This window comes from Burkholderia sp. D-99, from assembly GCF_011605345.1.
Lineage (GTDB): Bacteria > Pseudomonadota > Gammaproteobacteria > Burkholderiales > Burkholderiaceae > Burkholderia.
Map to the genome: position 1 here is coordinate 1 of NZ_JAAOXM010000022.1, position 48,388 is coordinate 48,388.

Consider the following 48,388-nt stretch of genomic DNA (forward strand, 5'->3'; position numbering starts at 1 on the left):
GGCGGCGGGCGGCGGGCGGCGGGCGGCGGGCGGCGGGCGGCGGGCGGCGGGCGGCGGGCGGCTCGATGGTGCGATGGGATGGAAGAAGATGGGGCCGTGCGTCGGTGTGGTGTCGGCGGCCCACCGTCGTTCATGACAATGGGCCGCCTGACCGGTCAGTCAATGCGGCGGCCCGGCTTTGCCGCCCTCGACAGCATCGAAACTCACGATAGGTTCGCCGCATGACACGTTCGGCCCGAACACGTGCCGGGTTCATGCAATCCGGGGCATAGCAGATACGCCGCCAATACCGCTTGTCTCGACGCGTACGCATCGCAACAAGCCGACCTTACTTGCAGCCACCGTGCGCCGCCGCACGCTTCCCGCCGAACCCATCCGCGAGCAGCCGCCTGTACAGCACACCATGCCCTCGCGCACCGCAAGCCGCGGACGGCACACCGCGTGCACTATTGCGCAGCGATCCGACGGCGGAAATGCTCGGTGCCGGCCACGATCTTGTCGAGCACCGCATCGAGTGCCCAGAATCGTTCACGCACGTCGTAGTCGATCGCGCGGCAGCGGATCGACGCGAAGGTGCCGATCCGCTGGTGATAGAGCTTCGCGAGCGCCGGATACCCCAGCGCCTCCGACACCGCCGAGACGACCAGGAACGTCGAGAGCTCGTCGGCCAGCGCCGGATGCGTATCCCCTTGCGTGCGCAACCACCGGTACAGATCCGGATGGAAGTTGGTGAACACGCCGTTGAAGCCGGCGGAACCCGCCTTCATCGCATCCCACGCAATCGCGGCATTCGCGTTGAGGATCTTCAACGGCGAACCCTCGGCGAGCGCGACGCGCCGCTTCACCGTCTCCAGGTCGCAGCTCACGTCCTTGAGCATCACGAACCGGCCCGTGTCGATGCACGCGCGCAGTTCGTCGTCCGACAGCAGTCGCCGGTAAGGCGCCGGACACTCGTACAGCCCGAGCGGCAAATCCGACGGCAATCGCGCCAGCAGCCGGTGAAGATGGTCGAGCAACGCGGCACTGCCCTTGCGCTGCGGATCGAGGCGGTTGGTCACGAGCACAACGCCCTGCGCGCCCGATTCGGCCGCCGCGCACAACTCCGCGACCTGCGCGTCGAGATCGTCGCTGATGTGCCCGGACGCGACGACGGGCACGCGCCCGGCCACCCGTTCGACCACGAAGCGCGCGAGCTCGGCGCGTTCGGCCAGACTCAGGAACTGCATCTCGCTCGATTGCGCGACCGCGAACAACGCATCGGCGCCGTGCGCCAGATACCACTCGATCAGCCGCTCGAGCCCTGCGTAGTCGATCGCGCCGGCATCGTCGAACGGCGTCAACATCACCGGCACGATCCCCTCGATGGTCACGTTCGATTGCTGCGGGTGTTGCATCTGTTTCTCCTTGCTTCAGTGAATGCGGGTGGGCGGGCTCACGCCGGCAACGGTCCGGACGCGGCGTTCGCGGCCTGCTCGGGAATCGGCTTGCGCACCAACAGAAGATAGGCCATTGCACCAGCGAACGCGATCGCCGCGGCCGCCAGCAGCGCCGGCACGAACGACCACTTCTGCGCAATGACGCCCGTCAGGATCGGCGCGAGCGCGCCGCCGATGAAACCGCCGAAATTCTGGATCGCGCCGAGCGATGCGACGCGGTTCGGCGGCGCGGCCGCCGTCGCAAGCGCCCACGAGCAGGCCGACGCCGCGTTCGCGAGAAAGATCACGACCGAAATGCACGCGAGCGCCACCGTGTTGCTCTGCACGAGCGCGGCGGGGATCGTGAAGGCGACCATCCCGAGCATCGCGACCACCACCGCATTGCGCCGGCTCACGACCGGCGAACGGCTGCGGCGCGTGATCAGGTCCGACAGCCAGCCGGCGACCAGCGAACCGACGAACCCGCACAGGAACGGCACCGACGCGGCAAAGCCGGTACGGATCAGGCTCATGTGCCGTTCCATCGTCAGGTAGCCAGGCAGCCAGGTCAGGTAGACCCAGTTCAGGTACACGGATCCGAAGTAACCGATCAGCATTCCCCAGGTCGTGCCGTGCGAGAACAGGCTGCGCCATTCGCCGAAAGTCAGTTTCGGCGCCGCGGCCACGCTTTGCGCGTCGGCATCGAGATAGCTGCGCTCGGCGGCGGACAGTTGCGCGCGCACCGGATCGCGATACAGCGCGAACCAGACGACGGCGACGACAAGACCGAGCGCCCCCGTCGCGATGAATGCCCAGCGCCAGTCGAACGACGCGACGAGGATCGACAGCAGCAACGGCGCGAGCGCGGTGCCGAGCGGCGACGCGGCGTTGAAGATCCCGGTCGGCGTGCCGCGCGCGCGCAGCGGAAACCAGTTGCTCACCACCCGCGCGGCCGACGGAAATTGCGGCGCCTCGCCGATGCCGAGCACGATGCGCGCGACGATGAACCAGCCGAAAGTCGACACGATGCCGCCCGACGCCTGCGCGAACGACCAGACGATCAACCCGACGCCGAGCAGCCGGCGCGGCCCGATGCGGTCGACGAGCCCGCCGACCGGGAACTGGCACAGCGCATAGCTCCACGAGAAGGCCGACAGCAGCAGCCCCATCTCCGAGAGCGACAAGCCGAGATCGCCGCGGATTGCCGAGCTCGCGACGGCCAGCGTGCCGCGATCGAGATAGTTGACGATGCCGCTCGCCATCAGCAGCGCGAGCGCGATGCGTTGCCCGCGCCGGATACGCGGCGGTGCGGGCGGAACTGTCGGGGATTCGTTCATTGCGGTTGTCTCCATGTCACTGGTATCGGCCGGTTCCGGCCTGTCCGTCTGATGCGGAATTCAGGGGTGCAGGCGCGCCACTTCCTCGCGCGTCGGGATCGAAGTCTGCGCGCCGTAGCGCGTCACGCTGATCGCGGCGGCGCGCTGGCCGAAGCCGATCGCGTCGTCCATCGACGCGCCGCCCGCGCGGGCCGCCGCGAACCCGCCGACGAACGTGTCGCCGGCCGCGGTCGTATCGACGGCGACCACCGTCATCGCCCGCACGCGGCCGTTGCCTGCACCGCCGCGCCAGCAAACGCCCCGCGCGCCGAGCGTGACCAGTACGTTGCCGGCACCCTTCGCGCACAGCGCATCGGCGGCGCGCACGGCCGACGCATCGTCGTCGACGGCGATGCCGGTCAGCGACTCGGCTTCGGTTTCGTTGACGACGAGGTAGTCGACCCGTGCCAGCAGCGCGTCGAACAGCGGCTGCGCGGGCGCGGGATTGAGCAGCACCGGCGTGTGGTGCGCGGATGCACAGGCAATGGCGCGCGCGACGGTGGCAAGCGGCACTTCGAGCTGGCACACGAGCAGCGCCGCCCCCGCGATCGCTTCGCGCGCCGCGTCGATCCGGTCGGCATCGAGACGCGCATTCGCGCCGGGCACGACCACGATGCTGTTCGCGCCGCCATCGTCGACCGTGATCGTGGCCACCCCGGTCGCCGTGCCGCCGATCCGGTCCAGGTGCGTCACGTCGATGCGTTCGGCCGCCAGCGCGTCGTGCAGGCGTGCACCGAACGCGTCGTCACCGACGCAGCCGATCATCGCGACCGACGCGCCCAGGCGCGCGGCCGCGACCGCCTGGTTCGCCCCCTTGCCGCCATGAACGGTCTGGAAATCCGTGCCGAGCAGCGTCTCGCCCGGCACCGGCAGGCGCGGCGCGCGCGTCACGAGGTCGATGTTCACGCTGCCGACGACGGCGATGCGCGGTGAATGAGCGTCGTTCATTTCTCAATGTAATCGCTTACATTTGCAGCGGACAAAATGACCGGAACGGCCGTCGTCGATGAAAATTTCACGATATGGATAGAATATGTGTCTGACATAATACGGAAGCACGCCAAGATAGCGCTTACATTCTCACAGGGTCGATCGGGAATGCAAGCGGTGCCACCACGAATCGAGGGTAAACAACGATGCATCTGACAACGCGCGGTGCCGTCACCGCCGCCACGCCGGGAGACGGCCGATGAGCGCGCCTCCGTCCCGCGCCGGCGCGCCCCGGGCGCGCCGCGGCAGCGGCCGCTCGGTGCTCGGCGACGTCGCGAAGCTGGCCGGCGTATCGACCGCAACCGTTTCGCGCGTGTACAACGATCCCGGCAAGGTGTCGGCCGACGTGCAGCAGCGCGTGCGCGACGCCGCACGCACGCTGAACTGGATTCCGAATGCGGCGGGCCGCGCGCTCGCGTCCACGCGCACCCACATCACGGGCGCGATCATCCCGACGCTCGACGACCAGGTGTTCGCGTCGCAGGTCGCCGGCATGCAGACGGTCATGGCCGAGCACGGCATCACGCTGTTCCTCGGCTGCTCGAACTACGATCCCGCGCAGGCGCTGGCCCAGGTGCGCGCGATGCTGTCGCGCGGCGTGGAAGCCGTGTCGCTGGTCGGCGAAGCGTATCCGCCGGAACTGTTCGAACTCCTTGCGATGCACCGCGTGCCGTACGTCGTCACTTATGCGTATCGCGACGACAGCCCGCACTGCTGCATCGGCTTCGACAACCGCGCGGCGTTCGCGCGGCTCACCACCCACCTGCTCGACCTCGGCCATCGCGATTTCGCGATCATCATGCAGCCGTCGGCCGACAACGACCGCGTGCAGGCCCGCCTGCGCGGCATTCACGACACGCTCGCCGCGCGCGGGCTCGCGGTGCGCCCTGTCCATCAGCACGAAGGCGCGGCCACGATTGCCTTCGGGCGAGCGAGCCTGCGCGCGATCGCCGGCAGCGACGCGGCGACGCGGCCGACGGCCGTGATCTGCGGCAACGACGCACTCGCGCTCGGTGCATTGCTCGAAGCGCAGGCGCTCGGCATCGACGTGCCCACGCAATTGTCGATCACCGGGTTCGATGACATCGCGCTCGCGCGCGAGATCCAGCCGCCGCTGACGACGATGTGGGTCGACACCGACGCGATCGGGCGCCAGGCCGCACAGGCATTGCTCGACGCGCTCGAGAACGGCGCAGCGGGGCCCGGTCATGCCGTCGTGCCCGAATTGCGTACGCGGGAATCGGCTGCACCACCGGCGCAGGCACGCGCAGTGCGAAAGAAATGAAGAGGCACGCGCCGGGCGGCTCAGACTGCCCGGCCCGCTCGTCATTGCATCACGTCGACCGGCAGCGTCTTGTCGAGATTGTCGTGCCACGCCTGGATGGTCTTCGGCACGGTTTTCTTCCACGCCGGCACGTTCGAGTAATAGCGCATCCGGACGTTGTTCTGCGCGTCGAACACGAGCAGCCCGATCCACAAATCGTTGCCGCGGCGCATCACGATCGCTGCGTTCGTCGTTGCGATGCCGCGCACCCAGTACGACGCCACGTGCGCGTTCAGCCCGTCGAGATCCTTTTCGTCGACGCTGTAATTGATGATGTCGACAAGCGTCTGGTAATCGCCACCGAGCAGTTTGTGCGCGGTCGCGTTCTGCGTCGCATTGGCGAGCACATCCAGGCTCACGAGATCCGCCGGCGGCTTCGCCTGCATCTGCGACGCCGTCACATAATCGCCCGAGTAGACGACGCCCGAACCGGCGCCACATTCGCCGTCGGCGCCGTGCTGCGCAACCTGAACGCGTGCACCCTTGCGGCTGAAATCGAGACGGCATTGGTCGTGACGAAACGTGCCGCTATTGCCGTGCAGTTCGATATCGCCACCAAGTTCGCCGGTATTCGCGCCGTTGTTGCCACTCAGCTCGAAATGCAAACGTGGCGCCGTGCCAGTGAACGTCAGCACGCCACCGAACGACGGATTATCACTGTCGCGATACCACGTCTGCTGCCAGCGGTCGGCGGCCAGCGGCCTGCCGTTCAGGCTCGCGAGCCGTTCGCGGTAGCGGTCGCCCAGGCACCACGCGTCGGTGCCGCACTGGTCGCGCTGCTTGAGCCACTTCAACTGCGCGGACTTCAGCACGGCCGTATCGCCGCCTTTCGCGAGTGCCTGCTTCCACGCCGCCGCGAGGTCGCCGTCGAGCTTCGACAGCGCGGCATCCGCACAGATCGTCTTCTCGGTTGGCGAAGCGGCCTTCGCGCAGTCGAAGCCGGCCGCGTGCGCGGCGACCGGTAACAGCGCCAGCGACAGCAGCGCGGCCACCCCGACGGATCGCAGACGCAGGTGCGAGGCATCGCTGGCGGGAATCGCGGTTTGCCCGCGTGCATTCGATCGGTTCTGGAGGGTCATCGGCTTGGATCGTCGCTGGATCGCGCGCCTGTAGAAGCTACCTGCACGCGGCATTCGAGGTAAAAACGCCCGGCCCGGCATGCGGCGCATGCCGTTGCTCGCCGAAGCCTAACCCGAATGCGCGACGCCGATCAATCGACGTTCGATGTCGGCGCAACCGTCGGAGCAGTCACGCTGCATTGCACGATGCCGTCGCGCAATGCGGCTTCCACGGCGGCCTCGAGGAACAGGATCGATGCGCACGCAACGACCAACTCGAGCCCGCGGTTCGCATACTGCCCCTTGACCCGGTCAGGCAGCGTGATCGCGTTGTGGCGCTTGCCGGCCCCCCGGATCGTCGGGCCGACGAAATACAGCGGTCAACCGTCGAACGGCACCAGCTCGTAACTCGTGCTCCGGCCGCCGGACGACGAGCGTTGCAGCACGCCGCGCTCGACGAGTTCAGTGATGTCACGCAGCGCCGTATCCTGCGAGCACTTCGCGAGGGCCGCCCACTTGGTGGTCGTCAGCTTCCCTTCGAAGCCGTCGAGCAGACGATTCATGACCTTGACCTGACGTGCGTTCATCGCGAAGCCGGCGCATCGCTGCCAGAAGCGCGCCTTGACCAGCACCGCGTCGAGCGTCGTGTGCGCGTGCTCGATAGCCCGGTCCAGCGTGTTCAGGAACCACGCGAGCCATTCCGTGACGTCGAGCGAACCGCGCTGCGTACGCTCCAGCACGTCGTAATACGCGTTGCGCTCGCGCTGGATCTGCGCCGACAGGCTGTAGAAGCGCTGCGGACTGCGGTCGGCACGCGCCAGGACCAGATCCCCGAGCGCGCGCGCAATACGGCCGTTGCCGTCGTCGAATGGATGGAGCGTGACGAACCACAGGTGGGCCAGACCGGCCCGGATCAGCAAGGGCTCGACCGGTGCGGCATTGAACCACGCGAGAAAGCGCCCGATCTCGTCGGCGAGGCGCGGGGCGGGCGGCGCCTCGAAATGCACGCGCTGCCGGCCGATCGGCCCGGACACGACCTGCATCGGCCCGGTCGCATCCGTTCGCCACCCACCGACCGTGATCCGCGACATCCCCGAATAGCCAGTCGGGAACAGCGCCGCATGCCACCCGAACAGACGGGCTTCGGTGACGGGCGCCGCCGCATGGGTCGTCGCGTCCAGCACCATGTCGACGACGCCCTCGACGTGGCGATCGACCGGCGCCAGCGCGCCGATATCGACCCCGAGCCGACGTGCGATCGACGACCGCACCGACGCCACGTTCAGGCTTTCGCCCTCGATCGCGCTGGTCTTGACGACGTCCTCCGTCAGCGCGGCCAGGCTAGCCTCGTCGCGCAGCGCCAGGCCGACATCCGCCAGCCGCCCGGCCAGTACGCCTTGCGCACGGCTGACATCGGCGAGTGGCGTCGCCAGTGCCGGGAGGTCGAAGCGCCATGCAGGCCAGCCGGCCGACTCCCAGATGAAGGTGTAATCTCCGCTCATGATGCGGAGATTATCCCACCGATTCACCGCACGACTCAATATTCTCCGCAAATTCTGCGGAGAATAACGCCCCCATTCACCGCAAACCCGCCCGCTACCTTGCCCGGCCCGCCCTGCCCTTCGTCGCGGGCGCCGCCTCCCCGAGCCGTTCCGCGAGAAACCCGATGAACGTGCGCAGCGTGACGAATCCTTCCCGATGCTGCGGGAACACCGCGTTGAGCGTGATCGGCGACGGCGCGTACGCGTCGAGCACCGGCACGAGCGCGCCGCTGTCGAGCGCCGCGCCGACGATGAAGTGCGGCAGCAGCGCGATGCCGAGCCCCGCGATCGCCGCGTCGCGCACCACTTCGCCGTTGTTCGCGACCAGCGGCCCCTGCACGTCGAACGTGCGCGCCGCGCCGTCGACGCGGAATTCCCAGCCGATGCGCCGCTCGCGCCCGTACAGCAGGCACGTGTGGCCGGCGAGATCCGCCGGCGTCTGCGGCGTGCCCTGCCGCTTCAGATAGGCCGGGCTCGCGCACGCGATCATCCGCCATGCGCCGAGCGGCCGCGCGATCAGCGTCGAATCCTCGAGCGAGCCGATCCGCAGCACGAGATCGAAGCCCTCGCCGATCAGGTCGACCCGCCGGTCGGTCAGGTCGAGGTTCAGCCGCACGGCCGGGTGCGCGGACAGGAATTCGGCGATCAGCGGCGACACGTGCGTGATCCCGAACGACAGCGGCGCGCTGATCTTCAGCGACCCGTGCAACTCGGTGCTGCGCACCGACATCGCCTGCTCGGCGTCGGCGATCTCCGCGAGGATCCGCTGCGCGCGCGCGTAAAACTCCTGCCCCGATTCGGTCACCGCGAGATTGCGCGTGTTGCGATGCAGAAGCCGCACGCCGAGCGACGCCTCCAGCGCCATCGTGCGCCGGCTGACGAACTGCTTGGACAGCATCAGTTGATCGGCCGCCGCCGTGAAGCTGCCCGCATCGACCGTCGCGACGAAGATTCTCAGATCGTTGAGTTCCATATTATCCACTCCATAGCGACAGTCATTATCTCCACGGCCATTTATTTGTCAAATCGATTGACCTAAGATTCATCTCAACGAACGGCCGGTCCCACTTCCGAGGTCCGGCGTCTTGAGGAACAAAAATCATGATCGAAATCCGTGCAGCAAACCAACGTGGCCGTGCGGAGCATGGCTGGCTCAGCTCCCGTCATACGTTTTCGTTCGCGAATTACTACGATCCGAAGCAAGTCGGCTTCTCCGACCTGCTCGTGATCAACGACGACCGCGTTGCCCCGGGCCGCGGCTTCGGTACGCACCCGCACCGCGACATGGAGATCCTGTCGTACGTGCTCGACGGCGCGCTGGAACACAAGGACTCGATGGGCACCGGATCGGTGATCGTGCCGGGCGACGTGCAGCTGATGAGCGCGGGCACGGGCGTGCGCCACAGCGAGTTCAACCACTCGCCGGAAACGCCGGTCCACTTCCTGCAGATCTGGGTCGGGCCGGCTGAAAAGGGTGCCGAGCCTCGCTATCAGCAGACGAATGTCGCCGACGGCGACAAGCGCGGCAAGCTCGCACTCGTCGTGTCGCCGAACGGCGACGCCGGTTCGCTGAAGATCCGGCAGGACACCCGGATTTACGCGGGCCTGTTCGACGGCGATGAAAGCACTACGCTGGAACTTGACCCGAGCCGCTTTGCTTACGTGCACGTGGCACGCGGCAGCGTGACGGTCAACGGCGTGACGCTCGGCGAAGGCGACGGCGCGCGCATCCGCGGCGAACACGCGCTGAGGATCGCCGACGGGAAGGATGCCGAAGTGCTGGTGTTCGACCTGCGTCCGGTCGAAGTAACGGCCGAGTGGGCATAACGCCCGTTCGGGAAACCGGGCCCCGCTGAATGCGGGGCCCTTTTAATCGGAGATTCGCAACATGGCCAAGGTACTCGTTCTTTACTACTCGTCCTACGGGCACGTCGAAACGATGGCGCAGCACATCGCGGAAGGCGCGAAGTCGGTGCCCGGCGTCGAGGTCACGCTCAAGCGCGTGCCGGAAACGATTCCCGTCGACCAGGCCCGCGCGATCGGCGTGAAGGTCGACCAGGCCGCACCGGTCGCGACGGTGGACGAACTCCCCGAATACGACGCAATCATCTTCGGCACGCCGACCCGCTTCGGCAACATGGCCGGCCAGATGCGCACGTTCCTCGACCAGACAGGCGGCCTGTGGATGAAGGGCGCGCTCGTCGGCAAGATCGGCAGCGTGTTCGCGTCGACCGGCACGCAGCACGGCGGCCAGGAAACGACGATCACGTCGTTCCACACGACGCTCCTGCACCAGGGGATGGTGATCGTGGGCGTGCCGTATGCGTGCAGCGGCCTCGTCAACATGAGCGAAATCACCGGCGGCACGCCGTACGGCGCCACCACGCTCGCAGGCGCGGACGGCAGCCGCCAGCCGAGCGCGAACGAGCTCGACATCGCACGCTACCAGGGCAAGCACGTCGCGGAACTCGCGAGCAAGCTCGCGTCGTAACGCGCCGCCTGCGCGGCCCCGCACACGCGCAAACGGCGCCGGTCGACCCGGCGCCGTTTGCGCTGTGCCCGGCGCCCGGCCGTTACTGGCCCGACGCCGGGGCGGCCGGCGCCGCCTTCGTCGCGGGCGCCTTCGGTGCGGCGTTCTGCGGGTAGTTGCTCTGGTCGTTGGTCAGCCGGTAGCCGCTGCCCGTGCCGATCGCCTTCAGGTCCGACGCGTGCCGCGCCCGGGCGGCCTTGCGGGCCGCCTTCTTCTGCGCCTTGTCGACCTGCTTCTGCGTCGGCGCGGACGCCGGATCCTGCGCGTATGCCGCCGGCGCGGCGGTCAACAGCAGACCGAACGACGCCGTTACTGCTACTGCCACCGAAACCACGCGAGACTTCTTCATGGCCGGATCTCCTTGTCGATTGTTGGTTGTGGGTAGGACACCGGCGCGCACACGACCGCTTGCGACAACGGCGCCGATGCAACGTTAGCCGAACAGTATGCACTTGTCCCTGTGCGTTCCTGAATTCTCCCGATAACGGCCACGATACGTGCGCACCGCGTACGCCGTCGTTCCGGCGCCTCGCCTGCGCCATCAGGGAAACCGATAACCCGGCCTCTGGCCCGGCCGGCGCTCAGACCCAGCGCGACAGCACCGGCAGCAGGATCGGCACGACGAAAGCCGTCAGCACGCCGTTCAGCCCCATCCCGAGCCCGGCGAACGCACCGGCCTCCTCGCTGACCTGGAACGCGCGCGCGGTGCCGATCCCGTGCGACGCGACGCCGAGCGCGAACCCGCGCACCGCCGGTTCGTCGACGCGCAGCACGTTGAGGATCCCGCGCGCGCACACGGCCCCGAAGATCCCGGTCGAGATCACGAGCACGGCGGTGAGCGAAGGAATGCCGCCGATTTCCGCCGCGACGGCCATCGCGATCGGCGTCGTCGCCGATTTCGGTGCAAGCGACGCGATCGTCTGGTGCGACGCCCCGAACAGCGCCGCAATGCCGACCGCCGACACGATCGCGGTCAGCGAGCCCGCGAGCAGGCCGACCAGCAGCGGCACCGCGGCGCGGCGCAGCTTCGACCACTGACGGTACAGCGGCAGCGCGAGCGCGACAGTCGCGGGGCCGAGCAGGAAGTGGACGAACTGCGCGCCTTCGAAATACGTCGGATACGGCGTGTGCGTGATCGTCAGCAGCACCACGATCAGCGCGACCGCGATCAGCACCGGGTTCGCGAGCGGGTTGAAGCGCGCCCGCGCATAGACGCCCTGCGCGAACAGATAGGCGATCAGCGTGATGGTCAGGCCCAGCAACGGGCTCGCGGCGAGATAGACCCAGATCGCGCCGAGTTTCGGAAAGGCCGTCATGGCGTGCCCTCCGCCGCACCGCCCGCGCGCCGCTGGCGCCGCAGCAGCGCACGCGTGACGAGCGCCGTCACGGCGATCGCGAGCGTGGTACTGACGGCCAGTGCAACGACGACCGCGAGCGCATCGCCGCGCACGCGGTCGGCCGACACCATGATGCCGACGCCGGCCGGCACGAACAGCAGCGACAGGTGGCGCAGCAGCTCGAGCGCGGTCGGCTCGATCGCGTCGGCCACTTGCGGGCGCAGCATCACGAAGCCGAACAGCAGCAGCATGCCTATCACGGGGCCCGGCACCGGCAGGCCGAACAGATAGGACACACCTTCCCCGAGACACTGGAAGGTGAGCAAGACCGCAAACGCCTGCAGCATGAAGCGCTTCTCCCGAAGGTGGCTGCGCTGCCCGGCGGCTGCGCGACCGATGGCCGGCGGCTTGCGGCGCCGGCGTGGACGATACGCGCGATCGTACCAACAATGCCCGCGGCGCGGGGCTTCGCGGGCGCCGGGGCCACCGCCACGCGGTGCAGCACCGCGCAAAGCCGGCGTTGCGGCGCGGTTCGTGAAGGAGATCGTGTTGCCGAACCGGGACGGAAAATCGCGGACGGTCGGAGCGCGCGGTGTGCGGTGTGCGGTGTGCGGTGTGCGGTGTGCGGTGTGCGGTGTGCGGTGTGCGGTGTGCAAGCCGCCACATTCGCCCGACTCGCCCGCCGCATGCAACAAAGGCGGGCATGTGCCCGCCTCGTCGTCGCAAGCACTCGCGCTGCCCCGTCTCGTGGGCAGCGCGAGCCTGAACCCACCGCTTACTTCAGCCGCGTCGCGATTTCATTCGCCATCGCCCTCATCGCGGCCTTGGTCGGCGCATCGTCGGCCAGTGCGTTCAGCAAACCGAAATCATGGATCGTGCCGTCGTAGCGCGTGGTCGTCGCGTCGACGCCGGCCGCGTCGAGCTTGCGTCCATACGCTTCGCCTTCGTCACGCAGCACGTCGAACTGCGCGACCTGGATCAGCGCGGGCGGCAGGCCCTTCAACTGCGCGGTGCTCGCGCGCAGCGGCGACGCGTAGATCTCGTTGCGTTGCGCTTCGTTCTTCGTATAGGCGTCCCAGAACCACTTCATCATCGGCCGCGTCAGGAAGTGCCCTTGCTGATACGCGTTGTACGAACCCGTGTTGAAGTTGTGGTCCGTGACCGGCCACATCAGCCCCTGGAAGCGGATCGCGGGGCCACCCTTGTCCTTCGCCATCAGCGCCACCACGGCCGCCATGTTCCCGCCGACGCTGTTGCCGACCACCGCGAGGCGGCTGCCGTCGACGCCGATCTCCGCGCCATGCGCGGCCACCCACTTCGTCGCCGCATACGCCTGGTTGATCGCGACCGGATAATGCGCTTCCGGCGACGGCGTGTAGTTCACGAACACCGCAACGGCCCCCGATTGCACGACGAGATCGCGCACGAGGCGTTCATGCGTCGGAAAATCGCCGAGCACCCAGCCGCCGCCGTGAATGAACACGAACACCGGCAGCGTGCCCGTCGCGCCTTGCGGGCGGACGATCGTGACCGGTACGGACAAGCCGTCCTGTTCGATCGTGCGGTTCGACACGTCGATACCCGACAGGTCGACCTTCGCGCCGTTCTGCGCATCGACCAGCACCTGGCGCGCCTTCGCGGGGCTCAGCGTTTCGAGGCCCGGGCCCTTCTGGCCGTTCAGCGCGGCAAGGAAGGTGCTCGTCGTCGTATCGGGACGGACGGCATCGGCGCCGGCGGCGAATGCGGTAGTCGTGGCGGACAGTGCAGTGGCGACGGCGGCAGCGATCAGCAGCGGCTTGACGATCTTCATGATGGTGTTCCTTGGCTTCAACCGGTGAATGATGATGGATGATTCGATGTGCGATCGATCAGGCAAGCGTGAGCGTGACGTCGATGTTGCCGCGCGTCGCGTTCGAATACGGGCACACGAGGTGCGCGCGGTCGATGAGCGTTTGCGCGATGTCGCGATCGAGGCCCGGCAGCGAGATCTTCAGTTCGACTTCGATGCCGAAGCCGTTCGGGATCGCACCGATGCCGACGCTGCCTTCGATGGATGCGTCCGCGGGCATCGCGATCTTGTCGCGGGCCGCGACGAACTTCATCGCGCCGATGAAGCACGCGCTGTAGCCGGCGGCGAACAGTTGTTCGGGGTTCGCGCCTGCGCCGCCCGCGCCGCCGAGCTCGCGCGGCGTGGTCAGCTTCAGGTCGAGGTTGCTCTCGGGCACCGTGGCGCGGCCGTCGCGGCCGCCTGTGGCTTTTGCATGGGCGCGGTACAGCACTTTTTCGATCGACATGACAGACTCCTTTTCAACAAATGAATGAAACAGCCTTCGAACCGGGGACCGCGTGCCGACAGCCTTGCTGCCGGCGTTGCGCTTATTTATCTACTCATAGATAGATAAACGTCCCCAAAAAATGCAGAGGGTTGAACCATCTGCGCCAACAATCTATCTACCTGAAGATAGACAAAGAGATCCAATAAAAAGGCGGCGAACCGCCTCGCTGCTTGCGCGCTCCGTCAGGACCGCGTTTTCCAGACGGCCTCGACATCCTCGAGGCGCGCCCGCGTATGAAACAACCGGCTGGCCAGCACACTGCCCTGGAACGCCGCGTACAACGTGCGCGCGGCCGTTTCGGGCTCACCGCTGAACTGCAACGTGCCTTCCTGCGCGCCCTGCGCCAGCAATTCCGCCAGCCAGCTCTCGTTGGCCTTGAAGAACGCCTGCACGGCCTGCCGCACGTTCTCCGGCAACGTTTCGATGTCGGCCGCGAGCATCCCGCACAGGCAGATCAGGTTGCCGTCGCCCAACGTGCGGCCGAACATCTTCGTGTACAGGCTCAGCTTCACGTCGGCCGGCAACGCCGGATCGATCGCCCGCATGGCCGAGAGGACCTCGTCGCTATAAACCGCCACCGCTTCCAGCACGAGGTCGTCCTTCGACGGGAAGTAATAGTGGATGCTCGACGTCTTCACGCCCACCAGGTCGGACAGGTCTCGGTAGCTGAAGCCGTTGTAACCGCGCAGCATCATCAGCGTGATCGCGTGGTCGAGAATCTGTTCGCGGACGGTCGGTTTCGTTTCCATGGAGCGAACTTTATCTACTCATAGATAGACAGTCAAGGGATTTTTTTGGGGCGCGATATGCGCCCTGTCCAGCGCCCTACCCGCGCTCGCCCTCCAATGGCTGCCCAACGCATGCGCCCGGCTTGGAAAGCGTCCGAACCGGCGTACGTCAAACAGGCACCGTCATGCTCACTGCGGCTTCAACATCCGCTGAATGATCGTCCGCAACATCGCGCGATGCGCGCGCGGCTTGAACCCCGGCTCGAACACGACCCGCCCGACCGCGCCTTCCGCGAGCGCGAGCAGCCAGGTCGCGACAAGATCGGGCTTCAGGCTGCCGTCTATCTTCCCTTGCGCCACACCGCGCTTGATCAGCGCGACCATCCGCCCTTTCACCTGCGCCTCGTTCGCCGCGAACAGCGCGGCAACATCGGGATTGCGCGTCGCTTCCGCCGCCGTCTCGATGCTGATGCGCGCATAGACGGGATCGCTCGACAGTTCCATCAACGCCAGTGCGATCTCCTCGATCGCGGCCAGCGCGTCGTCGGCGTCCGCATGCCGCGCGAACAGGTCGGCCATCTCGCGCTGGTCGTCCTGCGCGATCGCCTCGATGATCGCCGCCTTCGTCGGGAAATAATGAAACAGGTTGCCGGGGCTCATGCCGGCCGCCTTGCAGATCGCGGCCGTGGACGTCGCATGGAAGCCGTCGCGCGCAAAACACTCGATCGCGGCATCCAGGATCTGGCGCCGCTTCGCTTCCACTCTTTCAGGGTCGATCTTTCTCAACAGGCACTCCGTACTCGACGATGACTCAAATATTTATTAGACTAACCAGTCGATCTATTATCGTGGCGATGCCCCGCAGGCGTCAAGGTAGCGTGCCGATGTCCGTGCCGCCTGCGACATCCGCTCACACCACCACACCGAGGGTCTCTTGAAACGAATCGTCATTGCCGGCATTGCGCTCGTCCTGTTCGTGTTCGCCGCCGGTGCGCTCGTGCTGCGCGGCCTGGCCGACTTCGAGCTGAAGGGCGCGAGCGTGTCGACGCTCACGTTCCGCGCCGGCGGCGCCGACCTCGTCGGCACGCTTGCGCTGCCGGCCCATGCACCCGGAGCGCCGATTGTACTGCTCGTCCACGGTGACGGGCCGCGCACCCGCTTCTCCGACGACACAATGCTGCCGCTCGTCAACAGCCTGCTCGATGCCGGCATCGGCGTGTTCGCATGGGACAAGCAAGGCACCGGCCGCAGCGGCGGCGACTGGCTCGCGCAATCGATGCAGGATCGTGCGAACGAAACGATCGCCGCGATGGCGCGCGTGCGCGCCACCGTCGGTCCCGCGCACAAGATCGGCCTGCTGGGCTTCTCGCAAGGCGGATGGGTCATTCCGCGCGTCGCGAATGCAGTTCGGCCCGCGTTCTCGGTGATCGTCGGCGGCGCCGTCAGCTGGCGCCGGCAAGGCACCTACCTGACGCGGCAGCAGCTCCAGGCAACCGGCCTGCAGCCGGATCGAATCGATGCGACACTGGCCGCCGAGCGACGCGACAACGACGAAATCTTCGGTCGGTCGAACGTGCCGGCCGATCCGAACCGCCGCCCCGACATCGAGCCGCGCCGCTTCGGCTTCATCGCACGCAACTACCTGGAGGATTCTTCGCAGGCGCTCGCGACGATGCAGGGGCCCGTGCTGGCCGTATGGGGCGCGCTGGACCGCAATGTCGATCCGGTCGACGAGGCGAACGCTTACACGCATGCCTTCGCGAACCGGCCCGACCGGCGCGTGATGGTCGTGGCCGGTGCGACGCACGGGCTGCTGCGCGCCGGCTGGTTCGACTACCAGCTCGAGTCCGACTGGCCGACGTGGAAGACATGGCTGTACATGGCGCTCGGCCGCCACGCGTATGCGCCTGGCGCGCTCGGCCCGATCGAAGCCTGGGTCCGTGCGCAATGAACACGTGTGCAACATGGCGGCATCGCGACTGGCGCCGCGCATGAAGCACGCAGTACCGGCTGCGCCGATCGGCGCAGCCGCATCAAGGAGAGGTTCCAATGTTTTCGTGGTTTGAACGGCGCCTGCCGACTTTCCCGCTCGAAGATCCCGCCACGCCGCCGAAGGGATTCTTCTCGTTCGTCTGGGCGTGCACGAAAGGCGCGCGCAGCTGGATCCTGCTGATCGCGCTCACCTCGGCTGCGCTGGCCGCATACGAAGCCGCGCTGTTCGCGATGATGGGCCGCGTGGTCGACTGGCTCGCGTCCGCGACACCGGCGGAGTTCGGCGGCCGGCACTTCGGCACGCTCGCCGGTTTCGCGGCGATTCTCGCCGGCAGCACGTTGCTGATCGCGCTGCATACGATGGTCAAGCACCAGGTGCTCGCGATCAACTTCCCGATGCGGCTGCGCTGGCTGTTTCACCGGCTGATGCTCGACCAGAGCCTGTCGTTCTACGCGAACGAGTTCGCGGGCCGCGTGACGACCAAGATCATGCAGACCGCGCTCGCGGTGCGCGATGCGCTGTTCATGTCGGTCGACGTCGTGATCGGCGTCGCCGCGTACCTGATCGGCATCCTTGCGCTCGCGGCCAGCTTCGACTGGCGGCTGATGATCCCGCTCGTGCTGTGGGCGCTCGGCTACGGCGCGGCGTGCGCGTTCTTCGTGCCGCGCCTGGGCGCCGTCGGCAGCCGCCAGGCCGATGCGCGCGCGCTGATGACGGGCCGCATCACCGACGCGTATTCGAACATCACGACCGTGAAGCTGTTCTCGCATACGCGGCGGGAAGCCGATCACGCACGCCGCGCGATGGAAGCGTTCAAGGCGACCGGCGACGCGCAGATGCGCCTCGTCAGCGCGTTCGAGGTCGTCAATCACCTGCTGTCGACGCTGCTGCTGGTCGGCTCGACCGGCCTCGCGCTGTATCTGTGGATGCACGGCGAGGTGAGCGCGGGCGTCGTCGCGGCGGTGATCGCGATGGCGCTGCGCCTGTCGAGCTATTCGCACTGGATCATGTGGGAGATGACCGAGCTGTTCGAGAACGTCGGCACGATCCAGGACGGCATCAATACGCTGACGAAGGTGCGCAGCGTGGTCGACGCGTCCGATGCGAAGCCGCTCGCCGTGCAGCGCGGCGGGATCGTGTTCGACAACGTGCAGTTCGCGCACGAGGACAACGACCGCGCCGTGTTCGACGGGTTGAACCTGACGATCCGGCCCGGCGAGCGGATCGGCCTGATCGGCCGCTCGGGTGCCGGCAAGTCGACGCTCGTGAACCTGCTGCTGCGCTTCTACGACGTGGGCGGCGGCACGATCCGGATCGACGGGCAGGACATCGCGCACGTGACGCAGGACAGCCTGCGCAGCGCGATCGGGATGGTCACGCAGGATACGTCGCTGCTGCACCGGACGATGCGCGAGAACCTGCTGTACGGGCGCCCCGACGCAACCGAGCGCGAGATGCACGAGGCGGCCGTGCGCGCGGAAGCGTCCGAGTTCATCGACCGGCTGCGCGACCGCCACGGGCGCAGCGGCTACGACGTCGAGGTCGGCGAACGCGGCGTGAAGCTGTCGGGCGGCCAGCGGCAGCGCGTCGCGATCGCGCGCGTGATGCTCAAGGACGCGCCGATCCTCGTGCTCGACGAAGCGACCAGCGCGCTCGATTCCGAGGTCGAAGTCGCGATCCAGCGCAGCCTCGACGGCCTGATGAGCGGCAAGACGGTGATCGCGATCGCGCACCGGCTGTCGACCATCGCGGCGATGGACCGGCTGATCGTGCTCGACGAAGGGCGCATCGTCGAGGAAGGCACGCACCAGCAGTTGCTGCAGGCCGGCGGCATCTATGCGGCGCTGTGGGCGCACCAGAGCGGCGGGTTCCTCGGCGAAACGGCGGACGTGGAGAAGGCGGAGCAGTAGGCGGGACCGCTGTGGCAACATGGCGGCACGGCGATCGCCGGCCGGTTCGGCCACGATCGCTTTCCCGACGGCCGGACGCCAGCGCCCGGCTTCCCGCCGCCCGACACAGATCCAAGGAGCCCGTATGACCACGCGACCGGATATCGCCACTGCGCTCGACGCGCCCGATTCGGCGCTCGAGGAAGACGAGCAGCGATTCGTGAGCCAGATTCGCCAGCACGGATGGTTCCGCACGGAAGTGTTTGCGGAAGGGGACGATCCAGGGTTCTCGTTCACGACCGGGCTGTGGGTCAATCACGGCTTTCCGGAAATCATCGTGTTCTCGTTGCCGGCGCGCATCGTCCACGACGTGCTGTGGGACGTCTACCGGATGGTCGCGGCCGGCACGCCGCCCCCGGTCGGCGAAGTCACCGCATCCGTCTACGCCAAGGCGAACGCGCTCCTCATGCCGGTCGAAAAAGCCCACTACGAAGCCCATCTCGGCTGGAACCGCTGGTTCTACGGCAACGACGACTTCCCGTGCGTCCAGCTGCTGTGGCCCGACCGCGACGGGGTTTTCCCGTGGCAGCCGGAAGCGGACGACGCGTTGAACGCCGCGCAGCCGCGGCTGTTCGCAGCGGGCGACGCCTGACGCTGATCCGCGCACCGGATTGCGCTGCACGCCGCTCGCGTGCCGCGCCACCCAACGCTACAACCGCACGACCGTCGACTTCAGCTCGGTGTACTTGTCGAGCGCATGCAACGACTTGTCGCGACCGTTGCCCGACTGCTTGTAGCCGCCGAACGGGAAGTTCAGGTCGTCGCTGCCGTCGCCATAGCAGTTGACCCACACGGTGCCCGCACGCAGCCGCCTCGCAACGGCATGCGCGGTCGAGAGATCGGCCGACCACACGGCTGCGGCCAGTCCGTAGTCGGTATCGTTGGCGATCCGCACGGCCTCGTCGACGTCGTCGAACACGATCACCGACAGCACGGGCCCGAAAATCTCCTCGCGCGCGATCCTCGCATCGGGTTTCACCTCGAACACCGTCGGCTCGACATAGAACCCGCCCGTCTCCTCGCGCACGCGCGCGCCGCCCGTCACGAGGCACCCCTCGTCGCGCCCGGCGCCGATATAGCCCATCACGCGATCGAGCTGCATGCGATCGACGATCGCCCCCATCGTCACCGACGGATCGAGCGGATGTCCGGGCGCAAAGCGCCGCGACGCAGCGACCAGTTTCGCGACGAATGCCTCCTTGATGTCGCGATGCACGAGCAGGCGCGAGCCGGCCGTGCACACTTCGCCCATGTTGAAGAAGATCGCGTCGGCGGCCGCCTGCGCGGCGCGGTCGAGATCGGGGCAATCGGGCAACACGATGTTCGGCGACTTGCCGCCGAGCTCGAGCCAGACGCGCTTCAGGTTCGACTGCGCGGCGCACGCCATGATCTGCTGCCCCGTGCGTGTCGACCCGGTGAACGCGATGCAGTCGACGTCGCGATGCAGCGCGAGCGCCCTGCCCGGCTCCGCGCCGCCCGGCACGACGCTGAACACGCCGGCCGGCATACCGGCGTCGCACGCGAGCTGCGCGACGCGGATCGCGGTGAGCGGCGATTTCTCGGACGGCTTGAGCACCACGCTGTTGCCGGCCGCGAGCGCCGGCGCGAACTTCCAGGCGGCCATCAGCAGCGGGAAATTCCACGGCACGACGGCCGCGACGACGCCGATCGGCTCGCGCGTGACGAGCCCGACCAGATGATGGTCGACCGGCGCAACTTCACCGCCGACCTTGTCGATCGCTTCCGCATACCATTCGACGCAATGCGCGGCAGCCGGCACGTCGATCGCCGTGGTATCGGCGATCGGCTTGCCGGTGTCGAGCGTCTCGAGCAGCGCGAGTTCGTCGAGGTGCTCGCGCATCAGCGCGGCCCAGCGCTGCAGCACCGCCTTGCGGGCGCGCGGGTTCATGCCGGCCCAGCTCCGGGCGTCGAACGCGCGGCGCGCGGCCGCCACCGCGAGGTCGACGTCGTCGGCGCCGCAATCGGCCACGTGCGCGAGCACGCCACCGTCGATCGGGCTCACACAAGCGAAGGTCGCGCCGGTTTGTGCGTGGCGCGCCTCGCCGTCGACGAACGCGCGCCCTTCGATCCGCAACACGGCCGCGCGGGCCTGCCAGTCTTCGAATGTCGGTTGATTCATGCGTTTCCTCGTGAAAAGTCGCGCATCACGACCCGGTGAACGGATCGATCGGCGTGAAGATGCCCGCGCGTGCCTCGATCGCTTCGCCCGCGGCGAGACACAGCGCTTCCTGAAAGCGTCCGGCGACGACCTGCACACCGGTCGGTACGCCATCGCGGATGCCGGTCGGCACCGACAGCCCCGGCAGCCCGAGCAACGCGGTCGCGAGCAGCGGCCCCTGCCGGTCGATGATCGCGCGCATCGCGTCGTCGCCGTGCTGATCGGCGTCGATCGCGAACGGCCGCGCGCACGACACCGGCATCAGCAGGAGCGGATAGCGCACGAAGAACTGCTGCCAGTCGCGCAGCAGCGCAGTGCGTCGTGCCAGGCCGCTCATGTAGCCCTCGAGGTCGAGCGGCGTCGCGAGACGGCGCTGGCTCGCGAACGCGGTACGGATCGTGGTGTCGCCGTGCTCCATGATCACGTCGCCGAGGCCGCTGCGCGCTTCGTTGGTCACCAGGTCCAGCCACAGTTCGCACGCTTCGGTGAAGCGCGGCGGCTCCGCTTCCTCGACGATGCAGCCCGCGTCCTCGAGCCAGCGCGCGGCCTGCCGGATCGCATCGACCACCACCGGATCGGACGGCACGCCCGGTAGCGCCGGGCACACGGCCACCCGCGCGGGGAACGCGGCTTCGTGCGCCATCGGCGCGACCGGCATCCACCATGCGTCGCGCGCGTCGCCCGCCGCCATCGCGTCGAGCGCGAGCCGCAGATCGCCGACCGTGCGGGCGAGCGGCCCCTGTACGGAGGCGAGCTGCACCGCGAGCGTGCGGTCCTTCGACTGCGTCGGGTTGTACGCGGGCACGCGCCCGGTGCTGGGCCGCAGCCCGGCGACACCGCACGCGTAGGCCGGGTAGCGGATCGAGCCGCCCAGGTCGTTGCCGTGCGCGATCGCGCCGATGCCGGCGGCCACGGCCGCGGCGGCTCCCCCGCTGGACCCGCCCGGCGTGAGCGACGAATTCCACGGATTCGACGTGCGGCCGTGCAGGTCGTTGTCGGTGAACCAGCGGTACGAAAACGCCGGTGCATTGCTGCGCCCGATCACGATCGCGCCGGCCTTGCGCAGGTTCGCGGTCACCGGGCTGTCCTCGTGCGCGATCAGGTCTGAAAACGCGCGCACGCCGTTGGTCGTCGCGCGTCCGGCCGTGTCGACGTTGATCTTCACGGTCACCGGCACGCCGTGCAGCGGGCCGACCGGCGCGCCGCGCGCGATCGCGGCATCGGCAGCGGACGCGGCCTGCAACGCGCTGTCGGCCATCACGTCGACGATCGCGTTGATGACGGGGTTCACCGCCTCGAGCCGCTGCAGGCAGCTGCGCGTGAGTTCGGTGGCAGACACGTCGCGACGCGCGACGCGCTCGGCCATCTCGGCCGCGCTGAGACGCCACAATTCCTGGGTCATGAGTTGCTCCTCGTTGATCTCGATGGTTATCCGGAACCGGCCGCGCGCTACGCGCCCGGCTGTCCGACCTGCGGTGCGTGCGACGCATAGATCTTGCGGCACGTTTCGACGACTTCCCACGTGCCGCGAAAACCCGGTGGAATCACGAACCGGTCGCCGGCGCGCAGCACGCGTTCGCGGCCGTCCGTATCGCACACGATCGCGACGCCGCTCAGCATCTCGCAATACTCCGACTCGTCGTACTCGATCGTCCAGCGGCCGGGGGTGCATTCCCAGATCCCGCAGCTGAACTGCCCGCACGGGCTGATGTAGTGATGCGACAGCGTCTGCAGCGGATTGCCGTCGAGCAGCAGCCCGCTCGGCACGCGGCTCTGCGTGAGCTTCGCCGGTGCCCGCATCAGGTCGACGAGATGCGTGATGTTGGTCATGAGTGCCTCCAGGGCATGAGTGATTCGAAACGTTTCGGTGCCGCGCGGACGGGCCAGCCGCCCCGCGCGGGTCAGAGCAGGTCCATCATCCGGTGCCAGGCCATCGCGAGCGCCAGCATCGGCGTGCGCAGCGCCCGCCCGCCCGGAAAGTCGCGATGGCGAATCCGGCCGAACAGGTCGAAGCGCGCGGCCTGCGTGTCGATCGCTTCCGCGATCAGCCGCCCCGCGAGGCCCGTCACGTTGACGCCGTGCCCGGAGAAGCCCTGCGCGAAATACACGGTCGGCTCGAGCCGGCCGAAATGCGGCGCGCGATTCATCGTCGCGTCGATCAGGCCGCCCCACGCATAGTCGATTCGCACATCGGCCAGCTGCGGGAACGTCTTCAGCATGTCGCGCCGCATCGCGGCCGCGAGGTCGCGCGGCGTGTTCGTCGAGCTACTGGCCTTGCCGCCCCATAACAGCCGGCGGTCGCGCGTCAGCCGGAAATAATCGAGCGCCGAATTCGTGTCGCAGATCGCCGCATCGGCCGGCATCGTCTCGGCCGCGCGCGCGTCGCCGAGCGGCTCCGTCGCGATCAGGTACGTCGCGACCGGAATGATCTTGCGCGCGAGCGCGGGCGCCAGCCGCCCCAGGTACGCATTGCAGGCCAGCACGACATGACGGGCATCCACGTGCCCGCGCGCACACGTCACGCGGTGATGCGGCGCGGCGTGATCGAGCGCGAGCGCGGGCGTGTCCTCGTGGATCGTCACGCCGGCTTCGCGCGCCGCCCGCGCGAGGCCGAGCGTGTAGTTCAGCGGATGCAGGTGGCCGCTGCCTTCGTAGCGGAGGCCGCCGACGTAACGATCCGATGCGACGAAGCGATGCATGTCGGCGCGCTCGACGAATTCGTAGCCGCGATAGCCGAAGCGGCTCGCCGCGGTATCGCGCCACGCGCGCAGCGCATCGAGATGGCGCGGCTTGTTCGCGGCGGTCAGGTAGCCGAAGGTCAGGTCGCAATCGATGCCGTACCGCTCGACCCGCTGCCGGACGATATCGACCGACTCCAGCCCCATCGACCATACGCGCCGCACGTCGTCTTCCGGCAGGTAGGCCGAGAACGTATCGATATCGCACGCGTAACCGGCGATCAGCTGGCCGCCGTTGCGTCCGCTCGCGCCCCAGCCGATCTTCGACGCCTCGACGAGCACGACCGAATGGCCGCGTTCGGCGAGCTCGAGTGCCGCGGACAGGCCCGTGAGCCCGCCGCCGATCACGCACACGTCGGCCGTCACGGCCCCGTCGAGCGACGGGTGCCGCGCACGGTCGTTGGCTGTCGCTGCATAGTAGGACTGAACATGTTGCTGGTTTTCGAACTTGAGCATGTGCAAGACTCGCGAACGGCGTCGCGTCAGAACGCGTAGATGAGTTGAGTGGCAAGCAGGTCGTTCGACTTCTCGTATGACCCGTCGTGGCGCAGGAACACCTTGTTGCTCGCCCAGTCGTGCCGGTATTCGACCTTCACCGTCACTTGCTGGGTCGGATAGAACAGCAGGTCGAACGCGGCGGCCTGCCGCGTCGCGCCCTTGCACTCGAAGCCGACGCCGCCGTTCGCCTTCGACAGCGCGAGGCAGTCCGCATCGATGCCGAAGCCGTTGTACGGATCCATCCCGTTGCCGTTCAGGCCGATCGACGACCCGCCGCCGCCGTTCTTCCGGTTGACGAGCAGGTCGTAGCGCAGCGTCGCGCCCATGCGGCCGACCACCGGCGCATTGAACTTGCGGTGCGCGAGCAGCGACAGCCCGAACCACTGCGCGAGCCCGCCGTTGAACGCGCCGTGCTGCTGCTGGCCGTAGTCGAGCTCGGCGTTGTACTGCGCATCGGCGAGCGTGTAGGTCGCATCGGCTTCGCCGAAGAAGAACGCGCCGTACGCGCTCGGTGCGTTGCCGCCCACGCCGTAGCGCACGTTGCCGGTCGCCGGATCGACCGCGCTCGGCAGCGTCTGGCGGCCGATGCTGATCGAGCCGCCGACGTCGAGCGCGCTGCCGCGCAGGTAATCGACGCGCGCGGTGAAGGTCGGCACCTTGTTGCTCGTCGTGATCGGGTCGCCCAGCGCGTTGACGCCGGTCTGCGTCACCGCGCCCGCGCTGCGGAACTGCTCGTTGCCGACGAAGAACTTCCACGCCCAGTGGCCGTCCGCACTCTGGTAGTTGACGCCCGCGCCGATCGACGAGCCCGGATCGGAGAAGTCGTACAGCAGGTTGTGCGTGAGCGTGAGCATCTGGCTCGACTGCTGGTACTCGTAACCGGCGAACCCCGTCACGAGCCCGCCGACGAACGCGGTCGTCCCCGACAGCGGCACCGTGACGACCGCCGTGTTCACGATGTCGAGCCCGCTCGCGCCGCTGCCCGTCATCATCGACAGGCCTGCGCCACGGTTGGGCATCAGCGTGATTTCCGCGGACGGCGCGCTCGGGCCGACGCCGAACGTCTTCTTGATGTCGAGGAATACGTCGCCGAACGTGCTGTTGTAGTAGGTGTACGCGTTCTCGTGGTTCGCGAACTGGAACGACGACGTGCCGGCGCCCCGGTTGACCACATACGTCGGGTCGAGGTAGCCCGTCACCGACAGCCCCGCGATCGGCCCCGTGCGCGCGGCGTCGGTCAGCGAATCGACCTTCAGTTGCTGGTTTGCGACCTGCTGGCGGATTTCCGACACGTCGTCATTGGTCAGCACGGCGGTCGCCTGCCCGTAGCCAGGTGTGGACGGGTCAGCCGCAGCACCGGTCGCCGCGTTCGACGCGTTCGACGCGTCCGATGCGACCGGTGCGGCCGAAGGCTTCGCGCCGAGCTGCGATTGCAGCGCGCTCATCTGCCGTTGCAGCACAGCGATCTGCTGCTGCAGCGTCCGGATCTGGTCGGCGCTCGAGTTCGCCGCGGCCAGCCCCGGCAGCGCTCCGGCGATCAGCGCGCAGAGCATCTTCTTTTTCATGGAATGTCTCCTGGTCGTTCGTCACTTCGTGGGATGCGGGAGGTGGTCGTGCAGCGGCGGCGCGGCCGGTGGGCGCGCGGGCGGCACGACGGATGGCGACGCGGGGGGGCCGGATGCCTCGGACGCGGATGCCGCGTGCCACATCCGCGTGTCGCGCGCCTGCCGCCGCTCGCGGGCCAGCATCGCGCGGTTCACGACGACGACGCCGATCGTCACGGCCGTGATGAACACCGTGGCGAGCGCATTCATCTCCGGATTCAGCCCCATTCGCACACGCGAGAACACGACGAGCGGCAGCGTCGTCGACCCGGGGCCCGACAGGAACGCGGACAGGATCACGTCGTCGATCGACACCGTGAACGCGAGCAGCCAGCCGGACACCAGCGCCTGCGCGATCAGCGGCAGCGTGATCACGAAGAACACCTTCCACGGCCGCGCGCCGAGATCGAGCGCGGCTTCCTCGATCGAGCGGTCGAGCTCCTTCACGCGCGACTGCACGATCACCGCGACGAACGACAGGCACAGCATCACGTGGCCGATCCAGATCGTCAGCCAGCCGCGCCCGGCCGGCCAACCGAAGGTCTGTTGCATCGCGACGAACAGCAGCAAGAGCGAGATGCCCTGGATCACCTCCGGAATCACGAGCGGCGCATTGATCATCGCGGCATACAGCGTGAAACCGCGAAAGCGCCCCATGCGGGCGAGCACGAAGCCGGCCCAGGTGCCGATCGCGACCGACGCGGTGGCCGTCAGCAGCGCGATCTTCAGCGACAGCCACGCGACCGCCAGCAGTTCGCCGTCGTGCAGCAGCGCGCCGTACCACTTCAGCGAGAAACCCGTCCACACCGTCACGAGCTTCGACACGTTGAACGAATACACGACCAGGCTGACGATCGGGATGTACAGGAACAGGAAGCCCGCGCCCAGCACGCACGCGGACAGGATGCGATTCGCGCGGGTCATGGCTTTGCCTCCGCTTCGGTCTGGCTGTAATGGAGCAGCGCCATCGGCACGAGCAGCAGCAGCACCATCGTCACCGTCACCGCGGACGCCATCGGCCAGTCCATGTTGTTGAAGAACTCGTCCCACATCACGCGGCCGAGCATCAGCGTGTTCGCGCCGCCAAGCAGCTCGGGGATCACGTATTCGCCGACCGCCGGGATGAACACGAGCAGGCTGCCCGCGACGATGCCGTTCTTCGACAACGGCAGCGTGATGCGCCAGAACGCGGACCATGGCGTTGCGCCGAGATCGTTCGCGGCCTCGAGCAGCGTGAGATCCATCTTCACGAGGTGCGCGTACAGCGGCATCACCATGAACGGCAGGTACGAATAGACCATCCCGATGTAGACACCCGCGTCGGTGTGATACAGGCGCAGCGGTGTCGCGATCACGCCGAGCGCCGCCAGCACGTGGTTCAGCAGCCCGTCGTCCTTCATGATGCCGACCCACGCATAGACACGGATCAGGAACGACGTCCAGAACGGCAGCATCACGGCCATCATCAGCAGGTTGCGGCGGGCCGGCGCCGCACGCGCGATGCAGTAAGCGATCGGATAGCCGGCCAGCAGGCACATCAGCGTCGACGCCGCAGCCATCTTCAGCGAACTGACGTAGGTGTTCAGGTACAGGTCGTCCTGCAGCAGCAGCGCGTAATGCTTCAGCGACAGCACGACCTGCACGGTGCCGGCCTCCAGCCGCGCGAGTGCGGTGTACGGCGGGATGCCGAGCATCGAGTCGGCGAAGCTGATCTTCAGCACCAGCACGAACGGCAGTGCGAAGAAGACCGCGAGCCACATGAACGGCACACCGATCGCGACGCTGCGGCCCGACGGCAGGAAGCGCGACAGCGCAGCAAAGCGGCCCGGGCGGGCGCGGCGGGCGCCGGCGCTCGCGGCGCCGCTCGGCACCGGCGCGGACGGATTGGAAGCGGAGGTTCTCATCGTGGCGTCCTCACTGCGTCAGCACGACGCCGCTGGCCGGCGACCACGACACGAACACGTCGTCGTGCCACGCCGGTGCGTTGTCGTTCATCAGGTGCGAGCTCGACAGGTTCGACACGACCGTCTTGCCGCTCGGCAAGCGCACGTGGTACAGCGAGTAGCTGCCCATGTACGCGATGTCGGTCACGACGCCGCGCGCCCAGTTGTGTTTCGAGCCCGGCTTCTCGCGCGACACGTGGATGCGTTCCGGGCGCACCGAGATGCCGACCGGCATCCCGAGCGGGCCCGTGATGCCGTGGCTCACGACCATGCGTGCCTCGAGGTCTTCGCTCTCGACGAAGATGTGATCGGGTTCGTCCTCGACCACGCGGCCTTCGAACAGGTTGGTCGAGCCGATGAATTCGGCCGAGAAGCGGCTGTTCGGGAATTCGTACACTTCGCCCGGCGCGCCGATCTGCACGATCTTGCCTTCGCTCATCACCGCGAGGCGGCTGGCCATCGTCATCGCCTCTTCCTGGTCGTGCGTGACCATCACGCAGGTTACGTCGACCTTCTCGATGATGTTCACGAGTTCGAGCTGGGTTTTCTGGCGGATCTTCTTGTCGAGCGCGGACATCGGCTCGTCGAGCAGCAGGAGCTTCGGACGCTTGACGAGCGAACGCGCGAGCGCGACGCGCTGCTGCTGGCCGCCTGAAAGTTGATGCGGCTTGCGCTGCGCGTACTTGCTCATCTGCACGAGCGCGAGCGCATCGGCCACGCGCTCCTTGATCTCGTTCTTCGGCGTGCCTTCCTGCTTCAGGCCGAACGCGACGTTCGATTCGACCGTCATGTGCGGGAACAGCGCGTACGACTGGAACATCATGTTCACCGGGCGGCGGTACGGCGGTAGCGATGCGAGGTCCTCGCCGTCGACGAAGATCTTGCCGGTGGTGGCCGTCTCGAGCCCGGCGAGCATGCGCAGCAGCGTCGACTTGCCGCAACCCGAGCTGCCCAGCAGCGCGAACAGCTCGTTCTTCGCGATCGTCAGGTTCACGTTGTCGACGGCCGCGCTGTCGCCGAATTTCTTCACGACGTTTTCGATGCGCACGAAGGCGTCCGCATCGTGGCGGGCACCGGTCGCGACCGATACGGCAGGGAGCGTATGGATCATCGTCGTCTCCCTCAACCGCCCGACTTCAGTTGCAGCCACAGACGGTTCTGCATCCGTGCGATATCGGCGCTTCGCGGCATCGCGAGCGACGTCTTCGCGATCGTGGCATCGGACAGGTAGACGCTCGGGTCCTGCGCGATCGCCGGCGTCACGAACGTGCGCGCAGCCTTGTTCGCGGTCGGGTAGAAGATCTCGTTCGTGATCGCCGCGTTGGTCTTCGGCTCCTCGATGTAGTTGATCCACTTCAGCGCGGCTTCGGGATGCGGCGCATCCTTCGGGATCGCCATCACGTCGAACCACAGCAGGCCGCCTTCCTTCGGGTTCACGTAACGGATTTCGTACGCGCGCTTCGCATCCAGCGTGCGCCGCCGCGCGATGCCGACGTCGCCCGACCAGCCGAGCACGACGCAGACATCGTTGTTCGCCAGGTCGTCCGCATAGCCGGCCGAGCTGAACTGCGTGACATACGGGCGGATCTTCTTCAGCACGTCGTAGGCCGCCTGGTAGTCGGCCGGGTTCTTGCTCTCGGGATCCTTGCCCATGTACTGCAGCGCCGCCGCGAACGCGGCGTCCGGCGCGTCGAGCAGCGAAATGCCGCAGCCTTTCAGCTTCGCCGCGTTCGCCGGGTCGAACAGCAGCGCCCAGCTGTCGGTCGGCGCGTTCTCGCCGAGCCGCTTCCTGACCGCCTCGACGTTGTAGCCGATCCCCGTCGTGCCCCACGCCCACGGCACGCCGTACTGGTTGCCCGGGTCGGCCTTCGCGACCATCTTCATCAGCACCGGGTCGAGGTTCGCGAGATTCGGCAGCTTCGTCTTGTCGAGCTTCTGGTACACGCCGGCCTGGATCTGCTGCGCGAGATAGTTCGACGTCGGCACGACGATGTCGTAGCCCGAGCTGCCCGCGAGCAGCTTGGTCTGCAGCGTATCGTCGCTGTCGTAGCTGTCGTAGCGCACCTTGATGCCCGACTGCTTCTCGAAGTTGGGCACCGTGTCCTTCGCGACGTACTCCGACCAGTTGTACACGTTCAGGTTGGCATCGCCGGCATGGGCGGACAGGCTTGCCGCGAAGGCCAGCATCGCCGACGTGACAAGCGCGGCGCGCAACGCCGGTTGACGACGGATACGGATACGCATGGGGATTCTCCTTGTGATGGGGATCGGCCGTTGCGCCCGGTCCGGGTCCGGACTCGCGTCAACGCCGTCAAGCGGTGTTCAGCACAAGGGTCAATGTAGAGATCGCGGCCGGCAGCGTCAGTCCCGAAAACCGGGACAAACGGCGACGTCGGCCAGCGCCGTTTGGGTAGATTCCCGCGTAGGCAGTCGAAAATATTCGTGATACCTGTAGCGCCACCTGAAAATCTTCGACACACGACGTCATGAGCGCTGCGCTGCCCGCCCCCGATCTCCCGCTGAGCCACGTCGCGTTCGTGACCGAAACGCTGGGCGACATCGCCCAGGCCGTCGGGACGCCGCAGTTCATGCGCGCCGTCTACGACACGCTCGTGCGCTACGTCGACTTCGACGCCGTGCATCTCGACTACGAGCGCAGTGCCGCGTCCGGCCGGCGCAGCGTCGGCTGGATCGGCAGCTTCGGCCGCGAGCCCGAGCTGGTCGCGCAGGTGATGCGCCACTACTACCGCAGCTACGCGAGTGACGATGCAACGTACGCGGCGATCGAAACCGACAACGACGTGCAGTTGCTGCAGGTGTCCGCGCAGCGCGTCGCCAGCGAGCTCCGGCATCTGTTCTTCGATGCCGGCGACATTCACGACGAATGCGTGGTCGCGGGCGTGACGGGCGGCACGCGTTACTCGATCTCGATCGCGCGCTCGCGACGGCTGCCGCCGTTTTCGCTGAAGGAGCTGAGCCTGTTGAAGCAGCTTTCGCAGGTCGTGCTGCCGTTGGCCTCCGCGCACAAGCGCCTGCTCGGCGCGATCTCCGCCGACGACGCGCCACGCGACGAACTCGATCTCGACCTCGTCGCGCAATGGCTGCCGGAATGGCAGGAGCGCCTGACCGCGCGCGAAATGCACGTGTGCGCGTCGTTCATCCAGGGCATGACCTCGGCGGCCATCGCGCAATCGATGGGGCTCAAGACGTCCACCGTCGACACGTACGCGAAGCGCGCCTTCGCGAAGCTCGGTGTCGATTCGCGCCGGCAACTGATGACGCTCGTACTGAGAAACGCGTCGCGGCGGCACGCCGCATAGCGTCCCCGTGCACCGTCCGCCGGCCGGTTGCGCGCGCATCCATCTGCGCGCCGCCTCATAACGATCCGACAATTTATTGGTTCCCTCGACGATGCGCTATCCGTATCGTTCACCGACTCGTCAGACCAATCGACCAACGGGGGAATCCAACAATGAAACAGATCCGTTCATTCGCACTGCTCGCGCTGCCGGCCGCGCTCTATGCCGCCGGCGCCCACTCGCAAAGCAGCGTCACGCTGTACGGCATCGCCGATGCCGGCATTGCCTACGTGCACAACGCGCAGAACGCGAACGGCAGCAACGCGTCGAGCCTCGTCAAGTTCAGCAGCGGCAACCTGTCGGGCAGCCGCTGGGGGCTGCGCGGCACCGAGGATCTCGGCGGCGGCCTGGCCGCGCTGTTCCAGCTCGAGAACGGCTTCAACATCGGCACGGGCGCACTCGGCCAGGGCTCGCGCGAATTCGGCCGCAAGGCTGTCGTCGGCCTCGCGAGCAGCACGTACGGTACGGTGACGCTCGGCCGCCAGTACGATCCGGTCGTGGATCTCGTGCAGGGCCTCACGCAGGACAACTACTTCGGCGGCGTGTTCGCGACGCCGGGCGACCTCGACAACTACGACAACAGCCTGCGCGTCAGCAACTCGGTGAAATACACGAGCCCGCTGATCTCGGGCTTCCAGTTCGAAGGCCTGTACGGCTTCGGCGGCGTCGCGGGCGCCACCGGCAGCGGCCGCACGTACAGCTTCGGCGCAAGCTACGCGAACGGCCCGCTGTCGCTCGGCGCCGGCTTCTTCTACGCGAACGGCGGCTCCACGGTCGCGAACGGCGTGCGCACGTGGTCGAGCAGCTCGGACACGTTGTTCAACACCGTGATCAACCAGGGCTTCTCGAGCGCGAAGTCGATCCAGATCGTGCGTGTGGCCGGCCAGTACGTGGCCGGGCCCGCCACCTTCGGCCTCGCGTATTCGAATACGCAGTACGGCGCGGACACGCTGTCGGCATTCAGCCAGAACGCGAAGTTCAACAACGGCTCGGCGTTCTTCAACTGGCAGTTCTCGCCGGCGCTGCGCGCGGGCGTCGGCTACAACTACACGTCGCTGACGGGCCCGTCTTCCGCGCACTACAACCAGGTCAACCTCGGCGCGGACTACGCGCTGTCGAAGCGCACCGACCTGTATGCGCTGTTCGGCTACCAGAAGGCGAGCGGCAACACGCTCAACGCGAACGGCGCGATCGTGAAGGCCGCCGCGTCGGTCGGCTCGTACGGCGTGAATTCCGGCACCGATACGCAGGAACTCGCGATCGTCGGGATTCGCCACAAGTTCTGATCGCGTCGCAACACGACGACAACAACAACGACAGCCGGCAGGCGCGCACCGCGGTGCGCGCCTGCGGCGTTTACACTGTCGCGTTCACGTTCCGCACGACACAAGGAGGCCGGCATGCTGACCGTATGGGGGCGCCGCAACGCATTCAACGTCCAGAAGGTGATGTGGCTCGTCGACGAGCTCGCGCTCGCGCATCGGCACGTGCCGGCCGGCGGGCAGTTCGGCGTGCTCGACACGCCCGGATTTCTCGCGATGAACCCGCACGGGCGCGTGCCCGTGATCGACGACGGCGGCACGGTCGTCTGGGAGTCGCACAGCATCCTGCGCTACCTCGCCGCGCGTTACGGACGCCCCGGTTTCTGGCACGACGATCCGGCCGTACAGTCGCGCGCCGACCGCTGGATGGACTGGTCGCAAACCACGCTGCAGCCGACGTTCCTGAACGGCGTGTTCCGGGGCTTCTACCGGACGCCGCCCGAGCAGCGCGACACGGCGCGCGTCGAGCAAAGCATCGCGCAGTGCGCGCAACACTTCCGGACACTCGATGCGGTGCTGGCCGGGCAACCGTTTCTCGCGGGCGACGCGCTCACGCTCGCCGACATCGCGGCCGGTACGCATCTATACCGCTATTTCGAACTCGACATCGCTCGGCCGGATATACCCCATGTGCAAGCGTGGTACGAACGGCTGAAAGCGCGGCCCGCGTATCGCACGCACGTGATGATTCCGTTCGACGACCTGCGCGGCAAACTCGACTGAGCGGGCGCCGCGCCAACGGCGGGACGGCTTGTTGGAAGGTTGTAAGAACAACGGTGTAGGGTGCCGACCTGTACGCCCGCCGGATATGCATGCGTCGTCGCGACCGGGATCGTCGCCAGGCGGGTCATGGCTGACCAACCACGCAGGCAAGGTGATGAGCGCTCACGACGTTCCGGTCGACTTCGCTTTTCAGCAAGACACGGCGGCGGCCGTCCATCGAAACGCCGGCCTCGACGCATTGCGCGCGTGCCTGACGTTGCTGGTGGTCTTTCACCACTGCGCGATCACATACGGCGCGCTCGGCGGGTGGTACTACCACGAGGTGGCTGCCGGCCCGTCCGTGGAATCCGCACTGCTGACGCTCTTCTGCGCGATCAACCAGGCTTTTTTCATGGGCCTGTTCTTTTTCCTGGCCGGCTATTACACGTCGCCATCCATCGATCGCAAGGGCGCCGCGCGTTTCCTCGCCGACCGGTTCATCAGGCTCGGCCTGCCTCTGCTGGTGTACGGCTTCGTGATCGGCCCGGCAACGATCGCCCTTGCGCAATCGGGCGCAGGCCACCCGTTCGCGGATACGCTGGGCCGCCTGTGGCGCAAAGGCACGTTCGAGAACGGCCCGATGTGGTTCGCCGAGGCGCTGCTGATGTTCAGCGCAGTTGCAGTGCTCCGGCACATCGCTTTCGGGCGCACCGTGGCACGCGATACGAACCACCCCGCCCGGCACCCCTTTCCTTCCGACACGACGTTGGCCGCCGCGGCGTTGCTCACGGGTATCGCGGCACTGGCGTTGCGGTCCCGATGGCCGGTAGGTACCAACGTATGGGGGCTGCAGCTCGGCTACTTCGCGAGCTACGTCGTGTTGTACGCAGCCGGGTGCCGGACCGCGCGCGTGCACTGGATCGCGCATCTGCCGGCCCGGCAGGTCGGACTGTGGTGGCGCATCGCACTGCTGGCACTCCCTGTCCTGCCGATCGCTTACCTGCTCGCGAAGCACGTTCCTGCGTTGCGCGGCCGCCCGCAGGCCGTGATCTACGCGTTCTGGGAGCCGCTGGTCGCGTGGGGAACGAGCCTGTTTCTCGTCAGCCGTTTCCAGCGGCATTTCGATCGACTGACGGGCGCATGGCAGTCGCTGTCCCGTCGCGCGTACACGATCTACATCATCCATCCCCCGGTGCTGGTGGGTGTCGCCCTCGTATGGCGAACCGTGCCGGTGTCCCCGTTCCTGAAATTCGCCGTGACCGGCGGTGTCGCTTGCTTCACGTGCTACCTGATTGCCGGCCTCCTGCTCCGGGTGCCGAGACTCGCGTCGATCCTGTAAGCGTAGCCATGCCTGACGCGGCTGGGAGAAGGCGCACGATCAAGCCGGAAACGCCAGCCTAATGTCGCCGCATGCCACCCGCTCCGCCCATGCCGCCGAACGCGTGCATTCCGCCGAATTCGCGATGCGCGCCGACCGGGAACGCGCCATGGTGAAAACCGGCGCCGATCGGCAGGCCGAAGCGGCGATGTTCCATCCCGTTGACGTGAACGACCTGATCGGCGTGATGGAAATGGTGGAAGCGGTGGAAACGATCGATGAAGACGAAGCCCACGCCCGCGCCGATGAAAAGCGGCGGCCCCCAGTACCACAGGTCGGCATACGGATAGTCCACCGCCGGATACCATAGAACACTACCGTCGGGACTCTGCACGAACTGCCATGTGCCATCGTCCTGCAGGCACGCACGCCCCACGATTTGCTGCTCCGTGCCGTCGATGTTCGCTCGCGCGACGACCGCACGGCAGTTCGCACTGTCGTCCGCCAGATCGTCGTACGTTTGCGCAAAGACCGCCACGGAACAGCCGAGACAGACGAACCCTATCCCGGATCGAAACAAGTTGCACATGATCGGCTCCTGCCTGATTGCCCCCGACCACTCGATCGCGTGGCGCCGCTGGCGGCGCCCGACACATCGGATTGCTCGCACACGATTCACCACGCGGCGGCAACGCGCCGCCGCTTCGTACAGGGTCTCCTGCCGGCTAAACGATGCGGCGCGCCCGCTTATTCCAGGGGTCTGGTGCGATTGAGCAACGCGGAAACCTTCAACAGTCGATGCCGCGGTTGACGTCCGGTTCAGCGCGTCGCGAAGCGGTAGGCGGCCGCCGCCGTGATCCCGAACACCAGATGGGCCACCAGCGTGATCGCACCACGGACCGGAATGAACCACGGGAAGATCGCGGTGAAGGCGTACAGGTTGACGGCGTACAGGATGAGGCCGAACGCGCCGCCCGCGAGCAGCGCGGACGCGAGCGACAGGGTGCGGATCGCTTTCGCCAGCACGGCCGCATAGACGAGCGACAGCACCAGATGCACGAGGGTCGCCACCGCCATGACCAGCGGATCGAAGCCGGCGGATGCGCCAAGCACGCGGCGCCCCATCACGATGGCCGCCGTGAGGCGTGCGTCGCGCAACAGGTTCCCGATCGCGTCATCGCCGACGATCGGCCAGAGCAGCAGCTCGACGACGGTCGAGCCGACCGCCGCACCGAACGCCGCCCAGAGAATCGGGACGACACTGGCTCGTTTCAATTGGCGCCCCCAATCGCGACCGGCCGAGGCATCGAAGCGGCGTGCACCCCACCCGCTCCGGCGCCGGTCGTGCAGCGTGTGCCCGCGATACCGAACCGGGCGGCCACGCAACCTTACGAAACCCGTTCGCAATCCGTCCAGTAAGCGAAAGGATCGCGATGCTTCGGATAGTTTTCGTCCAGCCATTTCAGCAACGTCGCCCGCGCATTGTCCATGTCGGCTTTCAGCGACGAAGTCGTCAATTCATGCACTTCGATGGACTTTTCGCGATCGACCACGAAGCAGTTCCAGTCGGGGCCGTCCAGATCCGGATCGTCGGACGCCTTCGACGACTTGCCCCAGCCGAGCCCCTTGCGGGCGTCGATGTAGTACCGCGGATGCACTTTCAGGTACGACATCTCGCCGCCCTGCAGGCTGCTCTCCGCGCGCAGCACGTCGTGTCCGTCGACGATCTGCGTGACTTCCGGAAGCCGGCGCGCTCGCCATCCGGCAGGCAGCGTCGCGATGGCCTTGACGCTGTCGTACATCCCCCACTCCAGCCCCCACGCTTCGGCCATGCGCTTCATGAATGCGTCCGCATTCGGATAGCCGCGCAACTGGATCCGGGTCGACAGCGTGACTTCGATACCGCCGCGCCCGCCCGTGCCGGCGGATGCCTCGTCTGCGCTCGCTTCAAACGGATTGCCCGGACGTGACGCGCGCGTCGCATCCGCGGGCGCCATGCCCGAAAACAGCTGGTCGAGCGCGGCACGCGCTTTCGACGACTTGTCCGGCTTGTTCATTGTTGACCTCGCTTGCATCCGAACGGATGCATGCATTCTCGATTTTCGTTCATCTCTCTACCTCATCGTTTTCGCGGTCGCATTGTCGTCGATCCGGCGGCGCCGGCCTAGTGTTTCGAATCGCACACCACGTCCTTCGCACCAACCGGCCCGCCGTGGCGGGCCGCCACGGCCATGCCGGCTAGCCGCCGGCCGCCACCGCCGCCCGCATCCGCTCCATCAACGCCAGCACCTCCGGCCGATTCTCCCCCTTCGCGTGCACGAAGTAATACCTGAGCACCGAATCGACCTCGTGCCGGCTCACGCGCACGAGATCGCTGCGCTTGAGATAGGCATCGGCAAGCGGTACGCGCGCCAGCGCCACGCCGAGCCCTGCCTCGGCCGCGGCCAGCACGAGGTTGTAATCCTCGAAACGGCGATCCTGTGCGCGCGGCTTGAACGGCACGCCCAATGCATCGAACCACGTGCGCCAGCCGGTCACATCGGAATCGTGCAGCAACGGCATGTCGAGCAACGCGGCATCGCCGCGCCGGCGGCGCTCCGCGGCCAGTTGCGCGGCGAGCCGCGGATGCGCGACCGGATAGAGCCGCTCCGGCATGAACGCACGGGTTTCGAGCTGGCGCCAGTTGCCGCGCCCGTACCGGACCGACAGGTCCGCTTCGCCGCCGGCGATATCCACGTTGCGCAGATCGATGCCGAGTTCGATCCGCAACGCGGGCGCCTCGCTCTCGAGTGCATGCTGCCGCTCGAACAGCCACAGCTGCGCGAACGCCGGCACCACGCTCATCCTGACCAGTCGCGGCGCACGCGGCGAGCGCCACTGATCGGCCGCACTGTCGATGATCGCGAACGCCTGCTCGATCCGGCCGACGAAGCGCTGCCCGTCCGGCGTCAGGCGCACGCCGCGCGCATGACGTTCGAACAACCGCAGGCCGAGCCAGTTTTCAACGGCGGCCACCCGCCGGCTGATCGCGCCGTGCGTCACGCCCGACACGTCGGCCGCGGCCAGGAACGAACCCTCGCGCGCGACCGTGCACACCGTCTCCAGGCTCGCGAGCGGCGGCCGCGAACCCGGCGCCGGCACGGCGGAGGGCAACGCCGCCGGGCCCCGCTTCGCGCGGACTGAAGCGCCGGTCGGCCGCCGGCTCGAGCTGTGAATCATGGTCATATCCGCATGCTGGTCTGTGCGCTAGCTTAACATCTCGCCACGCCGCATCATCGCCGCATGAACACACTCTCCACACCGTCGTCGCGCGCTGCGCGGCAGCCGCTGGTCGCGGCCGGCGCGGTCGCCTTCACGATTGTGTCGTGGGCGTCCGCTTTCCCGTTCATCCGGATCGGCCTGCATGGCCTGACCCCGCTGCAGCTCGCGGCGGCGCGTTTCGCCACCGCGACCGTGCTGATCGTCGCGTGGTGGGTAGTGCGGCGGCCGCGCATGCCGACACGGCGCGACGCGCTGCGCTTCCTGCTGTGCGGCTTTCTCGGCATCGCGCTCTACAACGCGCTGCTCAATACCGGCGAGCAGACCGTGTCGGCCGGCGCGGCGAGCTTCATCGTGAACACCCTGCCGATCTTCACGGCACTGCTGGCCGCCGTGTTTCTCGGCGAGCGCTTCAATCGCTGGGGCTGGCTCGGCTCGCTGGTCAGCCTCGCCGGCATCGCGGTGATCGCGTGCGGGCAGCCGGGCGGCCTCGTCCTCGGCGCGGGCAGCACGCTGATTCTCGGCGCGGCCCTGTGTTCGGCCAGCTATTTCGTGCTGCAGCGGCGGCTGATTCCGGTCTACGGCGCGCTGGCCTGCACCGCCTACACGCTGCTGGCCGGCGCGCTGCTGCTTACGCCGTGGCTGCCGGGCGCGCTCGTGGCGCTGGGCAGCGGGTCGCGCGACACGACGCTGGCCGTCCTGATGCTCGGCATCTTCCCTGCCGCGCTGGGTTACGCGACCTGGACCTTCGCACTCGGCTACTTCGGCGCGGCGCGCGCCGCCAACTTCCTCTATCTGACGCCGGCGGTCGCGACGGCCCTGTCGATGGTGCTGACGGGCGAGCAGCCGGGGATCGAGACGGTGTGCGGCGGCCTGCTGGCGATTGCCGGTGTGATCTTCGTCGCGTTGCGCGGACGCGCTTAGGAGCGATGCCGCATCGGCCCGGCACGGTCGGCCCGATGATCGCGCAAGCGAGCCGGTCGGGACGAACCCCGGCATCTGCGAAGCCGATCGTGCGGCGCCGGTTGCCGACTCGCGCCAGTTCGTCAACGCCGCCGGACTTGACCGTTAGTTGCGCTCAAACGAGGACACCCATTCCGATGAAACATGGCCGTTCAACCGGATGCTCAATCGCAACCGTCCAAACTGTGCAGACAAATCGACCGAACAGTTCCGGATTGACCGTGCATCAGTGTCCATGGCTTCGTCCCGGCCGCCGGCCGAATAATGGATGCGGCCGTAAGGCCGTCGACAGCGAATCGCAGCCTGTGGCGTGCCGCGGCGCACGATTTCCGGCATCCGGCGCCCTCGCACTTGGGGCGCCAGTCGTACCGTCGAGCAATTCGCTGCAGCGCGCAAAATCGGCTTCATATATATTCATACGAATTGCACGCTGTCAGGCCCCGGCCGGCCCGTTCACCCGGGCGTCACGCCGGCGGGCAGGACGCGATGCAAGTGAAGCCCATGATGGGTATGGAGACTCGTCCGATCGCCCCGACCTCGCCGTCGGCCGGTCGAGACGTCAATAGAAAGATCATTCAAATCGGAGATGGCAGATGGAACGAAGCACTGTCGGCATGCGCTGCAAACCCCTGATCACCGTTGCACTGGCTGCCGCCGCGTTTGCGGCCGCGTCGAGCGCGATGGCTGACCAGGTCGTCAAGATCGGCAGCGTCGAACCGACGACGGGCGGCATCTCGCACCTCGGCAAGGACAACGAGAACGGCGCACGCCTCGCGGTCGAGGAAATCAATGCGAAGGGCCTGACGATCGGCGGCAAGAAGATCACGCTGCAACTCGATGCGCAGGACGACGCGGCCGACCCGCGCCAGGCCACGCAGGTTGCGCAGAAGCTGGTCGACGACAAGGTCGTCGCCGTCATCGGCCACCTGAACTCGGGCACGTCGATCCCGGCGTCGAAGATCTACAGCGACGCGGGCATCGTGCAGATCTCGCCGTCGGCCACGAACCCGACCTACACGCAGCAAGGCTTCAAGACGACGTACCGCGTGGTCGCGACCGACGCGCAGCAAGGCCCGGCGCTCGCGAGCTACGCACAGGCGAAGGGCGTGAAGAGCGTGGCGGTGATCGACGATTCCACCGCGTACGGCCAGGGCCTCGCGAACGAGTTCGAGAAGAAGGCGAAGGCGCTCGGCCTGAAGGTGCTGTCGCACGACGCGACCAACGACAAGGCCGTCGACTTCCGCGCGATCCTGACGAAGGTCAAGGGCGAGAACCCGGACGCGATCATGTACGGCGGCATGGACGCAACCGGCGGCCCGCTCGCGAAGCAGGCGAAGCAGCTCGGCCTGCGCGCGAAGATCCTGTCCGGCGACGGCGTGTGCACCGACTCGCTGGCCGACCTGGCCGGCCCGGCGGCCGACAACGTGCTGTGCTCGCAGGCAGGCGCTGCGCTCGAGAAGATGCCGGGCGGCGCGGACTTCCTCGCGAAGTACCAGAAGCGCTTCAACCAGGGCATCAAGTTCGATGCGCCGTTCGCGTATGACGCGGTCTACATCGCGGTCGACGCGATGAAGCGCGCGAACTCGACCGACCCGGCGAAGATCCTCGCAGCGATGCCGGCGACGAAGTACGAAGGCGTGATCGGCACGACGACGTTCGACGCGAAGGGCGACCTGACGCACGGGATCATCTCGATCTACGGCTACAAGAGCGGCAAGAAGACCTTCCTCGACCAGGTGAAGATGTAACCCGACGCGGCGCCGGCACGACGGGAACGCCACCCGTCGGCGCCGGCGCCGCGCGGGCCGATTTCTGATTCACGGAGACGAAGCATCATGTGTGCAATGGCGTATGCGGAATTTCAACAGGAGTTGAAGAAGGCACAGTTGACGGCGCGCGAGTTCGCCCGCCTGATCCGGATGAACGAAAGTTCGATCACGAATTATTCGAGCAAGGGCACCGTCCCGTCCCACCTCGCGGTCATCGCGAAACTGATCGGCACGCTGGCCGCGCACGAGATCGATTTCCGGCGCGTGATCCGGCAGATGCGGATCGAACCGAAACGGCCGCGCGGCGTCGGCGTGTTCCCTGCGGCGGACAAGCCGCGTTCCAGAAAGACGGCGAAAGCCGACGCCTGAGCACAGGCACGCGTCGACAGCGGCACAATGCTTGCCGCCCGACGCAGGAAAGAAGTCATCTCACGGGCACCGCGACACGCGACGCCCGGTCATCCCCCCGCCGCCCGCACGTGATCGAGCAGCGCCTGCAACGGGTGGCGTACCTGCTTCGAAGACATCCGCTTCACCTGGCTGCGGCATGAATAGCCGGTCGCGAGCGCCTCGCCTTCCATATCCGCCGCATCGACCTGCGCCGCCCACGACTGCGCATAGATCGTCTTCGACGTCTCGAGATTGCGCGCCTCGTGCCCGTAGGTGCCCGACATCCCGCAGCACCCGGTCGCCTGAACCTGCAAACGCAGCCCGCGTCGCGCGAACACCTGTGCCCATTGCTTGCCGCTGTCGGGCGCATTGGTCTTCTCGGTGCAGTGCGGCAGCAACCGGTAAGAACCGGCGACGCGCGGCACGCTGTCCGTGGCCGCTTCCGGCAGCGCCTGCAGCAGCCATTCCTGCGGCAGCGCCACCTTCGGCACATCGGCGAGCCCCGTCACCTTCAGGTATTCCTGCCGATACGTGAGCGTCATCGCCGGATCGAGGCCGACCAGCGCGACACCCGAGCGCGCGAGTGCCGCCAGTTGCCCGGCATTGCGGATCGCCGCCTTCTCGAACGCCCGCAAAAAGCCTTGCACGTGCAGCGCCTTGCCGTTCGGTGCGAGCGGCGCGAGCCACACCTGAAAGCCCGTGCGCGCCGCCAGCTCGATCAGCGTCGCCAGCTGCTCGGTATCGAAATAGCGCGTGAACGTGTCCTGCACGATGACGACGCTGCGTGCGCGCTGCGCGTCGCTCAACGCGGCGAGCGCCTGCGGGTCGGCCGGCTTCACGCGCCATTCGCGGATCACGGCCGCGAGATCGAAGCGGCTCAAGAGCGGGCTGTCGACCATGCCGACGTGCCGCTCCAGCAGCGTGCGCACCCAGCCGGCGCGCATCAGCCCGTTGTACAGCGCGGGTACGCGCGCCATCCACGGCATCGTGAATTCGAGTGAGCCGATCAGGTAGTCGCGCAGCGGCCGCAGGTAGCGCTGGTGATACAGCTCGAGAAAGCGCGAGCGGAACTCGGGCACGTTGACCTTGACCGGGCACTGCCCGGCGCACGATTTGCAGGCGAGGCATCCGGCCATCGCGTCGTACACCTCGTGCGAGAAATCGGCCTCGCCGTTGCGCGCCGCGCGGCTGTTGCGCCAGCGCACGGCCAGCCCGCGCAGGAACGGCTGCCGCGCGCGCGCCGCCGCGACGACGTCGACGCCGGCCTGCCCTTGCAGGCGCAACCACTCGCGCATCAGCGACGCACGCCCCTTCGGCGATTGCACGCGTTCGCGGGTCGCCTTCCACGACGGGCACATCGCGTCGTCCGGATCGAAGTTGTAGCACGCACCGTTGCCGTTGCAGTGCATCGCCGTGCCGTAGCTCTGCCACACACGCTCGTCGATCTGCCGGTCGTGGTCGCCACGCGTCGGCACTTCGTCGATCTTCAGCAGCCGCATCGTGTGATCCGGCGGCGTCGCGATCTTGCCCGGGTTGAACTGGTTGTGCGGATCGAACGCGGCCTTCAGTTGCTGCAGCGACGGATACAGCTCGCCGAAGAACGCCGGCGCATATTCGGAGCGCACACCCTTGCCGTGTTCGCCCCACAACAGGCCGCCGTGGCGCTGCGTGAGCTCGGCCACCGCATCCGACACGGGCCGCACCAGCGCCGCCTGCTTCGGGTCCTTCATGTCAAGTGCCGGCCGCACGTGCAGCACGCCCGCATCGACGTGCCCGAACATCCCGTATTGCAGCCCGTGGCCGTCGAGCAGCGCGCGGAATTCGGCGATGTACGCGGGGAGGTTCTCGGGCGGCACCGCGGTGTCCTCGACGAACGGCTGCGGGCGCGCCTCGCCCTGCACGTTGCCGAGCAGGCCGACCGCCCGCTTGCGCATCGCGTACACGCGCTTCACCGCATCGTCGCCGGCCGCGAGCGTGTGACCCAGGCGCTCCACGCTGGTATCGGTGCGCAGATGGTCGACGAACGCACGCACGCGTGCGTCGACGTCGTCGGCATCGTCGCCGCTGAATTCGATCAGGTTGATGCCGAGCGTCGGACGCGCGTCATCCTGCGGGAAATACTCTGCGACGCTGCTCCACACGAAGTCCTTCATCGCCAGCATCAGCACCTTCGAGTCGACCGTCTCGATCGACAGCGGCTGGTGCGCGAGCAGCGCGCGCGCGTCGCGCAGCGCGTCCATGAAGCCCGCATAGCGCACGTTGACCAGCACCGAAACCTTCGGGATCGGCAGCACGTTGAGCTTCGCCTCGACGACGAAGCCGAGCGACCCTTCGGCGCCGCACAGCACGCTGTTCAGGTTGAAGCGGCCGTCGGGTTCGCGCAGGTGCGCGAGGTCATAGCCGGTCAGGCAGCGATTGAGCTTCGGAAACTTCGCGTCGATCAGCGCCGCCTTGTCGTCGCTGATGCGCCGCGCGGTGCGGTACACCTTGCCGATGCGGTCCTGCCGCGCGCAGCGGCGTTCCAGCTCGTCGTCCGCGAGCGCGTCGCTGTGCAGCCGCTCGCCGCCCATCAGCACGAAATCCAGTTCCAGCACGTGATCGCGCGTCTTGCCGTACGTGCAGCTGCCCTGCCCGCTCGCGTCGGTGTTGATCATCCCGCCGACGGTCGCGCGGTTCGACGTCGACAGTTCCGGCGCGAAAAACAGCCCGTGCGGCTTCAGCGCCGCATTGAGCTGATCCTTGACGACGCCCGCCTGCACGCGCACCCAGCGGCGCTCGACGTCGATTTCGAGGATCCGGTTCATGTTGCGCGACAGGTCGACGACCACGCCGTCGGTCAGCGACTGCCCGTTGGTACCCGTGCCGCCGCCGCGCGCGGCCACCGCGACGTCGCGATGCGCGGGCTCGGCGAGCAGCCGCGCCAGCAGCCGGACGTCGTCCGCATGCGCGGGACAGATCACCGCTTGCGGCAGGCGCTGGTAGATCGAATTGTCGGTGGCCTGCACCGTCCGGTTCGCATGGTCCGCGCGGATTTCCCCGGCGAATCCGGCGGCCCGCAGCGCGGCGAGAAAGTCACGGTACGTATGCGCGGGCGGGCTGGCGGGGCGGGGCAACGAGGCGATCGACATGGGGCAAAGGCGCAGTGTGAGTGGGGCCGGCCGGTTCGCGTGTGCGGAAACATGATTTTTTAGCAAGTTTCCACACAACCGGGAATTCCAGTATCTTTGGAATTTCCGTGAGAAACAAACGAATTCTCCCCCGGCGAATATTGCATAAAACTCATGAATTACCGTCGCCTCACCCCGTCCATGTCGCTGCTGCTCGTGTTCGAGGCTGCCGCGCGGCATGAAAGCTACACGCGCGCGGCCGAGGAGCTGTCGCTGAGCCAGAGCGCGATCAGCCGGCAAGTCCAGACGCTCGAGGATCAACTCGGCGTGCCGCTGTTCCGGCGCGAGGGCCGCTCCGTGAAGCTGACCGAGGTCGGGCGCCGCTACTTCACCGAGCTGAGCGGCGCACTCGGGCGCATCCGCGGCGCGACGCTGCAGGCGATGTCCCACCAGGCGGGCGCCGGCACGCTGCGGCTCGCGACGCTGCCGACGTTCGGCTCGAAATGGCTGCTGCCGCACCTGCACGACTTCTACGCCGCGCATCCGGGCGTGACCGTGCACCTGCATTCGCGGATCGGCGCCATCGATTTCCTCAACGACGACCTCGATGCGGCCATCACCGTCGGCGCGGGCGACTGGCCGGGTTTGCACGCGCACCGGCTGTACAACGAGTTCCTGATCGCGATCGCACCGCCGGACACCGGCCGCCGCCGCAAGGCCGACGCGCATTCGCCGGCGTGGGCCGCGAAGCAGACGCTGCTCGGCGTGACGAGCAACCAGCAGGCGTGGGCCGAATGGTTTTCGCACTACCGGCTCGACCATCGGCAGATGCGCATCGGCCCGAGCTTCGAGCTGACGTCGCACCTGATCCAGGCCGTGCGGGCCGGGATGGGGATCGGGCTGGTGCCGAAGGTGCTGGTGGAGGACGAGCTGAGCCGCAACGAGCTCGTGTCGATCGGCGACGCGATCACCAGCCAGCGCAGCTACTACCTCGTCTATCCGCCGGGGAACGAGACGCTGCCATCGCTCGTCGCGTTCCGCGAATGGCTGCTGAAGTCGTGTTGAAACACGGCCGCCGGCATGCCACTCGGGTTCAGGTACGCCATTCGCCGAGAATCTGCTCGGCCAGGTAGTCGCACGGCGGCCGCGCGGACTGCGCGCTGCGCGCGAGCACGACTTCGAGTTCGCCCAGCGGCGGCAGCCCGTGGCTTTCCGACAGCTGCACGAGATGATCGGGAATGCAGCAGCGCGCCAGCGGCGCCACCGCGAGCCCGGCCTCCACCATGCTGAGGAGGCCGAGGTGGCTCGGGCTTTCGTACGACATCCGGTACGGGATCTTCCGCCGGTTCAGCGCCTTGACCGCCTGATCGCGCGCCATGCTGCCGCCGTGCGTGAAAAAGGCCACCGGCAGCGGCCGCTCCTCCCATACGTTGCGTTTCGGCGACCCGGCCCAGACGAGCGGTTCGAGCCGGATCAGCTCGCCGGTCACGCCCTTGATCCGCGTGAGGCACGCGAGGTCGACCGTGTTGTCCTTCAGCATCGGCACGAGCGCGCTGCTCGGCTGGCCGATCACGCGCACTTCCACGCGCGGATGCATCGCGGCGAACTTGCCGAGCACCTGCGGCAGCAGCGACGAAATGTAGTCGTCGGGCACGCCGATCGTCACGCGGCCGCGAATCTCCGGACGCACGACCGACGCCCATGCCTCGTCGCGCAACGCCAGCATCCGGCGGCCGTATTCGGCGAGCATCGTGCCGTCGCCGGTCGGCGTCACGTTGCGCGTGTCGCGGATGAACAGCGGCTTGCCGAGCGCGTCTTCCAGCGCCTTGATCTGCATGCTCACCGCCGACGGCGACCGGTGCACGGCCTGCGCACCCTGAGCAAACGATCCGGATTCCGCGACGACCACCACCATCGCGAGCACATCGAGGTCGAGCTTTTTCATCGTATTCAGAAAAACTGATCAATCGATTCAGTTTATCCCGTTTTACTGTTCCCCTCCACGGTCGGACAATGACTCCCGTCAGCCCTCACTTGTTGCAGGAATCATCAGACATGCATACGTCCGGATCGCTCTACGGATTTCTCGTCATCGGCGGCATGCTCGCGGTCACGCCCGGGCCAAACATGGTCTACGTGATGTCGCGCTCGATCGCGCAGGGCCGCACGGCGGGGCTCATTTCACTCGGCGGCGTGATGATCGGCTACCTGTTCTACATGTTCGGCGCGGCGTTCGGCATCACGACGCTGTTCATGAGCGTGCCCTATGCGGGCAGCGGGCTGGCCGTGGTCGGTGCGGCCTACCTGTTTTATCTGGCGTGGCAGGCCGTCAGGCCCGGCGGCCGTTCACCGTTCGAGGTGCAGGCATTGCCGAGCGAGCGGCCGCTTCGGCTGCTCGCGATGGGCGCGACGACCAGCGTGCTGAACCCGAAGCTCGCGATGCTGTTCATTTCGTTGCTGCCGCAGTTCATCGACTACCGGAACGGCAGCGTGCTCGGGCAATCGCTGTTTCTCGGCTCGCTGCTGATCACCGCATTCGCTTGCGCCAACGGCACGGTGGCGATCTGCTCCAGCAGCATCGCAAGGTTCCTGCACGGGCGCCCGACGCTGCTGCTCGCCCAGCGCTGGGCGATGGGGCTCATCCTCGGCGGGCTCGGCGTGCAGATGGTGGTCGATGCATCGAAGATGGCGGGTATGGCGTGACGTCCGCGCGCGAGGCCATGAAACGGAATCGGAATCGGCCGGCCGGCAGCGTCGCCGGCCGGCCGCCACGCCGGGAACCCGCCGCAGACGCGGCACGCGGCACGCTCACTTCGTCAGCAGCTCGGCCTCCAGCTCGCGCAAGCGCTCCGGAAACCGGACGCGCAGCACCAGGAACCACCCGAGCCCGATCGTCAGCAGCGCGACGAACACATAAGGCAGCCACGCATAAACGCCCTCCGGCACCGGATACACGCTGCCGGCCAGCGGAATTGCGAGCAGCACGACCGCAATGACGCTGATCGCCACATGCCGCGCGCGAAGCCGGCCCCGGCGACGCAGATAAAGCGGCGCGCCGATCGCCACCAGCACGTACGCAAGCAGCCAGCCATACGTCGCGATTGAGCTGAGATAGCCATACGAATCGAGCAGCGCGGTGCCACGCGCGGTGAATACCAGCGCGGTGGCCAGCGCCAGCACCGCGATCAGCGCCACCGCGACGTGCGGCGTCGCATTGCGCTCGTGCGCCTGGCCCGTCGACGCATGCAGCACGCCCTGCCGCCCGAACGTATAGACGATCCGCGCCGCCGCGTTGATCGACGAGAAGAACGCCGCGAAGAAACTCAACGCCACGCCCGCGTCGATCAGCACGCCGACCCAGCCGGCCCCGAGCCGATGCGCGAGCACCGCGAGCGGGCCGTCGACCCGGTCGAGCGACGGCGTCTGCCCGTGGAACGCGCTCACCATCCCGTACGCGCCGATCACGAACAGGATCGCCGGCCCGACGACGCTGATCAGCACCGCGCGCGGGATCGAGCGGAACGGGTCGCGCGCTTCGGCGCCGAGCACGGTCGCACTCTCGAAGCCCGTGAAGCTGAAGAACGCGAGCACCATCCCGAGCTGCAGCTGGGTCGGCTTCACGCCTTCGAGCGTCAGTTGCGCGCGATCGACCGGATGCCCGCCGAACGCGATCGTCCCGATCACGACGACGGCGATCAGCAGCAGCGTCGCGAGCTCGACGAACAGCGTGAAGCGCGTGGACAGCCGGATGTCGCGAAACGCGATGTACCACGCGGCGAACGCGGTGACGACCGTGAGCCCGAGCACCGCGCCGACCGGCGTCGCGCTGCCGAGCAGCCCCGTTTCGCGGCCGAGCACGAGGAATGTATTGATCGTCCCCTGCAGGATGCCCGCGGCGGCCACCGCATAGGCAATCAGCAGCGACCACCCGCAGATCGCGCCCCAGACCGGCCCGATGCCGGCCGACACGTACGCATACAGTGCACCCGGCGACGCCGAGTCGCGTGCGAACACCGAGATGCTCCACGACGCAAACAGCAGCGCGACGATCGCGAACAGGTACGCGAGCCACGTGCCGTTGCCGGCCGTCGCGAATACGGCGGGGATCAGCACGCCGATCCCGCCCGACACACCGACGAGGCCGATCGACTGCGCGATCAGCTCGGGCAGGCTCAGGTAATTACGCCGCAGGCCGCCTGCCTGCGGCACGGCATGCTGCGCGGGCAGTGCCTGCGCGGGGCTTGCTGGATGACTCATCGATTGACCTCGTCAGGAATGAAGCGGCGCCGCGTGCACACTGTCCGCCTCGGTGGCGTGATGCGCGTTCGCGGCGTACGCGTTACCGCACGGTGACCGTCACGAAGTCGATGGCCGACGTCACTGCGTTGCAGCCGGACAGCGGCGACAGGTCGCGGTCCGGATCGTCGTAGCCGCCGGCCCGGCCCATGGACGGCATGTCGTGCCGGCCGTGCTTCGCTTGCCAGGTCGACTTGCCCGGTGCGATCACCTTGGTCTCGGCCTTTTGGACGAAGATAAAAAAGGTTCATCGAGGATTACCGGGGAACGCGGCGCGGATCTTGAGGAAGAAGTATTCCTCGTCGCGGTACCCGTAAGCTCGACGCTTGATGACCTTGATGGTGTTGTTGATACCTTCGACGACG

Annotated in this window: 46 protein-coding genes; 15 read left to right on the forward strand and 31 right to left on the reverse strand. The window is 67.4% G+C overall.

Annotated elements, in window-relative coordinates:
- Positions 1–446 precede the first annotated feature (446 nt).
- Genes HAV18_RS38705 through rbsK form a run of 3 tightly spaced genes read right to left on the reverse strand, consistent with a single transcriptional unit; the run spans position 447 to position 3,739 of the window.
- Positions 447–1,394 (reverse strand): dihydrodipicolinate synthase family protein, encoded by a 948-nt coding sequence (locus HAV18_RS38705; protein ID WP_166966104.1) that lies wholly within the window; start codon positions 1,392–1,394, stop codon positions 447–449.
- A gap of 38 nt (positions 1,395–1,432) precedes the next feature.
- The gene (locus HAV18_RS38710) at positions 1,433–2,752 is read right to left on the reverse strand and encodes an MFS transporter (RefSeq protein WP_166966106.1); all 1,320 of its coding nucleotides are present in this window, start codon (positions 2,750–2,752) and stop codon (positions 1,433–1,435) included.
- Positions 2,753–2,812: 60 nt separating this feature from the next.
- On the reverse strand, positions 2,813–3,739 hold the full coding sequence (gene rbsK, locus HAV18_RS38715) for a ribokinase (RefSeq protein WP_166966108.1): 927 nt from the start codon (positions 3,737–3,739) through the stop codon (positions 2,813–2,815).
- A gap of 241 nt (positions 3,740–3,980) precedes the next feature.
- Here rbsK and HAV18_RS38720 point away from each other — a divergent pair, with 241 nt between their 5' ends.
- Entirely contained in the window at positions 3,981–5,066 is a 1,086-nt protein-coding gene (locus tag HAV18_RS38720) for a LacI family DNA-binding transcriptional regulator (protein WP_166966110.1), read from the forward strand.
- Positions 5,067–5,107: 41 nt separating this feature from the next.
- Here HAV18_RS38720 and HAV18_RS38725 read toward each other — a convergent pair whose 3' ends face one another.
- The 3 genes from HAV18_RS38725 to HAV18_RS38735 form a co-directional block, all read right to left on the reverse strand.
- Positions 5,108–6,184: a lysozyme inhibitor LprI family protein gene (locus HAV18_RS38725; protein WP_166966112.1), complete on the reverse strand. Its 1,077-nt coding sequence runs from the start codon at positions 6,182–6,184 to the stop codon at positions 5,108–5,110.
- Between the two features lie 359 nt (positions 6,185–6,543).
- Complete coding sequence (locus tag HAV18_RS38730) at positions 6,544–7,665, reverse strand: Fic family protein (protein ID WP_208102295.1); 1,122 nt, start codon at positions 7,663–7,665, stop codon at positions 6,544–6,546.
- A gap of 94 nt (positions 7,666–7,759) precedes the next feature.
- The gene (locus HAV18_RS38735; protein ID WP_166966114.1) at positions 7,760–8,677 is read right to left on the reverse strand and encodes a LysR family transcriptional regulator; all 918 of its coding nucleotides are present in this window, start codon (positions 8,675–8,677) and stop codon (positions 7,760–7,762) included.
- A 128-nt stretch (positions 8,678–8,805) separates the two neighbouring features.
- Here HAV18_RS38735 and HAV18_RS38740 point away from each other — a divergent pair, with 128 nt between their 5' ends.
- Positions 8,806–9,531 (forward strand): pirin family protein, encoded by a 726-nt coding sequence (locus HAV18_RS38740; protein WP_166966116.1) that lies wholly within the window; start codon positions 8,806–8,808, stop codon positions 9,529–9,531.
- A gap of 61 nt (positions 9,532–9,592) precedes the next feature.
- Positions 9,593–10,195: an NAD(P)H:quinone oxidoreductase gene (gene wrbA / locus HAV18_RS38745; protein WP_166966118.1), complete on the forward strand. Its 603-nt coding sequence runs from the start codon at positions 9,593–9,595 to the stop codon at positions 10,193–10,195.
- An 82-nt stretch (positions 10,196–10,277) separates the two neighbouring features.
- Here wrbA and HAV18_RS38750 read toward each other — a convergent pair whose 3' ends face one another.
- The 7 genes from HAV18_RS38750 to HAV18_RS38780 all read right to left on the reverse strand — a co-directional run bounded on the left by HAV18_RS38750 (position 10,278) and on the right by HAV18_RS38780 (position 15,421).
- Positions 10,278–10,583 (reverse strand): hypothetical protein, encoded by a 306-nt coding sequence (locus HAV18_RS38750; protein ID WP_166966120.1) that lies wholly within the window; start codon positions 10,581–10,583, stop codon positions 10,278–10,280.
- 232 nt (positions 10,584–10,815) lie between these two features.
- Positions 10,816–11,550, reverse strand: a complete 735-nt coding sequence (locus tag HAV18_RS38755; RefSeq protein WP_166966122.1) for an LrgB family protein — start codon at positions 11,548–11,550, stop codon at positions 10,816–10,818.
- Positions 11,547–11,918: a CidA/LrgA family protein gene (locus HAV18_RS38760; RefSeq protein WP_166966123.1), complete on the reverse strand. Its 372-nt coding sequence runs from the start codon at positions 11,916–11,918 to the stop codon at positions 11,547–11,549. Before HAV18_RS38760 ends, HAV18_RS38755 begins: the two co-directional genes overlap by 4 nt.
- A 428-nt stretch (positions 11,919–12,346) precedes the next feature.
- Positions 12,347–13,381 (reverse strand): alpha/beta hydrolase, encoded by a 1,035-nt coding sequence (locus HAV18_RS38765; protein ID WP_166966125.1) that lies wholly within the window; start codon positions 13,379–13,381, stop codon positions 12,347–12,349.
- A 58-nt stretch (positions 13,382–13,439) separates the two neighbouring features.
- Positions 13,440–13,865, reverse strand: coding sequence for an organic hydroperoxide resistance protein (locus tag HAV18_RS38770; RefSeq protein WP_166966127.1), 426 nt, complete (start codon positions 13,863–13,865; stop codon positions 13,440–13,442).
- 224 nt (positions 13,866–14,089) lie between these two features.
- The gene (locus HAV18_RS38775) at positions 14,090–14,656 is read right to left on the reverse strand and encodes a TetR/AcrR family transcriptional regulator (protein WP_166966129.1); all 567 of its coding nucleotides are present in this window, start codon (positions 14,654–14,656) and stop codon (positions 14,090–14,092) included.
- Between the two features lie 168 nt (positions 14,657–14,824).
- The gene (locus tag HAV18_RS38780) at positions 14,825–15,421 is read right to left on the reverse strand and encodes a TetR/AcrR family transcriptional regulator (RefSeq protein WP_166966131.1); all 597 of its coding nucleotides are present in this window, start codon (positions 15,419–15,421) and stop codon (positions 14,825–14,827) included.
- Positions 15,422–15,569: 148 nt separating this feature from the next.
- Here HAV18_RS38780 and HAV18_RS38785 point away from each other — a divergent pair, with 148 nt between their 5' ends.
- From HAV18_RS38785 to HAV18_RS38795, 3 genes are all read left to right on the forward strand, one after another.
- Positions 15,570–16,586, forward strand: a complete 1,017-nt coding sequence (locus tag HAV18_RS38785; RefSeq protein WP_166966133.1) for a S9 family peptidase — start codon at positions 15,570–15,572, stop codon at positions 16,584–16,586.
- A gap of 98 nt (positions 16,587–16,684) precedes the next feature.
- Positions 16,685–18,538 carry an ABC transporter ATP-binding protein gene (locus HAV18_RS38790; RefSeq protein ID WP_166966135.1) on the forward strand — a complete coding sequence of 618 codons (1,854 nt, stop codon included), beginning with the start codon at positions 16,685–16,687 and terminating at the stop codon, positions 18,536–18,538.
- 124 nt (positions 18,539–18,662) lie between these two features.
- The gene (locus HAV18_RS38795) at positions 18,663–19,169 is read left to right on the forward strand and encodes a DUF4262 domain-containing protein (RefSeq protein WP_166966137.1); all 507 of its coding nucleotides are present in this window, start codon (positions 18,663–18,665) and stop codon (positions 19,167–19,169) included.
- 57 nt (positions 19,170–19,226) lie between these two features.
- Here HAV18_RS38795 and HAV18_RS38800 read toward each other — a convergent pair whose 3' ends face one another.
- The 9 genes from HAV18_RS38800 to HAV18_RS38840 all read right to left on the reverse strand — a co-directional run bounded on the left by HAV18_RS38800 (position 19,227) and on the right by HAV18_RS38840 (position 29,783).
- Complete coding sequence (locus HAV18_RS38800; protein ID WP_166966138.1) at positions 19,227–20,717, reverse strand: aldehyde dehydrogenase; 1,491 nt, start codon at positions 20,715–20,717, stop codon at positions 19,227–19,229.
- A gap of 25 nt (positions 20,718–20,742) precedes the next feature.
- Positions 20,743–22,158 carry an amidase family protein gene (locus HAV18_RS38805; protein ID WP_166966140.1) on the reverse strand — a complete coding sequence of 472 codons (1,416 nt, stop codon included), beginning with the start codon at positions 22,156–22,158 and terminating at the stop codon, positions 20,743–20,745.
- Positions 22,159–22,205: 47 nt separating this feature from the next.
- A complete protein-coding gene (locus tag HAV18_RS38810) occupies positions 22,206–22,586 on the reverse strand; it encodes a cupin domain-containing protein (protein WP_166966142.1) in 381 nt (126 codons plus the stop codon).
- Between the two features lie 71 nt (positions 22,587–22,657).
- Complete coding sequence (locus tag HAV18_RS38815) at positions 22,658–23,950, reverse strand: FAD-binding oxidoreductase (protein WP_166966144.1); 1,293 nt, start codon at positions 23,948–23,950, stop codon at positions 22,658–22,660.
- Between the two features lie 26 nt (positions 23,951–23,976).
- On the reverse strand, positions 23,977–25,557 hold the full coding sequence (locus tag HAV18_RS38820) for a DUF3138 family protein (protein WP_166966146.1): 1,581 nt from the start codon (positions 25,555–25,557) through the stop codon (positions 23,977–23,979).
- A 21-nt stretch (positions 25,558–25,578) separates the two neighbouring features.
- The gene (locus HAV18_RS38825; protein WP_166966148.1) at positions 25,579–26,520 is read right to left on the reverse strand and encodes an ABC transporter permease subunit; all 942 of its coding nucleotides are present in this window, start codon (positions 26,518–26,520) and stop codon (positions 25,579–25,581) included.
- Complete coding sequence (locus HAV18_RS38830; protein ID WP_166966149.1) at positions 26,517–27,500, reverse strand: ABC transporter permease subunit; 984 nt, start codon at positions 27,498–27,500, stop codon at positions 26,517–26,519. The genes HAV18_RS38825 and HAV18_RS38830 overlap by 4 nt, the downstream gene beginning before the upstream one ends.
- Positions 27,501–27,510: 10 nt before the next feature.
- Positions 27,511–28,650, reverse strand: coding sequence for an ABC transporter ATP-binding protein (locus tag HAV18_RS38835; protein WP_208102296.1), 1,140 nt, complete (start codon positions 28,648–28,650; stop codon positions 27,511–27,513).
- A gap of 11 nt (positions 28,651–28,661) precedes the next feature.
- Positions 28,662–29,783: a polyamine ABC transporter substrate-binding protein gene (locus tag HAV18_RS38840; protein ID WP_166966151.1), complete on the reverse strand. Its 1,122-nt coding sequence runs from the start codon at positions 29,781–29,783 to the stop codon at positions 28,662–28,664.
- A 242-nt stretch (positions 29,784–30,025) separates the two neighbouring features.
- Here HAV18_RS38840 and HAV18_RS38845 point away from each other — a divergent pair, with 242 nt between their 5' ends.
- The 4 genes from HAV18_RS38845 (at position 30,026) to HAV18_RS38860 (ending at position 34,261) form a co-directional block, all read left to right on the forward strand.
- The gene (locus tag HAV18_RS38845) at positions 30,026–30,859 is read left to right on the forward strand and encodes a helix-turn-helix transcriptional regulator (RefSeq protein ID WP_166966153.1); all 834 of its coding nucleotides are present in this window, start codon (positions 30,026–30,028) and stop codon (positions 30,857–30,859) included.
- Positions 30,860–31,011: 152 nt separating this feature from the next.
- Positions 31,012–32,184: a porin gene (locus tag HAV18_RS38850; protein ID WP_166966155.1), complete on the forward strand. Its 1,173-nt coding sequence runs from the start codon at positions 31,012–31,014 to the stop codon at positions 32,182–32,184.
- Positions 32,185–32,298: 114 nt separating this feature from the next.
- The gene (locus tag HAV18_RS38855) at positions 32,299–32,943 is read left to right on the forward strand and encodes a glutathione S-transferase family protein (protein ID WP_166966157.1); all 645 of its coding nucleotides are present in this window, start codon (positions 32,299–32,301) and stop codon (positions 32,941–32,943) included.
- 154 nt (positions 32,944–33,097) lie between these two features.
- The gene (locus tag HAV18_RS38860; protein ID WP_208102297.1) at positions 33,098–34,261 is read left to right on the forward strand and encodes an acyltransferase; all 1,164 of its coding nucleotides are present in this window, start codon (positions 33,098–33,100) and stop codon (positions 34,259–34,261) included.
- A 58-nt stretch (positions 34,262–34,319) separates the two neighbouring features.
- Here HAV18_RS38860 and HAV18_RS38865 read toward each other — a convergent pair whose 3' ends face one another.
- From HAV18_RS38865 to HAV18_RS38880, 4 genes are all read right to left on the reverse strand, one after another.
- On the reverse strand, positions 34,320–34,829 hold the full coding sequence (locus HAV18_RS38865; RefSeq protein WP_166966192.1) for a hypothetical protein: 510 nt from the start codon (positions 34,827–34,829) through the stop codon (positions 34,320–34,322).
- Between the two features lie 230 nt (positions 34,830–35,059).
- Positions 35,060–35,515, reverse strand: a complete 456-nt coding sequence (locus HAV18_RS38870) for a sodium:proline symporter (RefSeq protein ID WP_166966162.1) — start codon at positions 35,513–35,515, stop codon at positions 35,060–35,062.
- 113 nt (positions 35,516–35,628) lie between these two features.
- Positions 35,629–36,297 carry a nitroreductase gene (locus HAV18_RS38875; RefSeq protein ID WP_166966165.1) on the reverse strand — a complete coding sequence of 223 codons (669 nt, stop codon included), beginning with the start codon at positions 36,295–36,297 and terminating at the stop codon, positions 35,629–35,631.
- Between the two features lie 181 nt (positions 36,298–36,478).
- On the reverse strand, positions 36,479–37,465 hold the full coding sequence (locus HAV18_RS38880; protein WP_166966168.1) for a LysR substrate-binding domain-containing protein: 987 nt from the start codon (positions 37,463–37,465) through the stop codon (positions 36,479–36,481).
- A 57-nt stretch (positions 37,466–37,522) separates the two neighbouring features.
- Between HAV18_RS38880 and HAV18_RS38885 the strand changes: the two genes are divergently transcribed.
- The 3 genes from HAV18_RS38885 (at position 37,523) to HAV18_RS38895 (ending at position 40,599) form a co-directional block, all read left to right on the forward strand.
- Positions 37,523–38,422: a DMT family transporter gene (locus HAV18_RS38885; protein ID WP_166966170.1), complete on the forward strand. Its 900-nt coding sequence runs from the start codon at positions 37,523–37,525 to the stop codon at positions 38,420–38,422.
- 632 nt (positions 38,423–39,054) lie between these two features.
- Entirely contained in the window at positions 39,055–40,209 is a 1,155-nt protein-coding gene (locus HAV18_RS38890) for a branched-chain amino acid ABC transporter substrate-binding protein (protein WP_166966172.1), read from the forward strand.
- A gap of 87 nt (positions 40,210–40,296) precedes the next feature.
- Complete coding sequence (locus HAV18_RS38895; protein WP_166966174.1) at positions 40,297–40,599, forward strand: XRE family transcriptional regulator; 303 nt, start codon at positions 40,297–40,299, stop codon at positions 40,597–40,599.
- Between the two features lie 89 nt (positions 40,600–40,688).
- Here the strand turns inward: HAV18_RS38895 and HAV18_RS38900 are convergent, their stop codons facing one another.
- A complete protein-coding gene (locus tag HAV18_RS38900; RefSeq protein WP_166966176.1) occupies positions 40,689–43,748 on the reverse strand; it encodes an FAD-binding and (Fe-S)-binding domain-containing protein in 3,060 nt (1,019 codons plus the stop codon).
- A 153-nt stretch (positions 43,749–43,901) separates the two neighbouring features.
- On the opposite strand from HAV18_RS38900, the gene HAV18_RS38905 reads away from it, so the two are divergent.
- On the forward strand, positions 43,902–44,792 hold the full coding sequence (locus HAV18_RS38905; RefSeq protein WP_166966178.1) for a LysR substrate-binding domain-containing protein: 891 nt from the start codon (positions 43,902–43,904) through the stop codon (positions 44,790–44,792).
- Positions 44,793–44,820: 28 nt separating this feature from the next.
- Here HAV18_RS38905 and HAV18_RS38910 read toward each other — a convergent pair whose 3' ends face one another.
- Positions 44,821–45,672, reverse strand: coding sequence for a LysR substrate-binding domain-containing protein (locus HAV18_RS38910; protein WP_166966180.1), 852 nt, complete (start codon positions 45,670–45,672; stop codon positions 44,821–44,823).
- Between the two features lie 110 nt (positions 45,673–45,782).
- On the opposite strand from HAV18_RS38910, the gene HAV18_RS38915 reads away from it, so the two are divergent.
- Positions 45,783–46,430, forward strand: a complete 648-nt coding sequence (locus HAV18_RS38915) for a LysE family translocator (RefSeq protein WP_166966182.1) — start codon at positions 45,783–45,785, stop codon at positions 46,428–46,430.
- 105 nt (positions 46,431–46,535) lie between these two features.
- On the opposite strand, the gene HAV18_RS38920 is transcribed toward HAV18_RS38915, so the two are convergent.
- The 3 genes from HAV18_RS38920 to HAV18_RS38930 all read right to left on the reverse strand — a co-directional run.
- Positions 46,536–47,984: an APC family permease gene (locus HAV18_RS38920; protein ID WP_166966184.1), complete on the reverse strand. Its 1,449-nt coding sequence runs from the start codon at positions 47,982–47,984 to the stop codon at positions 46,536–46,538.
- An 82-nt stretch (positions 47,985–48,066) separates the two neighbouring features.
- The gene (locus HAV18_RS38925; protein WP_166966186.1) at positions 48,067–48,234 is read right to left on the reverse strand and encodes a hypothetical protein; all 168 of its coding nucleotides are present in this window, start codon (positions 48,232–48,234) and stop codon (positions 48,067–48,069) included.
- Positions 48,235–48,270: 36 nt separating this feature from the next.
- Positions 48,271–48,388 (reverse strand): transposase (locus tag HAV18_RS38930; RefSeq protein ID WP_166962788.1); only part of this gene is annotated, 118 nt, incomplete at its 5' end.

Coding starts and splice junctions, on each gene's coding strand:
- HAV18_RS38835 (WP_208102296.1), bottom strand. CDS start 28,650: ATGATCCATACGCTCCCTGCCGTATCGGTCGCGACCGGTGCCCGCCAC.
- HAV18_RS38750 (WP_166966120.1), bottom strand. CDS start 10,583: ATGAAGAAGTCTCGCGTGGTTTCGGTGGCAGTAGCAGTAACGGCGTCG.
- HAV18_RS38890 (WP_166966172.1), top strand. CDS start 39,055: ATGGAACGAAGCACTGTCGGCATGCGCTGCAAACCCCTGATCACCGTT.
- HAV18_RS38725 (WP_166966112.1), bottom strand. CDS start 6,184: ATGACCCTCCAGAACCGATCGAATGCACGCGGGCAAACCGCGATTCCC.
- HAV18_RS38885 (WP_166966170.1), top strand. CDS start 37,523: ATGAACACACTCTCCACACCGTCGTCGCGCGCTGCGCGGCAGCCGCTG.
- HAV18_RS38810 (WP_166966142.1), bottom strand. CDS start 22,586: ATGACCAACATCACGCATCTCGTCGACCTGATGCGGGCACCGGCGAAG.
- HAV18_RS38905 (WP_166966178.1), top strand. CDS start 43,902: ATGAATTACCGTCGCCTCACCCCGTCCATGTCGCTGCTGCTCGTGTTC.
- HAV18_RS38865 (WP_166966192.1), bottom strand. CDS start 34,829: ATGTGCAACTTGTTTCGATCCGGGATAGGGTTCGTCTGTCTCGGCTGT.
- HAV18_RS38820 (WP_166966146.1), bottom strand. CDS start 25,557: ATGAAAAAGAAGATGCTCTGCGCGCTGATCGCCGGAGCGCTGCCGGGG.
- HAV18_RS38825 (WP_166966148.1), bottom strand. CDS start 26,520: ATGACCCGCGCGAATCGCATCCTGTCCGCGTGCGTGCTGGGCGCGGGC.
- HAV18_RS38775 (WP_166966129.1), bottom strand. CDS start 14,656: ATGGAAACGAAACCGACCGTCCGCGAACAGATTCTCGACCACGCGATC.
- HAV18_RS38895 (WP_166966174.1), top strand. CDS start 40,297: ATGTGTGCAATGGCGTATGCGGAATTTCAACAGGAGTTGAAGAAGGCA.
- rbsK (WP_166966108.1), bottom strand. CDS start 3,739: ATGAACGACGCTCATTCACCGCGCATCGCCGTCGTCGGCAGCGTGAAC.
- HAV18_RS38760 (WP_166966123.1), bottom strand. CDS start 11,918: ATGCTGCAGGCGTTTGCGGTCTTGCTCACCTTCCAGTGTCTCGGGGAA.
- HAV18_RS38710 (WP_166966106.1), bottom strand. CDS start 2,752: ATGAACGAATCCCCGACAGTTCCGCCCGCACCGCCGCGTATCCGGCGC.
- HAV18_RS38875 (WP_166966165.1), bottom strand. CDS start 36,297: ATGAACAAGCCGGACAAGTCGTCGAAAGCGCGTGCCGCGCTCGACCAG.
- HAV18_RS38850 (WP_166966155.1), top strand. CDS start 31,012: ATGAAACAGATCCGTTCATTCGCACTGCTCGCGCTGCCGGCCGCGCTC.
- HAV18_RS38740 (WP_166966116.1), top strand. CDS start 8,806: ATGATCGAAATCCGTGCAGCAAACCAACGTGGCCGTGCGGAGCATGGC.
- HAV18_RS38840 (WP_166966151.1), bottom strand. CDS start 29,783: ATGCGTATCCGTATCCGTCGTCAACCGGCGTTGCGCGCCGCGCTTGTC.
- wrbA (WP_166966118.1), top strand. CDS start 9,593: ATGGCCAAGGTACTCGTTCTTTACTACTCGTCCTACGGGCACGTCGAA.
- HAV18_RS38800 (WP_166966138.1), bottom strand. CDS start 20,717: ATGAATCAACCGACATTCGAAGACTGGCAGGCCCGCGCGGCCGTGTTG.
- HAV18_RS38845 (WP_166966153.1), top strand. CDS start 30,026: ATGAGCGCTGCGCTGCCCGCCCCCGATCTCCCGCTGAGCCACGTCGCG.
- HAV18_RS38765 (WP_166966125.1), bottom strand. CDS start 13,381: ATGAAGATCGTCAAGCCGCTGCTGATCGCTGCCGCCGTCGCCACTGCA.
- HAV18_RS38705 (WP_166966104.1), bottom strand. CDS start 1,394: ATGCAACACCCGCAGCAATCGAACGTGACCATCGAGGGGATCGTGCCG.
- HAV18_RS38920 (WP_166966184.1), bottom strand. CDS start 47,984: ATGAGTCATCCAGCAAGCCCCGCGCAGGCACTGCCCGCGCAGCATGCC.
- HAV18_RS38860 (WP_208102297.1), top strand. CDS start 33,098: ATGAGCGCTCACGACGTTCCGGTCGACTTCGCTTTTCAGCAAGACACG.
- HAV18_RS38880 (WP_166966168.1), bottom strand. CDS start 37,465: ATGACCATGATTCACAGCTCGAGCCGGCGGCCGACCGGCGCTTCAGTC.
- HAV18_RS38770 (WP_166966127.1), bottom strand. CDS start 13,865: ATGTCGATCGAAAAAGTGCTGTACCGCGCCCATGCAAAAGCCACAGGC.
- HAV18_RS38790 (WP_166966135.1), top strand. CDS start 16,685: ATGTTTTCGTGGTTTGAACGGCGCCTGCCGACTTTCCCGCTCGAAGAT.
- HAV18_RS38720 (WP_166966110.1), top strand. CDS start 3,981: ATGAGCGCGCCTCCGTCCCGCGCCGGCGCGCCCCGGGCGCGCCGCGGC.
- HAV18_RS38855 (WP_166966157.1), top strand. CDS start 32,299: ATGCTGACCGTATGGGGGCGCCGCAACGCATTCAACGTCCAGAAGGTG.
- HAV18_RS38900 (WP_166966176.1), bottom strand. CDS start 43,748: ATGTCGATCGCCTCGTTGCCCCGCCCCGCCAGCCCGCCCGCGCATACG.
- HAV18_RS38830 (WP_166966149.1), bottom strand. CDS start 27,500: ATGAGAACCTCCGCTTCCAATCCGTCCGCGCCGGTGCCGAGCGGCGCC.
- HAV18_RS38755 (WP_166966122.1), bottom strand. CDS start 11,550: ATGACGGCCTTTCCGAAACTCGGCGCGATCTGGGTCTATCTCGCCGCG.
- HAV18_RS38915 (WP_166966182.1), top strand. CDS start 45,783: ATGCATACGTCCGGATCGCTCTACGGATTTCTCGTCATCGGCGGCATG.
- HAV18_RS38815 (WP_166966144.1), bottom strand. CDS start 23,950: ATGCTCAAGTTCGAAAACCAGCAACATGTTCAGTCCTACTATGCAGCG.
- HAV18_RS38805 (WP_166966140.1), bottom strand. CDS start 22,158: ATGACCCAGGAATTGTGGCGTCTCAGCGCGGCCGAGATGGCCGAGCGC.
- HAV18_RS38735 (WP_166966114.1), bottom strand. CDS start 8,677: ATGGAACTCAACGATCTGAGAATCTTCGTCGCGACGGTCGATGCGGGC.
- HAV18_RS38795 (WP_166966137.1), top strand. CDS start 18,663: ATGACCACGCGACCGGATATCGCCACTGCGCTCGACGCGCCCGATTCG.
- HAV18_RS38730 (WP_208102295.1), bottom strand. CDS start 7,665: ATGAGCGGAGATTACACCTTCATCTGGGAGTCGGCCGGCTGGCCTGCA.
- HAV18_RS38910 (WP_166966180.1), bottom strand. CDS start 45,672: ATGAAAAAGCTCGACCTCGATGTGCTCGCGATGGTGGTGGTCGTCGCG.